Genomic DNA, 57,671 nt, shown 5'->3' with positions numbered 1-57,671 from the left:
TAAGGAGGTTATAGGTGTGTTAGAAGATTATTATCCATCAAATACTAGTTACTACCATGGGGCTATAGAAGACAATCTCTATACTGCCAAATGGGGCATGGTCATGACCTTTCTTGATCTCAATGATGCTTCCTTAACCCCCTTTGAGGGAACGCATTTTGCAATCATTGGATTCAAAAGCGACAAGGGCGTTTATATCAACAATGGTCGTGTCGGTGCCGTTGAAGGCTCGTGGTCTATTCGTAGTCAGTTAGCTAAATTACCATGGCATTTAGGGGATAAGGTCATGGTCTATGATGTGGGAGATATTGATGGGCCTAATCGTTCTTTGGAACAACTACAAATGAGTTTATCCAAAGCTGTCAAACGGATGTGTGATCTCAATCTCAAACCAATTGTACTAGGTGGTGGGCATGAAACTGCTTATGGACATTACCATGGATTGAGGCAGACATTGGCTAGTCATGATGACTTAGCTGTGATCAATTTGGATGCTCACTTTGATCTAAGGCCTTACGATTATACGGGTCCAAATTCTGGAACAGGTTTTCGCCAAATGTTCGATGATGCCTTGCAAGAAGACAGGGTATTTAACTACTTGGCATTAGGTATTCAAGAACATAATAATAATTTATTTCTCTTTGACTTTGTGTCAAAATCAAAAGGCATTCATTTTTTAACTGGTCAGGATATTTATAAAATGGGCTATCAACAAGTGTGTCAAAAGATTGATGATTTTTTAGAAAATCAAACAAGAGTTTACCTGACTATTGATATGGACTGCTTTGCAGTCGGCTCAGCACCTGGAGTTAGTGCCATTCAATCACTTGGAGTTGATCCCAATTTGGCCGTTTTGCTGCTACAACATATTGCTGCCAGTGGCAAATTGGTGGGCTTCGATATTGTGGAAGTATCTCCGCCGCATGATATTGATAAGCACACTGCTAATCTTGCGGCAACGTTTGTCTTTTATTTGGTTCAAATCATGGCACAGCAACATGGTTAAAGTCTTTTATAGCAGAATCACAAAAAAATTCTCCGTAGCGCATTTCTTTGGGAATGAGATACGGAGAGTTTTCGTTTGAACTAAGCTAGTTTTTGCCGTAAACGTGTCAGTTCACAACAGAGATGGTTGTCACGATAAGGATTAAGATTAGCCATAGCAATCTCGTAGTACCGGTCAAAAGATTCTATTAGTGTCGCTTCTAAATAATCGCAATCGGTTTCGCTTAACGACTGTTTAGCGGTTAGTAGATGGTATTTAACTACTGCCATAACGTAATAAATAAAGCCTTTATCTCTCGGATTACCATACCTAGATTCCAGTTTATCCCTTTGTCTTAGCAAGTCTATCACAGGACCAGTAACCCCTTTTTTCCATTGAATGATAGCTAAGTAAATGTCTAACTGGATTTCCTTCCAAGGGCGTAGGTGTTTTTTTAGACCTTGTCTAGCAATGACTAACATCTGCTCTGACGTATCAAGCTGACCAATGATGAAGTAGGAAATGCCTAATCCGATATAAAAGACACTTGCAGGCACTTCGGCATCTGCTTTTTCAGTTAGCTTTATGGCTGTTTGTTGATAGTGAATGGCTTTATCAAATTCTTGCTTGATTTGATAGATTTCGGCTAAATAGTCTAAAGCAGCTGCTATTTGAATCGTGTATTGAGATTCTAAAGAGGGAGTCACCTTGAAAAAGTCAATGGATTGCCTTAACAATCGCTTAGCTTCGTCCAAGTCTCCGATGATCAGATGATAGAGCCCTTTAAACCTTAAACTAATAGCGATAGCTTCAAAATGATTGGCAGCTACGGCGGCTTCTAAAGAAGTTTCAGAGTAGTATTTCATCTCGACTTTATTTTCCACTTGAATGCAGTAGTGGATGAGCTGTCGGTAGCCTTCTAATAAAAAGGAAGATTGTTTGAGATCAGTCGCTAGAGCGATAACCTTTTGAATATGTTTAATGCCTTCTTGGTAGCGACCAATTCGAATATCGTAACGTCCTTCCAAGTAAGAAAAACGAACAACTAACTCTTGAAAATCCCTATTATTTTCATACCTTGTTTCCAAATAGTCAATGCGCTGTTGGATATTTTTAAATTGTTTTTCGATTAGTCTTTGATTGTCGTCTGTTGACAATTCATTTCGCGCTGAATATTTAGAATAAATGGGGAATAGTTCATGTTGATAGTCTAAGGTGTTATCGAGATAATTCAGGCTATATTCTAATGCTTTGATATCTTGATGAGATTGCTCAAAATGGTAGGCTATTTCTTGTAACAGTTTTGGTGTAGGTGGCAAAATTGCAAGCCTTTCTTCCAAGCGTTTAGCAATCTGTCCGTGAAGAAGTTGTTTTCTCGATTTGGATAACCTATCGTAGCAATAAAGTCGCACGATCTGTTTTCGAAAATTGATGACGATATCATCATCTTGGTTAGATTCTATTAAAATATAGTAGCTGCAAAGATTATCAACAATAGTTATGATTTCCTCTAAGGAAACAGACATTACCTGTGCCAGGGTATTAAGTGGAACTGCTTGAGGACAGCAGGCTAAAAGATTTAATAGTTCATTGGCCAAACTATCTAGATTAGCTAACTTTAGTCCCAGCTTAGCCTTGATTGCTGGTGTGAGAGGGACAAACTTCTCTTTATTGATAAGGAGTTTGGTGTATTCAGATAAAAAGAAAGGGATGCCTTGGCTGACTTGATAGAGTCGTTCAAGCTCTTCGGGATCGATTGTCTGATCACTTAGTTGACTATGAATAAAATCGAAACTTTCTTGGCGCGTGAATGGCTCCAGTAAGATGGCCTGTAATTTCTTTTGACTCGTTAAAGCATTCAAATAATTTTCGAGGTGAATCGGTGTTCCCGGGTGTTTGGTAAAGATGAACGCTAAAGGACTATCTGTCACTTGGTGAATAACCTTTTGAAGAATGGATAGGCTTCCCTGATCAATCCAGTGGATATCTTCAATCAGAATAACCATTGGTTTAATGGCAGCTAGTTGCTGTAAGATGTCTACAAGAAAATAGCTAAGAGCGTTTAGTTGCTTAGATAAAACCAGATGGTCATCGTTTTCTGTTTGCCCAAGGATAGTGGTGAAATGTTGTTTCAAAGACATTTTCCAACCTTGAGGAGTTAGTAATCTATGTTGAATAACCAAATCCCCTAAGTGATTTAGAAGAGTGCGCCATAGTTGAAAAGGATTCTCGTATTCTTCGCGGAAACACTCTGCTGTCACCATTTGAAAGCGTGAGCTTTGAGCAGCTAAAACTTGTTTAGCCAAGGTTCTTTTTCCGATTCCAGTGTCCCCAATCAGGAGCATCATTTCGGCATCGTGATTAGTCAAACAGCTGGCTAAAAAAGTTTCCAATTGTCGAATTTCGTGGCTTCGTCCTAAAAAGGTATCGCTAGTTCGGAGAAAGTGACTAACGGTACAGTCATTACGATGATTGGCTAGAATTTCTTGATAAATCTGTTGGCTTTGGTTACTTGGTTGAATACTAAGTTCTTTCTCGAGGAGGTTGGTTAATTGATAATAGGTTTCAATTGCTTTACTAGGACGTTTTTGTTGTTGGTAAAAACGCATTAATAATTGGTAATGCCGTTCTTCGTATTCGTCACGTTCAATGAGTTGTTTTAAGTATTGTTCATTATCTTCTTCGTTATCAAGAGAGAGGCCTTCTTCCACCTTTTGGTAGGAGGCTTTTAAAAAGATTTGTTCATACTGAAGACGCAGCTTAGATATCCAAACCTCAAACTCCTCACAGTTTTTGAGATAAAAACCCTGCAAAAAATCGCCCTGATACAGATCCAGATGATGTTTGGGTGACTTTAAAAAGAGTTCAACATCCGTCTTGATATTTAAATCAGGATTCAGCGTAATAGTGTTCCTGTTAGGACAAATAATGATGTCAGCTTTAGTTCCTTTATTGGCTTGGTAAATGGTGTTTCGAAGATTCTTTTTAGCTGTTTGGGTACTTTTGTTTTCCCAAAGTAAGCTAGCGACGACTTCGCGATTGGCAGAACCATTGATGGCAAGGTAGTAGAGGAGGGCATTTACTTTAGAAAATGTGAAAAATTGTTCTTGTCCATTTAAAAAAATTTTGGGGTTGCCAAGTAATTTTAAGCTGATATCTACCATTTTGTAAGCGCCTCCATACGTAATTACCTTCAATATAACCTAATCTTGTCCTTTTAGCAAGTCCCTTCTAAGTAAGCTCCCTTTGACCTGTCTATCTTTCGGTCGATCATTTGGTTGTCGCATGAAGGCTATCACCAAATTGTTAACTTTTGTAATCTTTAACAAACTTCTATTGAGAAGTAAGTCATTTAAGGCAATAACAAGTCTTGAGATAATGGCAGGCACTGTGGTAGGCAATCGTTTATAAATTTTCTGTCACTTCCGTTCATTTGTCACTAAATAGAAATAAGCAGAAAATCGATAATAACAACGATGGAAGCGCGAACATTTCGGTGTCTCCTAAAGGATTATTTAAGATTATTGTTATATAATAATCTTAAACCCTATCATTATATTTAAGGAGGATACACATATGTCATTAATTGGAAAAGAAATGGTTGACTTTCAAGCACAAGCCTATCATCAAGGTGAATTTATAACGGTTAGCAGTGACGACATCAAAGGGAAATGGGCTATCTTTTGTTTCTACCCAGCTGACTTCTCCTTTGTTTGCCCAACGGAATTAGGAGATTTACAAGATCAGTATGAGGAGCTGACATCACTAGGGGTGGAAGTTTATTCAGTATCAACAGATACACACTTTGTCCACAAAGCTTGGCATGATGAGTCTGATGTCGTGGGAACAATCACTTTCCCAATGATTGGTGATCCTTCTCACGTTTTGTCACAAGGTTTTGATGTCTTAGGAGAGGATGGTCTTGCTCAACGGGGAACCTTTATTGTGGATCCTGATGGTATCATTCAAATGATGGAAATAAATGCTGATGGTATTGGACGCGATGCCAGCACCTTGATTGATAAAATCCATGCAGCTCAGTATGTGCGCGAGCATCCAGGAGAGGTTTGTCCCGCTAAATGGAAAGAAGGCGCTGAAACCTTGACGCCAAGCTTAGATTTAGTTGGAAAAATATAATCAGAAAAACGAGGAGGACGTCTATGACATTATCTAATGACATCAAATCTCAACTTCAAAGTTATTTAGAATTATTGGAGTCAGATATTGTATTGCAGGTTTGTCTTGGCGATGATCACAATTCTCAAAAGATGGATGAGTTTATCACAGAAATTGAGACTATGTCAGATCGCATTAGTCGTGAGTCGATAACTCTAGAGAGAATTCCTAGTTTTCAAGTGTCAAAAAAAGGAGAATCTAGTGGGATCATCTTTTCAGGAATTCCATTAGGACATGAGTTTGCGTCATTTATTTTGGCTATTTTGCAAGTCTCTGGTCGTGCTCCGAAAATTGAGCCAGATCTGATAGACCGGATCAGAGCTATTGATCAAAAACTTCAATTTGAAACCTATGTTAGCCTAACGTGTCATAATTGTCCGGATGTGGTTCAGGCCTTAAATATCATGTCGGTATTAAATGACAACATTTCGCATACGATGATCGAGGGAGGAATGTTTCAAGATGAAGTAACGTCTAAAGGAATCATGTCCGTTCCGACGGTATATTTAAATGGTTCTGAGTGGTCATCGGGTCGCGCAACTATTGAACAGCTGGTAGATAAAGTGTCAGGTCCCTTGTCAGAAGAAGCCTTTGCTGATAAGGGGATCTATGATGTCCTAGTCGTTGGTGGCGGTCCAGCTGGCAATAGTGCGGCTATCTATGCCGCGCGAAAAGGTTTGAAAACGGGCTTAGTGGCTGAGACATTCGGTGGACAAGTCATGGAGACTGTCGGCATTGAAAACATGATCGGAAATCTCTATACAGAGGGTCCTAAGTTGATGGCGCAAATAGAGGAACACACTAAGAGTTATGATGTTGACATCATTAAAGCCCAAAAAGTGAGTTCTGTTGAGAAAGCCAAGGTGATTACCTTGACGTTGTCAAATGGCGCTGTTCTAGAAGCCAAAACCGTCATTCTGGCCCTAGGTGCCAAATGGCGCAATATTAACGTTCCAGGCGAAGCTGAATTTCGCAATAAAGGAGTCACTTACTGCCCGCACTGTGATGGACCTCTTTTTGAGGGCAAGGATGTTGCAGTGATTGGTGGTGGCAATTCTGGACTTGAAGCTGCTTTAGACCTAGCAGGTTTGGCTAAGCATGTGTATGTTTTAGAGTTTTTACCAGAACTGAAAGCTGATCAAGTATTACAAGAACGAATCTCACAAACTGATAGTATAACTGTTCTGAAAAATGTTGCTACTCAAGAAATTCTGGGAGATACTCAGGTGACAGGTTTACGTTATAGTGATCGTGAGTCTGAAGAAGAAAAGACCATTTCCTTAGAGGGTGTCTTTGTACAAATTGGTCTAGTTCCAAACACCTCTTGGTTAACTGATAGCGATATTGAGTTGAACCAGCGAGGGGAAATTGTGGTTGACAAGCAGGGGGCAACTAACATTCCAGGTATTTTTGCTGCAGGGGATTGTACGGATTCTGCCTACAAGCAAATCATCATTTCCATGGGCTCTGGAGCCACAGCAGCTATCGGTGCCTTTGACTATCTCATTCGAAATCCTATATCCGATTAGTTAAGGCTGTATCAAAAAACTTTGAAGAAGTAGGAGAGCACCTTTTGGGAAGGCTATCTCCACTTCTTTTGCGTTGTTTAGGATAGCAAGTAGTAGTATCGCTTGATAATAAGAGGTTACTAATTGGACTGAACCAAGTAGCTTTAGTGAAACCTTTTAGAGTTTAAAAGAAAATATGCATCCGCATATGTCCAAATCATTTATCTAAAGGGCAAAGAAGCCGTTAAAATATCATGTAATGACTTGCTTTTTAGTATGATTTTTGATAGACTATACTAGTTGCTTAGGCAATAAATACTCATTCTGGCTCCATTGTGAGGCTGTTGCCCGCGTGGTGGTCTTGCAAGTTGACGGCTGGAAGAGGAAAAAAACATAAAAGGAGAAACTACTCATGGCAGTAATTTCAATGAAACAACTTCTTGAGGCTGGTGTTCACTTTGGTCACCAAACTCGTCGCTGGAACCCTAAAATGGCTAAGTATATCTTTACTGAGCGTAACGGTATCCACGTTATCGACCTTCAACAAACTGTAAAATTAGCTGATCAAGCTTACGACTTCGTTCGTGACGCAGCAGCAAACGATGCAGTTATCTTATTCGTTGGTACTAAAAAACAAGCAGCTGAAGCAGTAGCAGAAGAAGCTACTCGTGCTGGTCAATATTACATCAACCACCGTTGGTTGGGTGGAACTCTTACAAACTGGGATACAATCCAAAAACGTATCGCTAAATTGAAAGAGATCAAACGCATGGAAGAAGATGGAACTTTCGAAGTTCTTCCTAAGAAAGAAGTTGCCTTGTTGAACAAACAACGTGCACGTCTTGAAAAATTCTTGGGTGGTATCGAAGATATGCCTCGTATTCCAGATGTTATGTACATCGTTGACCCACATAAAGAACAAATCGCTGTTAAAGAAGCTAAAAAACTTGGTATTCCAGTTGTAGCTATGGTTGATACAAACGCTGATCCAGATGAGATCGATGTTATTATCCCAGCAAATGACGATGCTATTCGTGCCGTTAAATTGATTACTTCTAAATTGGCTGATGCTGTTATTGAAGGTAACCAAGGCGAAGATGCTGGTGTTGACTTCCAAGAAGAAGCAAACGCAGAATCAATCGAAGAGATCGTTGAAGTTGTAGAAGGCGACAACAACTAAGAAAAGTAAAAAGGACGCTTGTCCACTTTACCATTTGAGCTTGATTGGCAAGAATGGACATTACTTGCGAAAGGGGCAGGGCTAAGCCCTAGTCTCTTTTGTTTTTATTTGGTTAGTTATTAAAAAGAGTAACAAGAACTGATGATCAGGAATTGTTTTCTCAGATTATAGGTTAAGGAGATCTACTCATGGCAGAAATTACTGCAAAACTCGTTAAAGAATTGCGTGAAAAATCAGGTGCTGGTGTTATGGACGCTAAAAAAGCACTTGTTGAAACTGATGGCGATATGGATAAAGCGATTGAATTACTTCGCGAAAAAGGTATGGCTAAAGCAGCTAAAAAAGCTGACCGCGTAGCTGCTGAAGGTTTGACTGGGGTTTACGTTGATGGTAACGTTGCAGCCGTTGTTGAAGTTAACGCTGAAACTGACTTTGTTGCTAAAAACGCTCAATTTGTTGAATTGGTAAACGAAACTGCAAAAGCACTTGCAGCAGCTAAACCAGCTAACAATGAAGAAGCTGTTAACGTTAAATTAGCTTCAGGTGAAACACTTGAAGAAGCATATGTTAACGCAACAGCTACTATCGGAGAAAAAATTTCATTCCGTCGCTTTGCTGTTATCGAAAAAACAGATGATCAAGCTTTCGGTGCTTACCAACATAATGGTGGACGTATCGGCGTTATCTCAGTTGTTGAAGGTGGCGATGAAGCACTTGCTAAGCAAATTTCAATGCATATCGCTGCAATGAATCCATCAGTTCTTTCATATACTGAACTTGATGAGCAATTTGTTAAAGATGAATTAGCACAATTGAACCACGGTATCGATCAAGACAACGAATCTCGTGCGATGGTTAACAAACCAGCCCTTCCACACTATGCGTATGGATCAAAAGCACAATTGACTGACGAAGTGATTGCAAAAGCTGAAGAAGACATCAAGGCAGAACTTGCTGCTGAAGGTAAACCAGAAAAAATTTGGGACAAAATCATCCCAGGTAAAATGGATCGCTTCATGCTTGACAACACTAAAGTTGACCAACAATACACACTTCTTGCACAAGTCTACATCATGGATGACAGCAAAACAGTTGAGCAATACTTAGAATCAGTAAATGCTAAAGTTGTTGCATTTGCCCGTTTCGAAGTTGGTGAAGGTATTGAAAAAGCTTCAAATGACTTTGAAAACGAAGTTGCAGCTACAATGGCAGCAGCTCTTGGTAAATAATTGATTAATCGTTAATCTAGGGCACCTCGATAAAAAGAGGTGTCTTTCTTATGGCTAAATGCAAAAGGTCTAATATGGCAAAGTCACCATTTTTGAAAATGTCTCTATTGTTTTCTATTGACTAGGTTCATTCTTGGTTGTTTCTGGTGTTGTGGGTGGGATGCTAGTTATTTTTGCAAGTATCGCAAAATCTTTTGACATAGCTCGTCAACCCTTCGTTACCAGTATGGCTATCATAGCCAGTAATATGGGTGCGATGATGACACAGTTGATGTTAGCCAAAGCTATTCAGGACCTGGGGTTAGAATGCTATCAATTTCCTTTGTAGTAAGCGGTAGTTTATCCCTTATCGTCTTGGAGATTTATCAGTGGTGAAAAAAACTGAAAAGAGTTAAGCTGATGGTCCGATTCTTTTCGTCTGCCTAAGGATAAATACTTAAGGCTTAAGGTTTTAAATGTCTTGAAAATTTGATATAATTATAGTCAGTTATAGTCAAAGTAAGAAAGGGGGTCCTTAATGTCGTCAAAAAATACTTCAGACCAGATTGAAGAGTATATCAAACAATTGTTGGCTCAGTCAGGTATGACCGAAATTAAGCGATCTCATCTGGCCGAGTCTTTTCAGGTTGTTCCCAGTCAGATCAACTATGTTATAAAGACACGCTTCACAGAGAGTCGAGGTTATTTGGTTGAAAGTAAACGCGGTGGTGGCGGCTACATTCGCATTGCCAAGGTTAAGTTTTCAGATAATCATCAATTACTGGGTTCTTTGATGGCAACCGTTGGTGAGCGGGTTAGCCAACAGGTTTTTGATGATCTTATTCAACTCTTATTTGAAGAAAAGGTGATCACGGAGCGAGAAGGCAACTTGCTGTTATCAATGACTTCTGATGCCGTATTAGGACAAGATGCCCCTTTTATTAGAACTAGAATGTTAAAGAAACTCCTCCATCGGTTGGATAGGAAAAAGGAATCATAATGGTTAAGTATTCACAAAAAATGCAGGAAGTTTTTGGCCTGTCACAAATTATTGCAACACAATTCTCTTGCCAATTGTTAGAAAGTTGGCATCTTTTGCTTGGATTAATTTCTAGTGATGAAACCATTGCAGGATTAACTTTCCGAGAATTTGACAGTGAGACCGGTGAAAATGATTATTTTGCAGCTGCTATTTTAGCGTCGGAGAAGACTTTTGATGATAGTATTAATCAGTTTGATCTTCATGAGCAATCGGTAGCGACAGCTGAGATCTTGGCTTTTGCGGAACAAATTAGTCATATTACTGGAGATGAAGAGGTTGGTACCGAGCATGTTTTGATGGCGATGCTCCTAAATCCACAAATGATGCCCATCCGTATCTTGGAATTAGCTGGTTTTAAACTTAAAAATGATGGTGAAGGATCTTCGATTTTTAGCCTCCGTCAAAGTTTAGAGAAACATGCGGGCTTTACTAAGGATCAAGTCAAATCCATTCACGAGTTGAAAAAACCTAAACGCCCTAAGGCTAATAATTTTACAGATATGATGAAACCACCATCAACAGCTGGAGAATTATCGGATTTCACACGCGACTTAACAGCTATGGCGCAGGCTGGCGCTTTAGAAACGGTTGTGGGCCGCGACCAAGAAATTTCTCGTATGGTACAGGTGCTCAGCCGTAAAACTAAGAACAATCCCGTCTTAGTCGGTGATGCTGGTGTCGGTAAAACAGCTTTGGCTTATGGTTTAGCCCAACGTATTGCTAGTGGAGAGATTCCTTATGAGCTGCGTGATATGCGAGTTCTGGAATTAGATATGATGAGCGTGGTTGCAGGGACCCGATTCCGCGGTGATTTTGAGGAGCGTATGAATCAAATCATCGATGATATCGAGACAGACGGGCACATTATCCTCTTTGTGGATGAAATGCACACGATTATGGGGTCTGGCAGTGGGATGGACAGCACCTTAGATGCGGCTAACATTCTTAAACCAGCTCTTTCACGCGGGACACTCCATATGGTTGGCGCAACCACTCAAGAAGAATATCAAAAGCATATTGAAAAAGATGCAGCTCTATCGCGTCGTTTTGCTAAAATCATTATTGAAGAGCCTGCTGTTGAAGATGCCTTTGAGATTCTCAAAGGACTTCGTCCTAGTTATGAAGCTTATCATCATGTATCGATTTCTGATGATGCCCTGATGACAGCTGTTAAATCTGCTCATCGGTATATGACCAGTAAAAACCTTCCAGACTCAGCCATCGATTTGATAGATGAAGCTAGCGCTACTGTTCAAACTATGGTTAAGAAAGAAGTTCAAGCAGAGCTTTCGCCAATTGATGAAGCACTTTTGAGTGGAGATCTTAAGACTGTTTCACGTTTACTTAAAAAAGAAGACACGCTTACTGTTCCAAAAATTGTCAAGGTAAGCGAAGAACACATCATGGCTACTCTTAGTCGTCTGACAGGAATTCCTGTGGAAAAAATGACGCAGGCAGATAATCAAAAGTATCTTAATTTGGAAAAAGAATTACATAAACGTGTTATTGGCCAAGATACAGCGATTTCGGCTATTAGTCGTGCCATTCGTCGTAATCAGTCAGGTATTCGGACTGGTAAACGTCCTATCGGATCTTTCATGTTCTTAGGTCCAACTGGGGTTGGTAAGACAGAGTTAGCTAAGGCTCTGGCAGAAGTTCTTTTCGATGATGAATCTGCCCTTATTCGTTTTGATATGTCTGAGTACATGGAGAAATTTGCAGCTTCACGTCTTAACGGTGCCCCTCCAGGCTATGTCGGTTACGATGAGGGAGGCGAATTGACAGAAAAAGTACGTCAGAAGCCTTATTCGGTCCTCTTATTTGATGAGGTTGAGAAGGCTCATCCTGATATTTTCAATGTGCTTCTACAAGTGCTTGATGATGGTGTTTTAACCGATTCTCGTGGTCGCAAGGTTGATTTTTCAAATACCTTGATTATCATGACTTCAAACCTTGGAGCGACAGCACTTCGTGATGATAAGACGGTAGGTTTTGGAGCGCAAGATTTATCACAGGATCATGAGGCGATGGAAAAACGTATCTTGGAAGAACTTAAGAAGGCTTATCGCCCAGAGTTCATTAATCGTATCGATGAAAAAGTTGTCTTCCACAGCTTGACGCAAGATCACATGAAAGAAGTGGTTAAGATTATGGTTCAACCATTGATCAAACAGTTAGCTGAAAAAGATATTGTTCTTAAATTCCAGCCATCAGCCCTCAAACACTTGGCTGAGGATGGCTATGATATTGAAATGGGGGCGCGACCACTACGCCGTACCATCCAGACACAAGTGGAAGATCACTTGGCAGAACTAGTTCTTTCAGGACAACTAGTTGCTGGTAATATCCTCAAAATCGGTGTCAAACAAGGGAAACTTAAATTTGATATTGTTTAATGGGTGTTAATAAGTCTCTGATTGATTCAGAGACTTTTCGCTTGCCTACATAGTCAAATGAATTAACTTTCAAACAAGGGACTGAAACACGGACAGTACATGATACTCTTTGAAAATCAAGTCAACGACGTTTGGTCTGAGTTTGATTTTCGAAGAGTATTGATAGAAAAACTCACATCAACGACTTGAGTTGCACTCCAAAAGTTGGATAATTAAATATTAAAAAGATTTAGTTCTGTATTGCACAGGCTAAGTCTTTTTAATTTTGTTTGGATTTATAGGTTCTTTTATAAAGTTACCTATCTTCGATTTTGGGGGTTCTCTAAAAAACGGATAATAGCATTGTCAGAATTATTGCCTTTATTTAAAATAGTTTAATTTAAATAAAAATATTGACACTTAAAACTCATCGTTGTAAAATAAAATGGGAAATCAAGAATGACAATTCTTAATAAATTAAATTTTATTCCGTATAAAGTTAATTCATCTATCGTTCAATATTCACTTTATTTAAATAAAAAATATGTAGAAACGATGGAAAATAAATGGATTTTGGTTGTAGCAGCCCTTATTGTTCTAGCTGCAGTTGGTTTATATGCTTGGTACTGCACGAGTGGAGGTCGTTCTTTTGCTTTTAATGTGCGATATAATTGGCCTAAGTCAGGACAAATGGGAGTTGCATGTAAGTAAACAATTAGAGAGCTTAGCTAAAGGAAAACTAAGCTCTCTAATTGTTAGGAGAAGATATGTTTAATATATGTGAATTAAGCCAATCATTTAAGAGTGATAACATTTTAAATGGCATTACTTGTACATTTCCAGATTCTGAAATCAGCATTATTGTTGGAACGAATGGATGTGGTAAAACAACATTTTTGAATGTTCTAGCACAGATGATTCCGTACGCTACAGGAGAAATTATTTGTAACGGTTACAAAATTGGAAGTAAAGAATATAAAGAGCAGATATTTTATATCCCATCGGACTTTTATTTACCAGAATATATGACTGGCATTGAATACTTGACTTTTATTTTGAAACATTATAAGAATGCTAATTATAATCAAATCGATATATTACTGGAAATTTTTGATTTGAAAGAATTTAAAGACGTCTTATTAGAAAAATATTCTTTCGGAATGAAAAAGAAAATTCAAATTATTGCAGCTTTTTGTTCGGGAACTCCTTACATTTTAGCGGATGAAGTATTTAGTGGATTGGATTTTGATACAGCTCTATTACTAGAAGAATTATTTAATTTTCAAAAAAGATACAGAAGTTTTGTAATAGTATTTCATGATATGAATACTCTTAATCGTTTCTCTAACAATATCTATATAATGTCCAAAGGATGCTTGTTACCTTATAAGGGATTAAGTCAGGATATTAAGAATATAATCAAACAAATGGGACAAACTGGTGAAAAATTTGATAAATTACAACAATATATGGGAGATTTTAACACTTTTTATTAATGATTCTTTCCATGGTGTATTAAACCGTCCTATCTTTAAAAGTAGATTTGGACGCATTAGTATAATCTCTTCATTTTTCCTTGCTTATTTTTATTATTTTTACATTAATGCTGTTGAATTTGCAAGGTTGGGGCAGAATAGAAATGATTTTACTCTTCCAGAGTTAGCCATGGCCATCAAGTTATCAATTAGTAGCTATAATAATTTATCTTTTATTGTTGGTATCTTTATTTTTCAACTATCTCAATCCATTATATTAATAAAAGAGAGTTCTTTGTTTACGGCAAGAATGCTTCCATTCTTGGGGTTAGAAATAAAATATGCTATTCACTTGTTTAAGTTAGTGACCTCTATAGTTATCTATGAACTTTTTTTATTATTATGATGCCAGGACTACAGGTGATTGGTGATCTACCAATTTCTGTTTTACTATTTTTTTCCTGTCATTGTTCATTTTTGGTTGGATATATGGCTAGTCATTCTATCTATAATTTCTTTAACAAATACTTTAACAAATATTTTTCTAAAATAAAAGGTGTTATTTCCTTTGTGATACTGACTTCCACGATGTTTTATTTTTATATCGGAAGGTTTAGAGTGGAGTTCTTTTTAGCCAAACATATTCAACCTCCAATATATTTAGCGGTCGTCAGTTTTCTTGTCATGCTGATAATCTGTTTGTTACTTTTTTTAATACCATATGATGATATGGAAGAGTCTTTCTTAGGAGGAAGGTATCTGCATATCCCTCTACCAAGATATTTAACGAATGTATTAAAAAGTGTGCTTCGTACAAAATTATGTGCCTCTTCACTATTTATTTTTTCCACATTGGTAATTTATTCCTGTATCACAACTGACTTTAATACGATGATTAAAGTTATGTCTCCACTATATCCTTTTTTAAATATCATGTTTCTGCACTATGCCGACAGCACTTTACAAATCCGAAAATTATATAACCTTATGGGTCTATCTGTAAAGAGAGAGTGGTTGGAGATTGTAATGACTATATTGATTTTTCAAATACCTTTACTCTTAGTAGAAGTTCTTTTTTCGAAAGATTTTGAGAGTTTACTTTGGGGGGTATCTTTATCAATTGTCTCTGTTATCGTAGGATTTTTATTCCCAAAATCAGAGAGTAGCTTAAATGAAGTCGTTTCAGTAATTCTGTTACTTCTAAGTATAATCATCTTAATTACTATAAAATCCTCAATATTTTTAATAGTCACATCATTAGTAATTCTGTCATTATTATTGTTTTGAAAAGGGTTGCCTTTTCACTCCAAAAGTAAAAGCCAGTTTACGAATTCCATCTATTGTCTATAAAAGTACGGGGAACAACATTAATAACATTTTGGTATTCGGAATAGCTCCAACAACATTAATTATATTAGGTATGTTTATTATAGGAAGGTATCTATCTTCCAGTTTCTATTTTCTACTCATCAGTATACAGGGGGCTAGAAGATCATGATAGATGTCTCCTCATCAGGCAGTTACGAAAAACTCACCTCAACAGTCGTTGAGGTGAGTTTTGTTTTTATCGAATCGTATTAAATAAGTCTTGAACTTCTTGGAAGCTCTCTGCACGTGAGACAGCGCCACGGACTTTGGCAGCGCCTGCTGTACCACGCAAGTAGTGAGGGGCAAGTCCACGGAATTCACGGACAGCAATCATTTCACCTTTGAGCTCAACCAAGCGCTTGAGGTGGTCTTCAGCGATATCTAATTTCTTAGCAAATGGTAATTCTGGTAATTCTTCGCCAGTTTCGAAGAAGTGATTGATTTGTGTAAAGATGTAAGGGTTGTTCATGGCAGCACGACCGACCATAACAGCATCAACGCCAATTTCTTCAATCATAAATGTTGCATCATGAACCGTTTTGACGTCACCATTGCCGATAAATGGAATTTTTGTGATGGCTTTGGAGACGCGAGCCAGTGTTTCATGGTCACAATGTCCGCGGTACATTTGTTCGCGCGTACGACCATGCATGGCAAGAGCAGAGACACCAGCAGACTCGGCAGCAAGGGCGTTTTCCACGGCGAGTGAACTGTCAGCCCAGCCGGTACGCATTTTCACAGTTAAGGGGATATCAAGGACAGATGTCACTTCGCTAACGATGTGGTAAATCTTATCTGGATCCTTGAGCCATTTGGCACCAGCTTCGTTTTTGACGACCTTGTTAACTGGGCACCCCATATTGATGTCAACAATATCAGCTTTGGTATTGGCTTGAATGAAGTCCGCGGCACGTTTGAGACCTTCAGCATCCCCACCGAAGAGCTGGATTGACATTGGGTGTTCATTTTCGTCAATGTGGAGCATGTGGAGGGTCTTTTCGTTGTTGTAGAGCAATCCTTTTTCAGAAATCATCTCCATGACAACAAGTCCTGCTCCAAACTCCTTAGCGATGGTACGAAAGGCAGAATTAGTAACCCCTGCCATAGGTGCTAAAACCGTACGATGCGGGATTTCGACGTTTCCAATCATAAATGATGAATTAATCTTTGTCACGGATAATTGCCTCCAAATCATCTTGGTTAAATTGATATTTTGTACCACAGAATTGACACACAATTTCAGCGCTTCGGTCTTTTTCTTTCATATCTTCTAGATCAGCGATTGCTAGCGAGGCGAGGGCTGATTCAAAGCGGTGGCGTGAGCAGTCGCAGTTGAAACCGATGCGTTCTTCTGAAAGACGTTTATAGGGTTCATCACCATAGATAGCTGATAGCAGGGCATCAATGTGGTCTTTCGATTCGAGGAGCGTTGAAATGGCTGGCATGTTTTGGATACGCTTTTCGTAGCGGCTGATTTCTTCCTCAGTCGCACCTGGAAGGACCTGAAGCATGAAGCCACCTGCGACTTTGACTTGGTCATTTTCATCTAGGAGGACGTTGAGGCCTACAGCAGAAGGGGTTTGCTCACTTTCTGTTAGGTAGAAGGCTAGGTCTTCGCCGATTTCACCTGAGACGATAGGAGTTGTTGATGTGTAGGGATTTCCAGTGCCATAATCAACGATAACAACGAATTGACCAGCGCCCATGAAAGGACCAACGAGAACTTCGCCAGTGGCTGTTTTCTTAATGTCAACGCCGGTGTTTTGAATATAACCTTTAACATTTCCCTTGGTATCTGCTACGGAGATGATATGACCGAAAGAGCTGTTACCAATGACTTTGACGGTGATTTTACTGTCGCCCTTTTGGTTAGCCGCGAGGATTTGGTTAGCAATGAGGGTACGTCCAAGAGCAACTGTTGATGATGATAGGGTTTGATGGTTTATTTGTGCTTGTTTAACAGTTTCGGTGCTATCAAGGACATAAGCCCTAAAGGCACCTGATTCTGAAATCGATTTGATTAATTTATCCATAAGCTTTATTTTACCATATTTACCAGCATTTTGGGGTAAGAGAAAACTCCTCAATGGAGGAGTTCGATCTTGAAATGAGTGCTTTTTTACTGGTTATCTGGTGTGACCTCTTGTGCTTCGACGTCTTTTTGCACTTCTTTACCTTCGTTAAGGAGGGCTTGGATAATCTTTTGGTCGCGAAGTTTGACAGAGTCATTGATTGTTTCAGCTGATTTGACGATAGCTGTTTCAAGTTGAGCTCTTTGCTTGCGACCGTTGTCGATGGCAGCAATAATGCCATTATTTTGTTCAACGAGACTTTCAGCCAATGCGGTGACTGATTCGATAGACATGGTTGGACTTTGGGCGGAGCGTTCAAGGGCAGGGATGGCTTCTTTGCTGGTTTGTGCCAACATTTCAAGGGCGGCATTATTAGCATTAACAATGGCATCCGCAGTTGCGCCGGATTTAACGGATTGTTGCAACATCCCCAATTGGGCGATTGAGAGCTTCATAGTTGGAATGGTGTTACGCCGGAGCATACCGAGCTTTTGGCGCATGTCTGATGACACTTTGACCAGGTTGCGCATCTGGGGTGTTGTCGTCCAAGCCACGTAGAGACGGCTGATATACTCAGTGTGTTGTTGTTCCAGAGTATTGATAACTTCAGTCATGCGAGCTAATTCTTCTGTCTTAGCGTGAAATTCTGGATCGGCATTGTCTAATAGAGCAACTTGCTTTTGCAGCTCATTCGCACGCTTGGCTCCTTCGTTCTGAGTGGCTTCTAAGAAGGCAATGACACCGACTAAATTTTCGATCGATTCGGTATTGTCTTCAATCAGCATTTCAGCAGATACGATATTACGCGCCAAGGTTTCTTCTTGCTTGACGACAGTAGCAGCCATGCTATCCATTTTTTGTTCAATATTTTTTGAGTCGAAGTAGAATTCTTGTAAGCTGGATTTGCTTTTATTGAAAATCTTTTCGATAAAGTTTGGTTTTTTCTCTAATTCAGCAGGTTTGACATCCTTGTATTTAGCGATAAAGCCGTTGAGCTCACGATTAGTCGCAGCAAGTAGGTCATCTACTTGTGGAATTTCGAGTTTTTTCTGTTCAGAGAGAATGTGATTAACAGTCTTGTTGACCTCTTCAACAGCAGAAGTACCAAAGTCTAACAGGTAATTTTGGTCATCTATAAAAGCATCGACAAGAGCAGGAGCTTTGGCTTGGATAGCTGATTGTTGCTCTGGTGTCAATTTCTCTAAGAAGGCAATTTGTCCTGTGCTTGTTTCTGAATTAGCAGCGATAATTTCGGTGGTCTTATCTGTTTTAGCGACAGCACTATTAGCAATTTTATCAATGTCAAAATTAAATTCAGCCATGTCAATTTCCTTTTTTTTTATTTTATAGTCTATCGCGCATCATACGTAGGCTGACGTCAAAGTCTTTGAGGCCAGATTCGTTGAGTTGGCGCAAGGTTTCATCTAATTCTAAGTCAAACTGATGCAGCGCTTCTTTGGCTTCTGCCAAGCGTTCCTCTGCGTTGTAATAATCTTTGGGTGATTCTTTAATTTTAAGATAGCCTGTGAGAATATCGTCGAATCGTCGCATATTGTTTTCGTGTAGGGCAGTCAGTTCAGCTTGATTATCAGCTTCCTTAATTTTTTCCATAATCGTACGGTGATCACGTTGGATGTTGTGGTAGATGGTAGTTAGTTCTGGTGCCCGTTTTAGAAGCTTTGTTTCTTCTTCGCTAGCTGGTTCTAAGTCAGTCGCAATGTGAAGGCGTTCCAATTGTAGATTAACATCTGCCTTGACATCATTGGCCTTTTTAGTGACGCGGCGATAGATTTTAAGGTCCATGTCATTTTTTAAAACTTCGGATTCAGCTGTGATTTGATCTAATTTGGGTAATAACTGGCGAGCAACAATGCTATACTGTGTGTAGTCTTGATCGGCTAAGTAATTATCCAAAAGTTTCACTTGGCGGTCAGCTTGCTGAATGGTATCTTTTAAATCTTGCAAACGTAAGGTTGTATTTCGTCTTTGGAGAGCCGTTGGACGATTGGCTACATAGTAAGTACCGAGGAGTCCAGAAATGGTAATGAAGACGATAAGGATGAGAAAGAATTCCATGCCATACCAATCACTTTCTAATTTTTTGAAGGTAATAATATTGTACTCTAAAGAACAGTTGAAAACAATTGTTTACCCATGAATTCAAAAATAAGTGATTAGGAAAACTCATAAATCTTAGATAGGATAACACATAATCCCAGACCAGAAAGTAGACAACTCTTCTTGAACATGACATTTTCGAGGAGGTGACCTTTATATCTTTAATAATGCCCCCTTGGAAGTATTGATATAACAGTATTTCTAAGAGGATTATTGTTTTCAAACGTAAAGAAAAAAGATTGAAGAGAATCGTTCGAAATGAACTTTTTCTTCAATCTGAGACTGTTATAAGTCTAGGCTTAAATCCTTGTCAGTATATAGTTTTGCCTTTTGGCAGAGAGTAGAAATCACCCAGGTGATTGCCGCTGGTAGAATAAAAGAGATGAGTCCTAAACTGATCCAATCAAAACTGGTGATGGCTGCTTTTTGTCCTGAGGCTATATCTGATAACCAGCCTGTATAAACGCCAATTTGACCGACAAGTCCGCTGGTTCCCATGCCAGAAGCGATAGCGGGTCCATTCATTTCTAACTTGAAAAATAGGGTTGCTAATGGGCCTGTGATGGCAGAAGTTACAATTGTGGGTAACCAGATGATAGGTTTTTTAAGGATATTGGGGACTTGCAACATTGAGGTTCCTAAGCCTTGCGCAATTAACCCTGCAAAACCATTAGCTTTAAAAGACATTATGGCAAAACCGACCATCTGTGCACAACAGCCAGCCAAGGCAGCCCCACCAGCCAAACCTGTGAGGCCGAGTGCTGCGCAGATGGCGGCAGAGCTAATTGGAAGCGTCAAAGCCATGCCAACAATGATAGAGACTAGCATTCCCATGATAAAGGGCTGTAAATCGGTTGCCCACATAATAAGACTTCTTAAAGAAATAGCAAGTTTTCCGATACTTGGTGCCATCCAAAGAGCTAGAAAACTACCTGATACAATCGTCACCAAAGGGGTAACAATAATGTCGAGTTTGGTTTCTTTGCTGATTAGTTTACCAGCTTCGCAAGCTACAAGAGAAATCAGATAGACTGCTAAGGGTCCGCCAGCACCCCCTAATTGATCACTAGCTTGTCCAACGGCAAGTAGAGAATAAAGCACTAGGGGCGGTGCTTGAAGAGCATAGCCTATCGCCAAGGCCATTGCGGGTCCTTTGACACTGGAAGCAAAGTGTCCAACATCAGTAAGTATGGACAAGCCCGCCAACTGACCGATGGTAGAGAGGATTGTACCAACTAACAGCGAAGCAAATAGTCCTTGAGCCATGGCGGAAAGGGCATCTATCAGGTAGACTTTTGGGGATAGACTAACCCCTTTTCGTTTGAGGAATGACATCTCTATATCTCTTTCTAAAAGGTATTTTTCTCATTTTATCTTAAAAGAGGTTTTCTGCCAAGTATTATTCGGAAATTGTTTTATTTTTAATGTAGATGATGTGTTATGTAGTAGAAATAACTTGATTTTAAATGTTTTATAGAAAAAGTTTTCGGTTTTTGCTATAATAAGGTGTAAGATAAACTCGCAGGTGAAATTCCTGCCAAATGTTTTTCAGAAAAGGAGCAGGGTTTCGCTCAGCTATTGGGCAAGACCCGGATCAAATATATGACATCTGTAGTAGTTGTTGGTACCCAATGGGGTGACGAAGGTAAAGGTAAAATCACGGATTTCTTGTCAGCGGATGCGGAAGTCATCGCTCGCTATCAGGGTGGTGATAATGCAGGCCACACAATCGTGATCGATGGAAAAAAATTCAAGTTACACTTGATTCCGTCCGGAATTTTCTTCAAGGAAAAAATCTCAGTTATCGGTAATGGTGTGGTTGTTAATCCAAAATCTTTGGTTAAAGAATTGAACTACCTCCACGAAGAAGGTGTAACGACGGATAACCTTCGTATCTCTGATCGTGCTCATGTTATTCTTCCTTACCATATCAAGCTTGATCAACTTCAAGAAGATGCTAAAGGTGATAACAAAATCGGTACAACTATCAAAGGGATTGGCCCAGCTTACATGGATAAAGCTGCGCGTGTTGGGATTCGTATTGCAGATCTTTTGGACAAAGATATCTTTGCGGAGCGTCTTAAAACAAACTTAGCTGAGAAAAATCGTCTCTTTGAAAAAATGTATGAATCAGATCCGATTACTTTTGAGGAGATTTTTGAAGAATACTATGCTTATGGTCAGGAGATCAAGCAGTATGTCACAGATACCTCGGTCATTCTTAATGATGCTTTAGATGGTGGCAAGCGCGTTCTTTTTGAAGGGGCACAAGGTGTTATGCTAGATATTGACCAAGGGACATACCCATTTGTAACCTCATCAAACCCAGTTGCCGGTGGTGTGACTATTGGTTCGGGTGTCGGCCCGTCTAAAATCAACAAAGTCGTTGGGGTATGTAAAGCCTACACCAGTCGCGTTGGTGATGGTCCTTTCCCAACAGAGCTTTTTGACACTGTTGGTGACCGAATCCGTGAAGTTGGTAAAGAGTATGGTACAACCACTGGTCGCCCACGTCGTGTGGGATGGTTTGACTCTGTTGTTATGCGCCATAGCCGTCGTGTATCAGGGATTACCAATCTTTCACTTAACTCAATTGACGTCCTTTCAGGACTTGACACGGTTAAAATCTGTGTGGCTTACGACCTTGATGGTGAACGTATTGACCATTACCCAGCAAGTCTTGAGCAGCTCAAACGTTGCAAACCAATTTACGAAGAACTTCCAGGTTGGTCTGAAGATATCACTGGCGTTCGTAGTCTAGAAGATCTTCCAGAAAATGCTCGCCAGTATGTTCGCCGAATTGGCGAATTAGTCGGTGTCCGTATCTCTACTTTCTCAGTAGGACCGGGACGTGAGCAAACTAATATCATGGAATCTGTTTGGGCTAATAGCTAAAAGGTGTGATCTGATTAGCCGTTATTAGCAAATAGTCAAATGATTGTCATCAATTCCCTAAAAGATAGTTGTTTTTTGGGAATAAACCTAAGGATGTAGTAGAGGCTGAAACTAATGTTTCAAGCCTCTTTTTGCTGTTCAAAAACAATGAGTTCTACCCCCCAATGGAAAAAATAAAACCAACACGCTTCGACAATCAAAAATAGGGTTTGTTGACTTGGTTTGGTGATCTTCAATTCTATCTGCATCAGCGTCGACTAGTCTACTTTTGATTTTCATTGACTATAAATTAACTCTTTTACAAAGCAGTGACACCTCGCCACAATAGATAGCCCTTGATTTGAAAAGGCTATGCTTGATGTTAAGTAGAATACCGCTCTAGCTGAGTTGATAGATTAACCAAGGTGCGCTCGTTATTGCCGTAATTGGTAAGCTATCAAGGATAGTTTTCCCCTAAAATGAGATTTAGGGAAGACATCTTTAAGCTTGACAAAATATCTAAATATATTATATACTTAAACTGGTTATAACAAGTTAGAGAGGAAATTGTTGATGACAACTAATAAACCTTTGTATCTAAAAATGGTAGATACTCTTGAATTAGTAATCAGAGATTCAATGTCGCCACACGATAAACTACCATCTGAGCGTGAGCTTAGTGAGACCTTCGATGTTAGCCGTATTACGGTTCGCCAAGCTTTGAAGGAACTGGAAGCGAGAGGGTTTATCTATAAGAAGCAGGGGAAGGGGACTTTTGTTTCTAGCATTGAGAACGTTAAGACAGACTTATCATCGGCTTACAGTTTTACAGAACAGATGAAAAAGTTAGGGAAGAAGCCTGAAACAAGAATTTTATCCTTTGAAAAAGTGCAGGTAACCCCCTATCTAGCTACCTATCTCAATATGGAACTAGGCACTGAGGTGTTTGAGTTAGAACGTTTGAGGTTGGCAGATGGCTTACCTCTCATGTTTGAAAGAACTTACATGCCTGCCGACCTTTTTAAGGAATTGTCTGAGGAAAAATTACCTAAAAAACCTCTTTATGACATTTTTGCACAAGATTTTAACCAAACGATTCGAGTCGCTGAGGAGGAATTTTCAGCTAGTATTGCATTAGATTATGAGGCCGACCTTTTAGATATTAAAAAAGGTTCAGCTGTTTTGCAGATAGCACGTAGAACTTACAATGATAAGAATATGCTGATTGAGTTTACCTTAAGTACTGCGCGTGCCGACCAATTTCGTTATCACATTACCCATCAACCATCTTAGGAGGATTTTATGTTTCAATTACCCATAGAAGAATTAGACAAATTAGGAGCTGCTATCACGACACGTGAAATTAAGCAGCAACCAGAACTATGGCTAGAGGCTTTTGAACAATATGAGCATCAAAAAGACGCCATTGATGCCTTTTTGGAGAACGTCTTAGCTGCAAGCAACGGCAAGCCAGTAAAAGTCATTTTCACAGGAGCAGGGACGTCGGAATACGTTGGCAATAGCATTGCTAGTTACTTGCAAACTAAAGGAGATCGTGAACACTTTTTATTCTCAAGTGTTGCTACGACCGATATTGTCGCTGCGCCGCACTATTATTTTTACCCTGAAGATACGGTTTTATTAGTGTCATTTGCTCGAAGTGGTAATAGTCCCGAAAGCTTGGCTGCGGTAGATTTAGCCAATCAATTCATTGATAATATTTTCCATCTCAGCATTACCTGTGCTGAAGATGGTCAGTTAGCAAAAGTAGCCAAAAAACAGGACAATCATTACTTGTTATTACAACCAAGTCGTTCCAATGATGCTGGTTTTGCCATGACAGGCAGTTTTTCTTGCATGATGTTATCAGCTTTATTAGTGTTTGATCAGTCTTTGTCTGATGATGTCAAAAAAGACTATGTTAAAACAGCAGCAGGACTAGCTGAAACGGTTATTGAGCGTGAGGCAGAATTACAGACCTTGGTTGATGTAGACTTTAATCGCGTTGTTTATATCGGTTCAGGTAGCCTATCTGGTTTAACTAGAGAAGCACAATTGAAGCTTCTAGAATTAACAGCAGGGAAAATTGTAACCGTTTTCGATTCCTCGATGGGCTTCCGACATGGTCCTAAATCTTTTGTTAATGATAAAACAATTGTAATTGGATTTGTTAATAATCATCCTTATGTTCGGCAATACGATTTGGATATTCTAGAAGAAGTCTATGAAGATAATATTGCCGCTAAAACTTTGGCACTTGTTCAAGGAGATGGGTCAGCCTTTTCAGGAGATGTTTTTACATTTGCTGCCCATGAGCTATTGCCAGATGCTTATCTAGCCTTGCCATATATTGTTGTTGCTCAAACGATTGCCTTGCTATCGTCCATCAAAGTAAACAATCTTCCTGATACCCCGTCTGCCACAGGAACAGTTAACCGTGTCGTTAAGGGTGTAACGATTCATGATTATAAACAGTAGGAGGTCTTATGACTGTATCGCTGACGCAAACTAAACACCAATCAATGAAACGCTTAAGCAAGAATGGCATTATCTCTGCCCTCGCCTTTGATCAACGTGGCGCTTTAAAACGCATGATGACCAAACATCAAGCCGAGGAGCCAACAGTTGAACAGATAGAAGAGCTGAAGAGTCTGGTTTCAGAAGAATTGACACCATATGCTTCTTCAATCCTACTTGATCCTGAATATGGGCTTCCTGCGACAAAAGTCCGTCATAAAGATGCCGGTTTACTCCTTGCTTATGAAAAAACAGGCTACGATGCGACAACGACTAGTCGTTTGCCAGACTGTCTTGATGTCTGGTCAGCTAAGCGCATCAAGGAAGCTGGTGCTGACGCTGTGAAGTTTTTGCTTTACTATGATGTCGATGGTGACAAAGCTGTTAATGAGCAGAAGAAAGCCTATATTGAACGTATCGGTTCAGAGTGTCAAGCAGAAGACATTCCTTTCTACCTTGAAATCTTAACATACGACGAGACTATTTCTGATAATAGTAGTATAGAATTTGCTCAAGTCAAACCCCATAAAGTTAATGGTGCGATGGCTGTTTTTTCAGAAGAGCGCTTTGGTGTTGATGTTCTAAAAGTAGAAGTGCCTGTGAATATGAATTTTGTGGAAGGATTTGCTAAAGAAGAGGTTCTTTACACTAAAGAAGAGGCAGCACAAGCTTTCCGTGACCAAGAAGAGGCGAGTCATTTACCCTATATTTATTTAAGTGCTGGTGTATCAGCTAAGCTATTCCAAGAAACCCTCAAGTTTGCAGCGGCATCAGGGGCTAAATTTAACGGTGTGCTATGTGGCCGTGCCACATGGTCAGGTGCGGTACCAGTTTATATCACAAATGGTCCAGATGCCGCTCGAAAATGGCTTCGTACGGAAGGCTTAAAGAACATCGATGACCTCAACAAGGTTCTGGAGACAACGGCAACGTCTTGGGAAAACAAGGTCCGATAGTCTGAGACTTAAACAGATGATATGACGGGTCGCATCATGAGTTGAGCTAGCGAGAGGAAATTTTGAATTTATAATAATCCCAACGTTTATACGTTTCAACATATTCTAAGATACGATTCGTTTTCTTTTGACGTGTCGTACGAATTTGTAAGACAGCTGGTTCATTCGTCTTGAGTTTTAATTGTTTGGCTACTGCGTCTGGATAAGATAGGCGGATTTCGTTGGTTTCTTCGAAAACTTCGTCACTCATAACGATATTGAAATCCTTTTTAAACAATTGGTAGATCGATGTAAACTGCTCTTTGCCCACATGAGCATCTTTCACAAAATCATGAGGTAAGTAGGTGTGGTGATAGATATAGGGCTTTCCTTGGGCAGTTCGTAAGCGTATGACTTGGTAGTAGTATTCGGTTTTATGCAGTCCTAACCGATTTAAATACTTGGGATGATTTCCTTTAGTCACACTTAAAACGGTGGTCTCATCTTGTGATGGCTCAAATAATTCAATATCGGAAAACTTGACTAACCTCTCTAAACGAGACCGTGAAACAAAGGTTCCCACCCCTTGCTTGCGCTCAACCAGTCCTTCTTTTTCTAACTCATTTAAGGCTCTGATAGCAGTGATTGAGCTGACATTGAAAGCGGTGACTAATTCAGATTCAGTGTGAAATTTGTCACCTTCTTGAAAGTTTCCAGATAAGATTTGGCTTTGTAAGGTTTTTTTGAGACGTAGATACTTGGGTTCTCTACTTAGTTTCATGTCATTTTCATCCTGTGTTTTCAAATAATCTGTTCAATTATAACAAAAAATTTTAAAAAATAGTACAGCACACTTGATATAACAAGTTATAAATGTTATTATGTTAATGAAAAAGAAAGCGATTACAAATAGTTAGGAGGTGCTGGGTGAGCAAGTTCACGATTGGGGAAGACTTCTACCTGGATGGTCGTCCTTTTAAGATATTATCTGGAGCTATCCACTATTTTAGAATTCCTAAAGCCGATTGGTATCATTCACTATATAATCTGAAAGCTCTAGGATTTAACACTGTTGAAACCTATGTTCCTTGGAATAGGCATGAAGCTAAAGAAGGTGAGTTTGATTTTTCAGAACACCTAGATCTAGAGGCGTTTTTAACTATGGCTCAAGACCTAGGATTGTATGCTATCGTTCGACCAAGTCCTTATATTTGCGCCGAATGGGAATTTGGTGGGCTACCTGCTTGGTTGCTTGAAAAACAAGTAAAAGTACGCTCAGACGACCCTAAATTTTTAGCTTATGTTGAAAGATATTATAAGGTCTTGTTACCGAAGTTAACAAGGCATCAACTTGAACAAGGGGGCAATATCTTGATGTTTCAAGTTGAAAATGAATACGGTTCTTATGGAGAAAATAAGGCTTATCTTCGAGCTTTAAAGAAGCTAATGGAGGAAAATGGTTTATCAGCTCCATTCTTTACGTCTGATGGAGCCTGGCAAGCGACGATGAGGGCTGGTAGCTTGATTGATGACGATGTGCTTGTCACCGGAAATTTTGGGTCAAAAGCAAAGCTTAACTTTGCTCGTATGCGTTCGTTTTTCCAACAACATGGCAAAAAATGGCCCTTGATGAGTATGGAGTTTTGGGATGGTTGGTTCAACCGCTGGAAGGAGCCAGTCATACGGCGTGATCCAGAAGAATTGGCGGATTCGGTGATGGAGGTCTTGGAAGAGGGGAGTATTAACCTCTATATGTTTCATGGTGGAACGAACTTTGGCTTTATGAATGGTGCATCCGCACGACGAGATAGAGATCTACCACAAGTAACCTCTTACGATTATGATGCTATTTTAGATGAAGCTGGTAATCCCAGCCCCAAGTTTTATGCACTTCAAAAACGGCTGAAAGTGGCTTATCCTGACTTAGATTATAAAGAGCCTTTGGTGAAGGACAGCATGGCACTAGCTGATATTCCTTTGAAACGTAAGGTGACGCTGAAGGATACTTTGGCCCATTTATCGACCTCGAGGGAAAGTTTCTATCCTCAAAACATGGAAGCCTTAGGTCAAGCAACAGGATATATCTTTTATCGAACGCGTTTACCTCGTGATCATGAAGAGGAAAAGCTTCGTGTTATCGATTCTAGAGATCGTATCCACGTTTTCTTAGATGATCAGAAAGTGGCGACCCAATATCAAGACGAAATTGGTGGTGACATCATGATCAAACAACAAACAGATGACAGTCGGATTGATATTTTAGTAGAAAATATGGGACGCGTGACTTACGGGCATAAGTTAGAAGCTTCAACACAGAGTAAAGGACTTGGCCGTGGCCTGATGGCGGATCTGCACTTTGTGGGAGAGTGGGAGCAGTATCCACTACCTCTTGATAACATTGAAAAGATTTCCTATGAAGGACAGTGGCAGGAGGGGCTTCCGAGCTTTTATGAGTTTGAATTTAATTGTCAAAATCCCAAAGATACTTATATTGACATGTCATCATTTGGTAAAGGTGTCGTGTTTATTAATGGTTATCATTTAGGAAGATTTTGGCAAGTTGGTCCAACCTTATCGCTTTATTTGCCGGGTGTTCTCATTAAAAAAGGTCGAAATATAATCACCGTCTTTGAAACAGAAGGCATTTACCACAATCGTTTATCATTAAAAAATCATCCTATTTACAAAGAAATAGAAGGAGAAAATTTATGACAATTGTTGCAACTCGTATTGATGGCCGTTTAATTCACGGTCAGGTGGCCAATCTATGGACAACAAAATTAAATATCAGCCGAATTATGGTGGTTGATAATGATATTGTAAATAATGACTTGGAAAAAACAGGTTTGAAATTGGCTACGCCAGCCGGGGTAAAATTATCAATTTTAACAGAGGAAAAAGCTGCTGCTAATATTTTAGCAGGCCGATATGACTCACAACGTCTCCTGATTGTTGCCCGTCGACCAGATCGTTTTCTAGCACTGATAGAAAAAGGTGTGTCAATCCCAGAACTCAATGTTGGAAATATGTCGCAGACACCAGAAACCCGCGCAGTATCTCGCTCGGTTAATGTTGTAGATGAGGATATCCAAGTCTTTGATGCCATTCATGCTAAAGGAACAAAAATCATTCATCAAATGGTTCCCAATGACAGTGCTCAGGATTTCATGACCTTGCTAGACAAAGTCAGGTAATAACCAATGACGGTGCTGTTACTTTGAAGCGGCATTTAGTCGAAAAAGATTATTGAAAAAGTCAATGGCTTTTTGAGGTGGTGTGATTTAACTCAATTTTGGGAAACAATGACTACGCCTCATCGCTCTATCTGGCAAGATCTTGAAAGTAACACTCTCCAGAGACTTTTATTGATTTTGCTCTTGTCTTTCTTTTTTGAAGAAGACTTCTCTTTGACATTAAACACAGGCTATAAATATGGGCTGAACCTGAAGTGGACGTCTCTTGCTCAGCTTCCTCTTTTAGGGGTCTGGGCGTTTTGAAGGATCTTTAGCAATCATTGGTTGATGAGCTAACAATGATTTAGTGCATCTTGATTGGTAATTTAAGGTTATTCTTTTGTTTCAGTGAGTATTTGTGCCTTTAGCATCTTATTTAGGAGGATTCATCATGATTGAATGGTGGCAAATTTTATTACTTACTCTATATTCGGCTTATCAAATCCTAGACGAGCTGACTATTAATTCCTCTGCTGGATCACCTGTTTTTGCCGGATTTATTTCTGGATTGATTATGGGTGATATGACAACTGGTTTATTTATCGGCGGTAGTCTTCAATTATTGGTGTTAGGTGTTGGTACTTTTGGTGGGGCTTCACGTATTGATGCCACATCAGGTGCGGTCTTGGCAACAGCTTTCTCTGTTGGTCAAGGCATTAAACCAGAACTAGCCGTCTCAACCATTGCCGTCCCAGTAGCAGCTCTTCTGGTTTACACTGATATTCTAGGACGTTTTTCAACAACTTATTTCGCACACCGTATCGATAAACACGTTGACGATTTCAACTATAAAGCTATTGAACGCAACTATCTTCTAGGTGCAGTGCCATGGGCTCTTTCTCGTGCGCTTCCGGTTTTTCTTGCTCTCGTTCTTGGTGGTGGTGCCGTTAAAACAATGGTGGATACCATTGCGGATTATCAATGGATTGCTGATGGTTTGACACTGGCTGGTAAAATGCTTCCAGGTCTTGGGTTTGCTATCTTGCTTCATTACTTGCCAGTTAAGAAAAATTTACATTATTTGGCACTTGGTTTCGGGTTGACTGCCATGCTGACAACGATTTATGGCAACTTACAAACGGTTTCGACTACTTTGGGTGGCATTATTGGTGAATCAGGACTTAAAGAAACTATTTTTGACGCTTCACCATTCAAAGGTCTCCCAATGATTGGTATTGCTATTATCGGTGCTGCTCTTGCGACAATACACTATAAAAATGGACAAAATGTGACAGTTGTTGAACATACAACTCAAGTTTCTGAAAGTGGGGAAATCGAAGATGACGAAATCTAATTACAAATTAACAAAAGAAGATTTTAATCAAATTAACAAACGTAGTCTCTTTACTTTCCAATGGGGATGGAACTATGAGCGTATGCAGGGGTCTGGCTATCTTTATCTTATTTTGCCTCAACTGCGCAAAATTTATGGCGATAACACACCAGAATTGAAAGAAATGATGAAAACACATGTTCAATTCTTTAATACGTCAAATTTCTTCCACACCATTATTACTGGTATTGATCTAGCGTTAGAAGAAACGGAAGGTGTGGCATCTAAAGATGCTGTAAATGGGGTTAAAACAGGTTTGATGGGACCTTTTGCTCCAATCGGAGACTCACTCTTTGCGTCACTAGTGCCGTCAATTATGGGATCTATTGCAGCGTCACTAGCAACCAATGGTAACCCAATTGGGGTATTCCTCTGGGTTGCTGTTAATATTGCGATCATGGTCTTTCGCTGGAAACAATTGGAATTCGCTTATAAAGAAGGTACCAAGTTGGTAACCACTATGCGTGATAAGTTAGGTGCTTTGGTTGATGCGGCCTCTGTTATGGGGGTCTTCATGGTCGGTGCTTTAATCGCAACGATGATTAATTTCAAATTCACTGCTGAGCCTAAAATTGGTGATAAGGTCATCAATATCCAAGATTTATTCGATCAAATTTTCCCACGTTTGGTGCCAGCATTGTTCACAGGCTTAGTCTTTTGGCTACTAGGCCGTAAAGGCATGAGTTCAACAAAAGCTATTTTGATTATTATCATTTTTGCCTTGTTAATGTCATACTTTAAGATTTTGGGTGTTTAATTAGGAGGGAAATTTGACAAAAGCGTTAATTTTAATCAGTCATGGTCATTTTAGCGAGGAACTTAAAAAAAGTACCGAGATGATTATGGGACCACAAGAAAATATTCATACGGTTGGCCTACTTCCGGAAGAAGGACCTGAAGAGTTTGAAGAAAAACTCTTGCAAACGATTGATGGGCTTGATGAGTTCGTTGTGTTAGCGGATCTCATGGGAGGAACTCCTTGTAATGTGGCAGGACAACTTCTGATGAAGGGCTATCGTTATGACTTGTACGCAGGCATGAATATGCCGATGGTTGTTGGTTTCATCAACAGCTGCCTTATTGGCGAAAGCATTGATTTAAAAAGCTTTGGCGCTGAAAATATCCATCGAGTCAATGATCTCTTAGTGATGTCAGATGATGAAGACGAGTAATCCATAGAATCTGCTGTTAAGTTAGGGAATTCAGTCCTTTGGAGAGTGAGTGGTGAGACATTTGCTTCTTATTTGCTAGGTCAGATCCATTTAAAAGGTATGCTAATGGCTGTGATGATGGGCTCCTTACATTACTCGACTAGGACTAACTTACTCCTACGCAAGATTTAAACCTTCTTCTTTTCAGGATTCAGCTATTGTATTTAACTTATCATTCAGCCATGACATTTGTATGACAAGATTGTCAAAAGGCAGAGTTTTTCCCTACTTATGGTTGTCTGTTGTAGGATATTTCAAAAAACCACTTAACGTCACTGCCTGCAAGCGGTGATGTTAAGTGGTTTTAATGTCTTTAGAGTATCACCAGACCATTTTCAAATGTTTGTGACTGGGCAGTGACGTGAATGGTTTCAAGGGTTAGCGGATGTGTAAAAGACAGTGCGTGGGCATGCAGCATCAGTCGTCCTTTGGGTTTTGGGTGATAGAGGGGATCACCTAAGATGGGGTGTTTGTTATGACTAAGGTGGACGCGGATTTGATGAGTCCGTCCTGTTTCTAACTGGCAGTTGATGAGACTGTTCTTGTCAAAAGCTTTGAGCACTCGGACATGGGTGATAGCCTTTTGACCGTTTCGCGTATCCACCACTCGCTTGCGACGGTCGTGGCGATGACGACCGATGGCTTGACGATAAGTTCTGCTTTTGTCTGAAAAGTGCCCTTGAACCAATGCCCAGTATTGACGCTTGATCTTTTTATTTTCTAACAGTCTATTTAGGATTGGTAGGATAAAAGGATTTTTAGCGAAAAGCACGGTGCCACTGGTTTCCATATCTAGACGATGAACAACATAGCAGGTCTTTCCTACAAAGGCAGAGACATGATTTAATAGAGCAAGCTCAGTCGGCTCATTGCCATGTGTCTTCATGCCTTCTGGTTTATTAACAACAATGAGATGCTCATCTTGGTAAAGACAATCAACCAGATCGGCATGTCCCAAAGGGATGTCTTTGGTAGGATAATCGTCCTCATCGAAGGTGAGCTCAACAGTGTCTCCTAAAGCAACTGGACTTTGCCAATTGATCAATTCATGATTAACACGGACGTTCTTTTTGGTCCGTAAGAAATGCCTTACCTTACGCGGGATTAACAAATGTTCTTCTAAGAGTTCCTTAACCGTGGTTTCGGGATAAGGGTTCTGAATGCTTACCGTAAATGTCATAAAGCTATTATAACATCTTAGAAAGGGAATGCTTAACTGAAACTTACTTGTAAGTTTGGTAACAGTTTTTTTAGGAGAATCTCACTAGAAAATTGATATAATAGGCTTATGACAATATTTGATAAATGGAAAAAGAGCTTAAAAAACCTTCTTTCTACTGATAAAGAGGAGGATGACCGCGATTTTGGGGTTTATGATTTAGATGATCTTGAGGATTATTCTGATGACAAAAACGCTGATGAAACGCAAGTTTATCAAGGTTTTACGGAGGATAGCTCTAAAGACAATAAAGAGAAATCAAGACGATTTGATCGGTCAAGTCGTCATAAAGAACGAGCTTACCACGGTCAAAAAGACAGGTTGAGTCTCTTGGATCGGTTAATCAAAAAATATCCTAAATTGGCGATTGTCCGTAAGGTTATTCCGGCACGTGATTCTTGGATTCGACGCTTTTGGCGCCGTTACCATATTGGAAAGATTATCCTCCTGATAGGAGCGATTTTTAGTTTGGTTGTCGGATCTTATCTATTTTATTTGGCCAAGACAGCTGATGTAGAAGATTTACAGTCAGCCTTGAAAGCGACCACGCTTATCTATGACAAGAATGAAGAACAGGTTGGTAGTCTGTCTGGTCAGAAGGGAACCTATGTGGAATTGGATGCCATCAGTGATAACCTTAAAAAGGCAGTTATTTCAACAGAGGATAGGAGCTTTTATAAAAATAACGGGATCAACTTCTCTCGGTTTGCCTTAGCGATTGTTACCATGGGGAAATTTGGAGGTGGTTCGACCATCACCCAGCAACTCGCTAAAAATGCCTATCTATCTCAAGAGCAGACGATTACTCGTAAAGCAAAAGAATTCTTCCTAGCTTTAGAATTAACCAAACAGTATAGTAAGGATGAGATTCTCACTATGTATCTCAATAATACTTACTTTGGAAACAGTGTTTGGGGGATTGAGGATGCTAGTCACAAGTATTTTGGTGTTAGTGCAGCAGAGCTAACTTTGGAACAATCAGCTATTTTAGCTGGGATGCTCAAAGGACCAGAGATTTATAACCCGCTTTATTCTATAAAAAATGCCACCAATCGACGCAACACAGTTCTTGGTGTTATGGTTGATGCCAAAGCAATTAGTCAAGCAGAAGCAGAACAGGCAGCTAGCGTTGATATTGCGAGCGAACTAACAGATAATTATGGTGGTACTTCGGACACCTACCAATACCCATCGTATTTTGATGCGGTTATTCAGGAAGCTACTAAAAAGTATGGTTTAACCGAAGATGACATTGTTAATAAGGGTTACAAGATTTACACTGAATTAGACCAGAACTATCAAGTAGGAATGCAGTATGTCTATGACGACCCTTCTTATTTCCCAGTGGCAGAAGATGGTGAAACCTCGCAGGGTGCGAGTGTCGCTATGGATCCTAAGACAGGTGCGGTCAGAGGTTTAGTTGGTCGGGTTTCTAGTACGAGTCAATCCTTTAGGAGTTTCAACTATGCAACTCAAGCCAAACGCAGTCCAGGATCTGCGATTAAACCTCTCGTGGCTTACGCCCCAGCAGTTGCTAACGGTTACTCTATTCACAAGTTATTGCCAAACACGCCAATTGATTATAAGGGCTATAGACCGGAAAACTTTGGTGGTTATGAATCTGAGGATGTTCCTATGTACCAAGCCTTGGCTAACTCATACAATGTTCCAGCAGTTTATCTTGTAGATAAACTGGGGCTATCGAAAGCCTTTAGTTATGGCAAAAAATTCGGTCTTAATATGTCTGGAGCCAATAGAGAACTCGGTGTTGCTCTTGGGGGAAGTGTCACGACTAGCCCACTTGAAATAGCTCAAGCCTATTCAACGTTTGCTAATGATGGTGTCATGCCTAAAGCGCACTTGATTACTCGAATTGAGACCGCTAGTGGAAAAATCATCAAGCAGTTTAAAGAATCAAATCAACGTGTGATTAGTCAAAGTGTCAGCAAGAAAATGACTAGCATGATGCTGGGGACCTTCTCCAATGGGTCAGCGGTCAATGCCAATGCTTATGGCTATACTATGGCCGGTAAGACTGGAACAACCGAAACGGAGTTTAATCCTGATTTAACCAGTGATCAGTGGGTTGTTGGCTATACTCCAGATATTGTCTTGAGTCAGTGGATTGGTTTTGAAAAGACTGATGAAAACCACTATCTGACTGGCGCAAGTTCTGGAACAGCGTCTACCATTTTTAGCGCCGTCGCAAGTAATGTCCTACCTTATACGGCTGGTTCAAGCTTTGACGCGGAAAATGCCTATGTTTCAGACGGTCTTGTACCAACCTATACGGCAAATCCAGAAGAAGCAGAAGAAAGCACGGCACCTAAAGTTTCGAATATTTTTGATGACCTTAAAAAGGGAGCAGAATCTGCAAAAAATAACTTTGATCGAGCAGTTCAAGATGCGAATCTGGAGGATAAGGCTAGACGAGTATGGAATGCTATCGAGAGTTGGTTGAACTAGCTTGCCACAATCTTTGAATTATGGTAAAGTAAAGGTTACGGAGGCGTTATGGCACAGAAAAAAGCAAGCCTAGCGTGTGCAGAGTGTGGAAGTCGAAACTACTCTATTGGAGTATCTAGCAACCCAAAACCAACACGACTAGAAGTCAATAAATTTTGTAAACATTGTCAAAAATACACAGTACACAAAGAAACAAGATAGGAGAAAAACGGTGAGATTTATTCCAGGTATTTTTAAAGTTTTAAAAGATACAACATGGCCAGACCACAAGCAACGATGGAAAGACTTTCTTGCTGTATTAGAGTATACTGCGTTTTTCACGGTTATCATCTTTTTGTTCGATAAGTTGATTGCAAAGGGTGTTCTTTCTATCTTAAACATGTTTTAATCCCAAAACAAGTCAGTAAACGTAGAGGGTTCAAGCGTTAGGGAAAATGTCTAGCGTTTGAGGTCACATACGAAAACTGACTTGTTTTTTTGATTTTCAGTGGTCAGAGAGGTCTCTAGTATGGTATAATGAAGTCGCAGATATAGCCATTGAGGCTTTTTATTATGCCATTTTGCTATGATAGAAGGTCGAGCCAGCTATTTGTAGGCTTTAGGATCTTTTTAACTGATTTGGTAGTCATTTCAGTGTAGGCCTACTGCCTTTGTGTTTCATATCAGTGTTTGTGATGTACCGCTTAACAAGTGCTGCTTATTATAGAGCGTGGCAAGAGTAGTAGATGTTAAAGTGGCTAACAAGCGATTAGCTCTTGTGATGAGAAGAAATCTTATGACATCGATATGATCGTTATCAAAGGCTTATTTTAGCTCTCACCTTCTCGGTATGAGTTACCACTAAAAACATCGTCAGTTAGTTAGACGTTATACAGTAAGATTAGCGAACAATCAAAAAGGAGAATAGTCATGTTAGATTCATTTGATAAGGGCTGGTTTGTCCTTCAAACTTATTCAGGTTACGAAAATAAAGTTAAAGAAAACCTTTTGCAACGCGCGCAGACTTATAACATGTTAGATAACATTCTGCGTGTTGAAATCCCAACACAAACAGTTAACGTTGAGAAAAATGGAAAAACTAAAGAAATCGAAGAAAATCGTTTCCCAGGTTATGTCTTGGTTGAAATGGTAATGACAGATGAAGCGTGGTTTGTGGTACGTAATACTCCGAACGTTACTGGTTTCGTTGGATCACACGGTAACCGTTCGAAACCAACACCGCTTTTGGAAGAAGAAATTCGTGCGATTCTTATCTCTATGGGGCAAACTGTTGATGTCTTTGATACCAACATCAAAGCTGGGGATGTGGTGCAAATCGTTGATGGTGCCTTTATGGGGCAAGAGGGACGTGTTGTTGAGATTGATGGTAACAAGGTCAAATTAATGATTAACATGTTTGGCACTGAGACTCAAGCAGATCTTGAATTATACCAAATTGCGGAGTTAGCATAACCATATCGTTTTGAGATTTCGAAAGGACTCTGCAGAAATGTAGGGTCTTTTTGCTTACTAGAAGGGAAGTTATCATATGGATACTTTTAAAGCCATGTATTTAGAAGATAATCAAGGGCAGTTGGCATTTGGTCCTAAGGAAATCACGTTAGATGATCTTAGTCAAGGTGAGGTAGTGATCGAAGTAGTTTACAGCTCGCTCAATTATAAAGATATGCTAGCAGTTCAGCCAAAGGGCGGAGTGATCCGAAACTACCCAATGATTCCAGGAATTGACTTGGCTGGGATAGTGGTATCATCAGAAAGTGCTGATTTTCAAGAAGGGCAAGAAGTCCTTGTTACAGGTTATGAGATGGGCATGTCACATACGGGAGGCTTTTCTCAGTATGCACGTGTTCCTAAAAACTGGGTGATTCCCCTGCCCAAAGGGCTTAGCTTGAAAGACGCTATGAGTTACGGAACAGCTGGTTTAACAGCGATTTTGTCGATTTTGGCTTTGGAAAATGCTGGGCTTTCAGATAGCAAAGAAGCGCGTGTTTTAGTGACAGGATCCAGTGGTGGTGTCGGATCAGTTGCGCTAGCGCTTTTAAAAGCGCGTGGTTATAGTAATGTGACAGCACTTGTGCGCAAAGATTATCAAGAGCCGCTTGTCAGTCGTCTAGGGGCTGATCAAGTCATTCGACCAGAAGCCATTTTTATTAAAGAAAAGCCCTTATTATTGAAAGAACAGTATGAGTTTGTCCTCGATACGGTTGGTGGTGATGTGGCAAGCCACCTGCTTCCTCAACTGGCTTATGGCGGCGCAATTTCCTTGTGCGGCAATGCAGGGGGAATTGGATTAAAAACGACTGTCTTGCCATTTATCTTACGGGGGGTTAATGTACTAGGCATAGACTCTGTTAATATCAGTCATCAGAAACGTCTTGAAGCCTGGTCAGAATTAGCTCAATACCATAGTATCCTTGAGAAGCTAGAGACGAATACGATTGACTTAGAGGAACTTCCTAAGCACTTGGAAATGCTCAAAACTGGCAGCCATTTAGGACGAACCATCGTTAGTCTAATAGATTAGTGCTCATTTTTATCGTAAAGTTAGAAAGAAAGTTACCAAACTATCTCACTTAACATTGGTATCATCTAGAGTCTAGTACCAAAAGGTCTTCACTTTAGAAATGCTATCTAGATTAGTCTAGTCAATTCATATACTTGACGCATAATAGAAAAAGACCTAGCTCTGCACAATGCAGAACTAAATCCTTTCAATCATTTCTTGTCTAACTTTTGGAGCAATACAGCGTTATTGTTCCTTTTTTTGGCGATGAGATACTAAGTTTAGTATAAAGCAGAAAGATAAACTTAATAGGCCCAGTAGTGTTGTATGCTTAGTTGAATCGCCTGTTTGAGGAAGTTTAGGAGTTTGATGGTAGGTTTTGCTTTCCGTACCTTTGCCTTGCTGATCTTTGTCAGACGTGAGTGGATTTTCTGGAGAAACGAGAGGAGCTCTCTTGAAAGTTTTATTGACACCTGCTGACAGGATTTTGGGGTTGTCCTCTGCTTTTGGAATATTTTTGTCTGGAGAATCTTTTTCAAGGCTCTCTTTTTTAGGCGTCTCCGTTTCAGACTCCTCGATTTTAGGTTCGTCTTTTTCAGTATTGTCTGTTTCGGGCTCCCCGATTTTAGGCTCGTCTTTTTCGGTATTGTCTGTTTCGGGCTCCCCGATTTTAGGCTCGTCTTTTTCGGTATTGTCTGTTTCGGGCTCCTTGATTTTAGGTTCGTCTTTTTCAGTATTGTCTGTTTCGGGCTCCTCGATTTTAGGTTCGTCTTTTTCAGTATTGTCTGTTTCAGACTCCTCGATTTTAGGTTCGTCTTTTTCAGTATTGTCTGTTTCAGACTCCTCGATTTTAGGCTCGTCTTTTTCGGTATTGTCTATTTCAGGTCCCTCTTTTTCGGTATTGTCTATTTCAGGCTTATCGATTTGAGGACTCTCTATTTCAGGCGTCTCTGTTTCAGACTCCTCGATTTTAGGCTCGTCTTTTTTAGTATTGTCTTTTTCAGACTCCCCGATTTTAGGCTCGTCTTTTTTAGGTTTCTCCGTTTCAGACTCCTCAATTTTAGGTTCGTCTTTTTCAGTATTGTCTTTTTCAGACTCCCCGATTTTAGGTTCGTCTTTTTTAGGGACATCAGGTAGATGATTTTCTTTATTTAGAATTTCGGTAAGTTTGACATGAGAATAATTACCTGCGAAATCTTCAGCGACATAAGTTAGGTGCTCAGGTGTCAGTTCGGTAGTTTCTTCAGATTCGTTGAGGAAAGTTTTTGGAATGCTAAAAGTTCCGTCCTGGTGAGGTTCTATATAACGAATAACTGGAAAGCCTTCTTCCATATCAGTATAAGCTAAACGTGTTCGAAAAATAGAAGCCTTAGTTTTTGATGGTTGAGTAGATACTACTCTGACCAGCCGAGAAGTATGATCATAGCTTGCTGATGAAGGTAATGCAGGTGGAGTAGTCTTGAGTGTCAACTCAAAATCCATATGTTGTTCTTTTGCTCCCTCAGAAATAGGAGTAAATACGATACGGTAGATATAATGCCCATCACCAACATAGTGACCATATTGATCTTTTCCGTCCCATTTGGTCTTTTCAAAGGTAGTTGCAGGGCCTGTTTTTTCTAGTGATTCACTGTAATGTTTATCAGCTGTTGAGGATTCGGGGCTTTCCCAAATCGCATTTGTAAGGTCAGATTGTCGATAGACCTTGGCCTTTAGATCTTTTACATTTCGTAGCAGTGTTCCTCTAAACGCAACGGTATCCATAATACCATCTCCATTTGGTGAAAGTGCTAAGTAAGGTTTTCCATCTTTGAAGACTAATTTTTTGATATTTTGAGCACCAGTTTTATCATAAGTACCTAAAACAGTAGTTGAGCGAAATTCTAAGGCTTCTTCTTCAATAAAATCTGGACGTTTAGATTCTTGCAGGTATCCCCACGACCCATATTGGCTAAGGAGAGCTGTGAAATTTTGTGAGTTAAATTCTTTGAAGTCATTGACCTCAAATTCGCCATCTTGCAAATGATTAGGGCGTTCATAATAAAATGTTTTACTTGGGGTTTCATAGATAGATTTTTCCACTGCATTTAAATCAGCGAACTTACCTGTTCCACGAAAACCAATGAAAGGAATGCTCATCACTTCAGAATGATTTGGAGACGTCATAAAGCGAACAAAGCCTTCCAGAAAGTAGCCGTTAGGCATCAGTTTGCTCAGTTGATTATGAAACGGAGTCACATTAATTGGGATGCTAATGTCTAGTGTTGTATTAGCTGGCACAGTAACGGTTTTAAGTTCAGTTGATAGCAAATGTCTTGGCGCTAGTGCAAAGTGTTGATTCTCAACCTTATCTGTGCCTACATGCGCTGTATAATAAAATTTAGTAGGAGAGGAACTTAGATTATGAATTTTTGCCACTAAATGAAATGTATTTGTTACATCACCAAGATGGATTTTACTTTTGTTGTTCTGATCTGTTACATAGGCGGTAGCAGAAGCAGCTTTTTTGGCATCTACGAGCCCTGCTCCTTGTTGTCGTGGTGAAACATAAGCTTTTTCTTGGTCATTAAAAATAGCAGTTGCTGAACTCATCATAATCTGCTTTATGAGAATTGCTAATTCTTTAGGTGTTTTATTTGGAAAACGTTTTTGATAGATAGGTTTTAAAAGATTGACTAGACCAGCAACATGGGGAGCTGCGGCACTAGTACCGTTAATCAACTCATAATCCTTACTTCCCTTGAAAGCAGCTGAGAGGGTAAATCCTCCTGGAGCTGCAACGTCTGGCTTTAAATGACCATCCGCAGTAAGCCCCCAACTGGAGAAGCCGGCGATTTGATTACCACCAGGATTTTTGAAAATCTGATATTGCTTAGTGAATGACAATCTCTGATTTGTATTGTTTAAGAGCGCTTGCCCATCTTTTTGACTAATAAAACCAGAAGGTATCTTAGCAAGCTTTTTAGGCAATGGTAATGTTAGATTCTCTCCTGGCGTATCATTGTAAATGAGAATCCCTGCGGCTCCATTTGTGATGGCATTAGTAATTTTATCGGCAAAATCAATCTCTCCGCGTTGAATTAAAACAATTTTATCTTTGACATCAATACCTTTAAAGTCTTCTTTCCTTCCAAATTTAGCATCAACAAACTGGTATTGTCTTGTTTTATCAAATTCGGTAAGTAAACCTTGACTGGTTGAAAGGGCTATTTTTTGATGTGTTGATGTTGTTAAATATTCGCTGTATCTATAAGGGTTCTGATAAGCAGCTACACTGATGACATCTTCTGATAAACCTGGGGCTGCGACGACCCCAAAGTCGGGATTTGTTGCGAGAGGTTTTTTTGAAATATCCCCAAAAGCACGATCATTGCCCGCGCTTGCAATTAAGAAAACTCCCTTGTCTTTTGCTAATTGGATTGCCTTAACCATATCAGGGTGCAGATGATTTTTAGAATCTGCACCTTTCCCATAACTCATATTGACGCTATCAGCACCTAAATGAATGGCATCAATAATAGCCTTGGCTCTTAATTCATCAGCGCCTCCAATGACCTTCATAAAAATGAGTTGAGATTGTGGGGCAACACCGGTCATTTTCAATCCATTGTCCATTGGTTGTGTACTTTCTCCAACGGCAATACCAGACACATGACTTCCGTGTGTGTCTGTTCCTGCGAGATCATCATTGTTTTTAAGGTAATTATGAGCAAAAATAATTTTAGATGAAATCCACTTACCATAATCAATGTTTGCCTCATTTTTTAATCGGTTTAGATCATCTTCTTTTGCTACTTTAGGCGTTTTAAGATCTGTGTTTGAGAAAACCTCGTGATCACTGTTTAGTTCACTGTCAAGGACTGCTGTGACAGTACCTGCTCCTTGCTGACTCTCTTCCCAAATTTTTGTAACATTAGTGCTGTCTAACTCAGAATCAAGAGTCGTTTCTGGGGTTTGAGCAGATGTTTCGGGTGCTGAAGAATAACTTTCTGGCACAGTTTCATGTGTGTTGACCGTTGATGGAGCATGATCGTTGTCTATTTCAGTGTTTACGGGTGTTTCCGTTGACGTGGTAAGCGGCGTCTCCTCTTGAGCTTCTATTTGTTGTGTGTACATCATTAGTGTACTTGTAGTTATTAAGGCTACAGCAGCTAACTGTTTCTTTGCGATTGTTTTTCTCACATCATCCTCCAAGTTTTATTTAATGTTTTAATATACATGCAATATTATATAATAAATAATTAAATCGTTCAATGTCACAACGGGAAATGAATAATTATTAAAGATCACTTTGTATGAAAATCGATGTTTTGGTCTCTGTATAAATCAGTGTAAATGTATGGATGTTTTGTTTTGTGATAGCATTTGTTTGCTATTATATCCGCTTTATTGAAAGAGACAGGAGCATGTGCTTGAATAATATTATTTATATTTTATGTTAACAGTCATAATTATATAGTGATTATAATAATTAAAATTATTAAGATTTAATGTTAAATACCGTATATCAGAACAACTGAGTTTAGATGGAAGGGTGTAGACCAAGTAAGTTTTCACCTTCACAAGAATTGCTAAGCTGACAAATTAAGGTTTGAAGGATTAACCATTTTATACGAAAACTAAAAAATCTTGATATTGCCAATAAAAATGGCGAGACACCTCTTTTTGAGATAAATACGTTAGAACCTTTTAAATAGTTAAAATAGGAATGACATGCCTCAATATGTCAATGGATACTGATATTTTTATGGTATTAGTTATCAACGCCACTACCTGCCGGTGTCAAAAATGCTTAAGGGTTTACAAGGAGCTAAGGTCGTTTATGGAGGTGTTATTTTAGATCATGCCTTTATTTAAAAGGGGTATAAAGGCTTGATGCTAATAAGAAGTAGGTGTTATAGGTTCATCCTATAACCTTTTTTAAAAAATAACTATGTTTCAGACAAAGAAATTCATGTTAGTATCTTAAGTACGATAAAAATGTCTGTCAATTTTAGTTAAGGACTCTAATCGTCAAAAAGAGGTAAAGGAGAAAGGATGAGGATGGATAATCACCAATTTGACAATGAGGGGCAGTACAAGCGAGAGATGACCAGTCGTCACCTTCAGATGCTTTCGATAGGAGGGGTGATTGGAACAGGTTTGTTTTTAAGTTCTGGTTATACGATTGCTCAGGCGGGCCCATTCGGGGCAATCTTCTCTTATTTGTTTGGAGGGGTCATGGTGTACTTGGTGATGTTTTCATTGGGAGAATTAGCCGTAGCTATGCCAGTCACAGGGTCCTTTCACACCTATGCTACTAAGTTTATCAGTCCTGGAACAGGCTTTATGGTAGCTTGGATGTATTGGCTTTGCTGGGTTGTAGCTCTGGCATCGCAATTTGTTGGCGCAGCCCTGTTGGCACAACGCTGGTTCCCAGAAGTTCCCATTTGGGTATTTGCGACGATGTTTGCCATCCTTGTTTTTGGCTTAAATATGCTAAGTGTGGGGTGGTTTGCCAAAGCGGAGACTTATTTTTCCAGTATTAAAGCTTATGCTATCTTGATTTTCATTATTTTAGGCTTACTGGCGATTTTTGGTATTTTACCATTTGAAGGGCATTCATCAGCGCCGCTTTTTGAAAACGTCTTTACAGACGGACTCTTACCAAATGGCTTAGTTGGCTTAGTTTCGGTTATGTTATCAGTGAACTACGCGTTCTCTGGAGTTGAAATGATTGGAATTGCAGCTGGTGAAACGGATAATCCCAAAGAAGCTGTACCCAAGGCTATCAAGTCTACCATTGGTTTATTGGTCGTTTTCTTTGTTCTCACTATGTTGGTCTTGGCTTCACTATTACCAATGTCAGAAGCTGGTGTGACAGAGGCACCTTTTGTTCTTGTTTTAGATAAGATTGGGATCCCTTACGCAGCTGACATCATGAATGTGATTATCCTATCAGCTATTTTATCAGCATCAACTTCTGGTCTTTATGCGTCTAGCCGTATGCTTTGGCCTCTAGCTAATGAGGGGATGATTTCCAAAAATGTTGTTCGTATCAATAAACATGGTGTTCCGATGCGAGCCATGTGGCTTTCTATGGTAGGTGTAGTGATTGCCTTGGTTGCTAGTGTCTATGCTGCCGATACAGTCTTCTTAGCCCTAGTATCCATTGCAGGTTTTGCAGTGGTTGTGACTTGGCTGTCTATTCCTTTAGCGCAGATACGTTTTAGAAAAGCGTTCATGAAAGAGCACTCTTTGTCAGAGTTATCTTATCGCACTCCTTGCTCCCCTGCTTTGCCCTGGCTAACGATTGGCTTGTTGGTGGTTTCAGTCATTGGTATTGCTTGGGATGAGGCGCAAAGACCGGGCTTATATTTTGGGATTCCATTTATGTTGGCTTGTTATGGTTACCACAGATGGAAATTTAAAACTTGGTAGGAGGTTATTTAATGGGACAGTTTAAGGAATTATTATCTCAAAAAGATGTTGTCATCTTACATGGAGCTTTAGGAACAGAGTTAGAGGCTAGAGGTTATGATATTAGTGGAGAATTGTGGTCGGCAAAGTATTTGATTAACGATTCAGACGCTATTACAAAGATTCATGAAGACTATGTTTTGGCTGGTGCTGATATTATAACAACCTCTACTTATCAGGCTAGTCTTTCCAGTTTGCAGGGAGTTGGTATTTCCAACCAAGAGGCAGAGGCCTTGATTATTAAGAGTGTTGAATTGGCAAAGGCAGCTCGAAAAAAGGCTTGGGAGAAAGTCGATGAAAAGGTAAAAGGCACACGTGTTTATCCTTTAATCTCTGGTGATGTTGGTCCTTATGCTGCTTATTTGGCAGATGGATCTGAATACACAGGAGAGTATGGACAGGTCAGCAAGGAAACCTTGAAGGATTTTCATCGTTCTCGGATTGCTTTGTTTTTAAAAGAAGAAGTGGATTTACTAGCTTTAGAAACCATGCCTAATATTTTGGAAATCAAAGCTTTGACAGAACTACTATCAGAAGAATTTCCAGAAGCAGAAGCTTATATCAGTGTCACCTCACAAGATGGTGCTAGCTTATCGGACGGGACGGGTCTAAGGGAGTTAGTCGCACTAGTTCAAGATTGCCCACAGATCATAGCACTGGGAGTGAATTGCAGCTCTCCTGAGATTTGCGAAAAAGTCCTAAGCCAGTTAGTTGGTTTAACCTCTTTACCTCTTGTGGCCTACCCAAATTCAGGGGAAGTTTACCATGGGGATACGCAAACTTGGCATGCGAGTGATTCGGTAACACATGAGGTAGCCGCTTACCATAAAAAATGGCAAGAAATGTTTGAGCAGCTAACTCTAGTTGGAGGTTGTTGCCGGACACGTCCAGATGATATTAAGAAACTTAGAGATGGTTTATCTCTTAACTAAAACTAGGAGATGATACCGTAAGGACTATCTAGTGAAATTAGTTTTAATTTCCTGGTTACGCAAAGATTATGATAAAGAGAAATAGAAACTAGTTTCTATTTCTTTTATTTTATTGAAATAACATTCTGTAAGCGCTATACTCTATGGTGTGAGGTAAGTAAATGGCAAATCTAACAAAAAATGTGATTCCTTTGATTGAATCTTATCTAGACTCAATGACGTCAACCGAACAAACTATTGCCCAATACTTTATCGATGGGCAGGATCTCAAGGATTTATCGGCCATTAATGTCTGTCAGCAACTACATGTGTCAAAGGCTAGCTTGACACGTTTTGCTCAAAAGTGTGGCTTTGCTGGCTATCGGGAATTTGTGTTTTCCTATCAGGAATCACAAGAAGCTGCTGCTAACGCTTCTTTGATTTTAAAAAGGGATGTGACCAAAAGGGTTTTGGCTGATTATGACCAGCTCTTGCAAAAAACCTATTCGATTTTGGATGAAAGCCAATTGGCTAGGGTGACGAGTCTTATTGAAAATGCCAAGCGCATTTATCTTTATGGGAAAGGGAGCTCAGGTCAGGCTCTTAGAGAAATGAAGATGCGGTTTATGCGGCTGGGATTGATTTGCGATATTGTGACAGACAATGACGAGTTGCTCTGGGCGAGTATGCTAGCAGATGAGACTTGTTTGGTGATTGGTGCATCAATTTCAGGGAAAACGAAAGCAGTTATTGATGCTTTGCTTCGTGTTAAGGATAGAGGTGCTAAGACCATTTTATTGACAACACAAAAAGAAGCCGGTCAAGACTCTCCATGGGATGAGCTGATTCTCTTAGCTTCAACGGACAATCTCGCTTATGGTAACCGGATTTCACCACAGTTTCCATTGTTGCTAGTGATTGATTGCTTATTTGCTTATTACCTTGATATTGATGTTCAGCAAAAACAAGAGCGCTATCAACAAACGATTATTGATAAGGAGGAAATGTAATGCAGAGCGCACAAGACATCTTGGAGAAAATTAGAGGTGGTGTGATTGTTTCTTGTCAAGCCTTGCCTGGAGAGCCAATGTACTCCGAAAAAGGAGGCGTTATGCCACTTTTTGCAAAGGCAGCACAAGAAGCTGGAGCTGTCGGTATCCGTGCTAACAGCGTGAGAGATATTACGGAGATTAAGCAAGTCGTAGATCTGCCGATTATTGGGATTATTAAGAAAGATTATGACGATGCAGAAGCCTTTATCACACCTACATTGGATGAGGTAGCTTCGTTGGTTGCGGTTGGTGTTGATATTATTGCTGTTGATGCAACGACCTCAACTCGTCCTGGTGGACAATCACTAGAAGCATTTGTCAAAGAGATAAAACAAGCCTACCCTGATCAGTTACTGATGGCAGACTGTTCTACCCTAAATGAAATGCTCGCAGCAGATCAGCTCGGTTTTGACTTTGTAGGAACTACTTTAGTTGGTTACACGAAACAGAGTCAACAATTGGTTATTGAGAGTGATGATTTTGATCTGATTCGCCAAGCTAGAGCTATGGTGGATGCCCCTATTATTGCTGAGGGAAATATCAACACTCCAGATAAAGTGAAACGTGTTTTGCAATTAGGTGTCGATAGTGTTGTTGTTGGCTCAGCTATTACAAGACCACTTATTATCGCGAAACCATTTATTGAAGCAGCAAAGGATTATTAAATAAAAGGAGTTTATAATGACACATTTAGATAAATATAAAGGTATTATTCCCGCATTTTACGCTTGCTATGATGATAACGGTGACATTAGTCCAGAGCGTGTGAAAGCATTAGTCCAGTATCATATTGATAAAGGTGTCAAGGGGATTTATGTTAATGGTTCTTCTGGAGAATGCATTTATCAAAGCGTCTCAGATCGCAAACAAGTGATTGAAGCTGTTATGGAAGTTGCTAAAGGGAAGTTGACTGTCATTAACCACGTTGCTTGCAATAATACTCGTGATAGTATTGAGTTGGCTAAGCATTCAGAAGCGCTTGGCGTTGATGCTATTGCAGCGATTCCGCCGATTTACTTTAAGTTGCCTGAATATTCGATAGCCGCTTACTGGAATGACATCAGCAAGGCTGCTCCAAATACTGATTTTATCATCTACAACATTCCACAACTAGCTGGTGTGGCCTTGACTAGCAGTCTGTATGCTGAAATGCGCCAGAATCCGCGCGTGATAGGTGTTAAAAATTCGTCAATGCCTGTCCAAGATATCCAGCTGTTTGTTGCTGATGGTGGTTCGGATTACATTGTTTTCAATGGACCAGATGAGCAGTTTTTAGGCGGCCGTCTCATGGGAGCAGAAGCAGGTATCGGTGGTACTTACGGGGTTATGCCAGATCTTTTCTTGAAACTCAATGATTTAATCGCTGAAAAAGAGCTTGAAAAAGCAAAAGAGTTACAATACAGCATTAATAGTATTATTTACAAGATGGTCTCAGGTCGTGCCAATCTTTATGCCGTTATCAAGGAAGTGCTACGTCTCAATGAAAATCTTGATCTAGGTTCTGTTCGTAGACCGCTCGAAGAGCTTTCAGAAAAGGATATCGACATTGCAAAAGAAGCCGCGCAGATGATCAACGATGCACGGTCAGCATTTAAAGAATAGATGAGGTAGAAAGAATATGGATAAAGCATCGTTTGGAGCCTTGAACTGGTTCATGGTTATCGTCTATCTAGGAGTTATGCTGTTAGTGGGCGCTTACTTCACTAAAAAATCAAGTGAGAGTACAGACGCTTTCTTTAAAGCCAACGGGAAAGTACCTTCTTGGGCGGCAGGACTAAGTGTTTATGCGACAACTTTGAGCTCTATTACCTTCATGGCTGTCCCAGAGCGCTCCTTTTTAACAGACTGGTCATATGCTGTTGGAACCTTAACTATCTTTTTGATTATTCCATTAATGGCCAAATATTTTATCCCATTTTTTAGACGACTAAATGTCACAACAGCCTATGAATATCTGGAATCACGGTTTAGTGTCACCTTGCGTGCGATGAGTAGTTTTCTCTTCATTATTTATCACCTTGGTCGGATGGCGGTTGTTATCTACTTGCCTGTTCTTGCTGTTACTTCTGTAACAGACATTAATCCCTTTTTAATTGCAGCCATTGTAGGATTATTATGTATTATTTATACCTTCCTAGGAGGTATTGAAGGGGTTATCTGGAGCGATGCGATTCAAGCAATTATCTTACTAGCGGGTGCTTTCTTGGTTGTTGTTATCGGTATTAGCAAGGTTGATGGTGGTTTGGGCACACTGTTAAGTGACACCGTAGAACATCATAAGTTCATTTCAGTTGGCAAAAACTTCAACGCCTCAGATCTAGCAAACTTTATTCCTCTTATTTTTATTGGTCAGTTTGCAAATACCTTGTATCAATACGCTGGAAGTCAAGATGTTGTTCAGAGATTTTTAACAACCAAATCCATTAAAGAAGCTGTTAAGTCTTTATGGATGTCAGGTTGGCTATCTCTTTCTGCAATTCCTCTTTTCTTTGGAATGGGTACTGTTTTATTTAGCTTTTATACTCATACAGGGTCACTTCCAGAAGGTTTTAACACTAGTGCCATCGTCCCTTACTTTATTATTACACAGCTTCCTGCAGGTCTAGCTGGTTTGGTTATTGCCGCTATTTTTGCAGCAGCTCAATCAACGATTTCATCTAGTCTCAATGCTATTTCCTCTTGTTTTGTAGTTGATTTTAAGCAACGGTTCTTTAACAAATCATTCAAAGCTATTTCGGATGTTTGGTTGGCTCGTTGGGTTATCATTATCTCAGGAAGTTTAAGTACCCTCATTACACTTTATTTCATTGCTGGTAATTCTTCTTCAACATGGGATATTTTCCTAGCCGTGTCAGGAATGTTTGGAGTTCCGGTTGTTGGTTTATTTGTGCTAGGTATCTTTACGACAAAAGCCAATGCAAGAGGTGCTTTATTAGGGTTTATCACAAGTGTGATTCTTAGTTTCCTAGCAAACAATGCTAACATGTCAGCCCTTTTAGTGGCTGTGCTTGCCCTATTGGCAACGGTAGTGTTTGGCTATCTCTTTAGTCTTTTGTTCAAACAAACGAACGATCTTAATAATTTAACCATCCACACATTAACAAGTGATTCAAAAGAAGATTAAGAAAGGAGGCTAGTAACATGAAAGACACGATGTCCTTGTCTGATATGAAGACTTACAGAGGCAGACAAGATGTTCCAGATGATTTTGATGAGTTTTGGCAGAAGAATATAGCAGCCCTACCAGGTCAGTTTGATCATGTGATTGAAGAGCAGGATTTTAATACGCCTAATCTTCGCTGCATTGACCTGTATTTTAAGGGGACAAACGATGGGAATGTCTATGCTCGTTGTATCTTGCCAAAAACCAGCGAAAAAGTACCTGTTATTTTTCACTTTCATGGCTATATGGGACAAAATCCAGACTGGTCAGTTTTATTTTCATACGCAGCCTTGGGCTATGGTATCGTGGCGATGGATGTCAGGGGTCAGTCTGGCAGATCCTTGGATAATGCAGTGTTTAATGGCAATACGGTCAAGGGGCAGATTATTCGTGGAATGATAGATGGTCCTGATGCGCTATTTTATAAAGATATTTATTTAGATGTTTATAGTTTGATTGAAATTGTAGCAACATTTGATGAGGTTGATGAAACTCGCTTTTCTAGTTATGGTGGCTCTCAAGGTGGAGCTTTAGCTTTAGTGGCTGCAGCTCTCAATCCGAGAATTCAAAACTGTGTAACCATTTACCCATTTTTGGGTGATTTCAAACGTGTTTTAGAACTAGGTAATCATAGTGAAGCTTATGACGAATTGTTCCGTTATTTCAAATTTCACGATCCTTTCCATCAAACAGAGGATAACATTTTGAAGACCTTATCCTATATTGATATTAAAAATTTCAGTCATTTGATTAAGTGCCCAGTGAAGTTTGTCACCTGCCTAGATGATGACGTCTGTTTCCCATCCACGCAGTATGCCATATACAACCGTATCCAATCCGAAAAGGAACATTTTCTTCTTCCTGAATATGGTCATGATGCGGTCAATGTCCACTTAAATGATATGGTATCCAACTGGTTGATGGAGACGAATATTGAGTTTAAATTTTAAATAGGAGTTGTCAGATGGAATTTTACGAAACAATCGAGAAAATCGACAAGCATGAGCTGTTAGATATCATTCGACCTGTCTTGTCGAACTTAGATCTCTCAGACCTTGAGACGGGTATGCACACTGTTAATGATGATTTTTATTTCAATGTGATTCAGTATGAGTCAACAACTGAGGATCAGCGTGTCTGGGAAAGTCATCGTCGCGAGTATGATGTTCACTATATTATTTCAGGAGAGGAACGGATTTACCATAACTTTTTAACACAAATGGCGTTAGGAGATTATGATGAAGCTGGTGATTGGCAGCAAATGACAGGTAAGCAAGCTAGTGAACTTGTTTTATCACCTGGAAATGTGCTCATTTTAGATGCGAATGATGCCCACAAAACTGGCTTAATAGTAAGGGAATCAGAAACCATCCGAAAGATTGTCTTTAAATTAAACATGTCTTGATGGTGTTTGCCCTATGAATGGTGAACTGATAATGAAATAGTTTAAGGAGGTAAGGTCAACATGATATTGGGAATTGATATTGGAGGTACCAGTATCAAAAGTGATGTTTATAATCATTCTGGCCAGGCTCAAAATCTCTTTAAAGAAATTGATACGCCTGTAAATTTGACACTAAAAACGAACGATATCCGTAAGGCTTTAGTGACGCTCATTAATGATTATTTAGCGATGGGAGTCAACCTCGATGGTGTAGCAATTTCCAGCGCTGGTGTTATTGATGCTACTTTAGGAGAAGTGATTTATGCAGGTCCAACGATTCCACAATATACAGGGACGGCTTTGAAAGCCTTGGTGGAATCAACCTTTGACCTCCCTTGTTCGGTGGAAAATGATGTGAATTGTGCCGCCTTAGGAGAAGCATGGTTAGGTGCTGCGCGTGATTCTAGCAGTAGCTTATGTTTAACCATAGGTACAGGTGTTGGAGGAGCTGTCATCTTAAATGGTCAGGTTTGGCGCGGTTTTTCCCAGACAGCAGGAGAAGTGGGCTATTTACCTTTAGCTGACAAAACGCTCCAAGACTATGCCTCAACAACTTCTCTTGTGCAAAGCTATTGTCAATTAAAGCAGTTGAAAAGGGCTTCTGGCAAAACCATTTTTAAAGCTTATGACGAAGGAGATGAGGTTGCTTATCAGGTCGTTCAATCCTTCTGTGCTTATTTAGCGCAGGGATTACTTCCTATGATCTATACCTTAAATCCCGAACGGATTATCCTGGGTGGTGGTATTTTCCAACGTTCCGAGATTCTTTTGCCCTCTATTGAAGCCCAGTTGAAGTCACGATTGCAATCAGAACAATTTTATCCTGATCAAGTGAGTGCGGCTAAATTAGGGAACGAAGCAGGAAGGATCGGTGCTGTCTACTGGTTCTTACAACAACATGGACAGATGGAGTGATTTGATGAGTCGTAGTCATTAATCTTACAAGGTGGCTACCATGTGCATTGATTGGTCTGCCAGTAGCTGCTAGAATGCTAGTCTTATCAGCTTTGTTAGGAATTAGTCATTACAGTAGTTATTATCAAGGTAAGCAAAATCACCTAAAATCAAGGGTTCATTAACCGTGGTTTTAGGTGATTTTGCTATTTTACTGGTAGCTAAAAATGGTTTAGTAGCGTCAACGACTGCCTAAAGTTTTTTTAGTTAATAGAAAACAATACTGACTGGCACTATGGTTTAGAAGAACAGTTTAGAGTAAATTTAAAGGGTAGCTGTCCCAATCTGGTCATTAAAGCCACTCACCATTGCACTCTATCGCTGTGTGTGCTGTAGACAGTGTATAAAGAAGACACGTGTAAGCAGTTGCTATCTGATCTCTATAAATGCTTTCAACCATCAGAATTTACCACGAATATGGTTAATAAAAGCTAGTATACCAAGGATAAGGCTAGCTATGAATAAAGGGAACGGCGACAGCGGAATCCTATCTGTTACAAAATACTCCCAAATGGGTGATAAAATAATGATAAAAACTATAACGATTAAAAAGCGATAGCGAAACTTGGTTTTCATTTTATGGTTAAGCACAAGAGGAAGGAGAAAGAAGTTACTTAACTGAGAAAAGCCGAATGTTGGAACAATATCCGGAAAGAGTAGCAATGTCAGGGCAAATGCTCCACATAAGCTAGCATTGAGCAGGCAGAAAGCCTCCCAATAGTAGAAGAGTTCTTTTTTCATTGTGATGTATTCTTTCTTTTTTGATAGCGATAATTCCCTATTGTAAGTAAGCCAAAGAATAAGCTAAGAAGAAAAATTTGTTGTGTGCTTAGATAGATTGTGATGGGTACCAGTTTTTCCAGAATAGGGTTGACAACCAGTATGAGAAAGAGACCGATGATCGCCCGATAATGACTCTTGAGGTCTATTTTGTTACTAATGATAAGGGGGAGAAAAAAGATGTAGCAGATGGTACTAGTATCCCAAATTGCTAAATGGTCAGGAAATAATAGGTTGGCAATGGCTGTAACCAGACAGATCGTGGCATTGATGACACAAAAAGATTGCCAGTAGTAAGCGAAATTCTTTTTCATATCTATAGTGGTAGCTCCAGCTTTTTTCTTTAGTATAGGGCTTTTGATAATAATCATCAAGATTTTCTAAATTTTATAACTGAGATAGACCGCCAAAATGCTCTTAACATGATATAATGGAAACATCATACAAAATTGGAGTGAAATAGCTATGAGTACCTATAATCATGGAATAATCGAGCCCAAATGGCAAGATTTTTGGGCTAAAAATCATACATTTAAAACAGGGACTGATACGTCAAAACCCAAGTTTTACGCCCTTGACATGTTCCCTTACCCATCAGGAGCAGGCCTCCATGTGGGGCATCCAGAAGGGTATACAGCGACCGATATTTTGAGTCGCTATAAGCGTGCGCAAGGTTACAATGTCCTTCACCCTATGGGGTGGGATGCCTTTGGTTTACCTGCTGAGCAGTACGCGATGGATACTGGTAATGACCCTGCGGAGTTTACTGCGGAAAATATTGCCAATTTCAAACGTCAAATCAATGCGCTAGGATTCTCCTACGACTGGGATCGTGAAGTCAACACGACTGATCCTAACTATTACAAATGGACCCAGTGGATTTTTACCAAACTCTATGAAAAAGGGCTAGCCTATGAAGCTGAAGTTCCTGTCAACTGGGTTGAAGAACTTGGAACAGCCATTGCCAATGAAGAAGTCTTGCCTGACGGCACTTCTGAGCGTGGAGGCTATCCGGTGGTTAGAAAACCAATGCGCCAATGGATGCTCAAAATCACAGCCTATGCAGAACGCCTTTTAGAAGATTTGGAAGAAGTGGATTGGCCAGAGTCTATTAAAGACATGCAACGCAACTGGATTGGAAAATCTACTGGTGCCCATGTGACTTTTAAAATCAAGGACACAGACAAAGACTTTACGGTCTTCACCACTCGTCCGGATACGCTTTTTGGCGCTACTTATGCTGTTATGGCACCTGAGCATGACTTGGTAGACGTCATCACGTCAGCGGCACAAGCAGAGGCTATTTCTGAATACAAACGTGCTGCTAGTCTAAAATCCGATTTAGCGCGTACGGATTTAGCCAAAGAAAAAACTGGAGTCTTCACCGGAGCTTACGCTGTCAATCCGGCCAATGGTAAGGAAATCCCAATCTGGATTTCTGACTATGTTCTTGCAAGCTACGGAACCGGTGCTATCATGGCTGTACCTGCTCATGATGAACGTGACTGGGCGTTTGCGAAACAATTTGACCTTGACATCATTCCTGTGTTAGAAGGTGGAAATGTTGAAGAAGCAGCCTATACCGAAGATGGCCTTCACATCAATTCAGGATTTCTTGATGGGCTTAACAAGGAAGAAGCTATTGATAAGATGATTGACTTCCTCGAGGAAAATGATTTTGGTAAGAAACAAGTCAACTACCGCTTGCGTGACTGGCTCTTTAGTCGCCAACGCTACTGGGGTGAGCCAATCCCAATCATTCATTGGGAAGATGGTACTTCAACAGCAGTTCCAGAAAGTGAATTGCCACTTGTCCTTCCTGTGACCAAAGACATCCGCCCTTCAGGAACTGGAGAGTCGCCACTTGCCAATATCACTGACTGGCTTGAAGTAACCCGTGAAGATGGGGTTAAGGGACGCCGTGAAACCAATACTATGCCACAATGGGCTGGTTCAAGCTGGTACTATCTTCGTTATATTGATCCGAACAACGATGAAAAATTAGCTGATGAAGACCTTTTGAAACAATGGTTGCCAGTTGATATCTATGTTGGTGGTGCTGAACATGCCGTTCTTCACTTGCTTTACGCTCGGTTCTGGCACAAGGTTCTCTATGACTTGGGAGTTGTTCCGACCAAAGAACCATTCCAAAAACTCTTTAACCAAGGAATGATTTTGGGAACAAGCTATCGTGATAGCCGTGGAGCGCTCGTTGCGACGGATAAGGTGGAAAAACGTGACGGGTCATTCTTCAATATCGAAACAGGGGAAGAGCTTGAACAAGCACCTGCTAAAATGTCTAAGTCTCTCAAAAATGTTGTCAATCCTGATGATGTGGTTGAGCAGTACGGTGCAGATACCCTTCGCGTCTATGAGATGTTTATGGGACCACTTGACGCATCAATTGCCTGGTCTGAAGAAGGCTTAGAAGGGGCTCGCAAGTTCCTCGACCGTGTTTACCGTCTCATTACGACCAAAGATATTTCGTCGGAAAATAGCGGAGCTTTGGACAAGGTCTATCATGAAACCGTTAAAGCTGTGACAGAACAAATTGAAGAACTAAAATTCAACACAGCTATCGCCCAGCTCATGATCTTTGTTAACGCAGCCAATAAAGAAGACAAACTCTTTGTGGACTACGCCAAGGGATTCGTTCAGTTAATTGCGCCATTTGCACCACACTTGGGTGAAGAGTTGTGGCAAGTTTTAACCGAATCTGGTGAGTCTATCTCACATGTCGCTTGGCCAACATGGGATGAAAGCAAGCTGGTTGAAAACGAAATTGAAATCGTTGTTCAAATCAAAGGCAAAGTGCGTGCTAAACTAGTTGTTCCAAAAGATGCCAGCCGTGAAGAACTCGAAGCGCTAGCCATGGCAGATGAAAAAGTCAAACCTGAACTTCAAGATAAAGACATCCTTAAAGTGATAGCGGTACCGAATAAATTAGTCAATATCGTTATCAAATAACCCAGTCACCCGATCATTTCACATCAGAAAACGTCACACTTTCTGACTGATTCAACTCCCAGGGCTCTTAAGCTTCTCGTGAAGTCAATATAGCGGAAGTTATAACTTGGTGCAGTCGTCATACAAAACATGCCTCATTCTTTTAAGAGTGAGGCATGTTTTGTAGGTGTTTAAAATGATATTGCGGGGTATGGCTGATGTGTTATGAAGGCTCGTAACTCCTTTAATTTTGACCGTTAGCTCCCCAACACATCATGAGGCAACAATTGTTTTAGAACTAAAACTATTTTTTTCGATTGCAAGACCCCTAACCATCGTAACTAAAGTGCTTCAAATGCTTAGGGATAGTTTTAAGTATTTTAACCAAGCAAAATAGTCTTCCACGGTAGCTATTCCTTTAAAGATAAGTGAGCAATAGAGACTGTCATTAGGTAATTCTGATGCTTGCTTATCGCTTCATGAAGTGATTAAGGTAGTTGTTTTTTATGATATGTCATCATTGACTAAATTGGTTAGACTGGACAGACTAGTAATATAAGCTAACTACAAAAAGGAACAAGCTCTAATAAGGGAGAAGTACCTTCAGGGCTTGTTTCCTTTTATGTTTAAAGCATTACAGGGAAGGAATGTCTTCGTTAAATCTTAACAGATTTGAGGATATAAGTTGCGATTGTCTCTGGTGATGTTTGCTCATCATTGATTATCCAGGTTGTAATGATCATTTTAATCGTAGTAATATAGATTTCAAGTGAATAAATACCAGGAAGTTGATAAGCTTGTTCTAGTTTATCTTCTATATTATCAATCGTTGAGTTGATGATAGTTGTTCTGATATAGTTTGTTAAGATGTTGTCGATATTAGGGTAATAATGAATAAAAGGAAGTATGATATCACGATTATCCTTTAAATAGGTCAACATTTCAACAATCACATCATATCCAAACTTGAGATCGTTGGTCAATATTTTAGTAATATCATCGAGAATAATAGCGATAGATTGTTCAATAAAATCTTCTTTTGATTCATAGTATTTATAAAAGGTTTGTCGACTGAGTTCAGAGGCGGTCGCAATTTCAGCCACTTTAATGGTTTCGACGGTTTTGTACTGTTCTAAACGTTTAGCAAATCCTTTAATGAATAGTCGTTCGGTTGTCTGATTATGATGCTGATCACTACTTTTTGTCACGTTTACTTCACTCCGATGTCACACACAAAGGTTGGAAAAAAGCTAAATTGGCTTTGTTTGTGAACATTTTTAGATTTTCGAAATATTATATAAGAAAAAAGTTCTCCAAAGGTGACAAAATACAAAAAAATGTAAATATTAAAATTTTAAAATAATATATAATGACTGATAGTAATAGTTACTATGATGGTGACTGTTACCTATTATTTTGCTTTACAAAAGAAAGGAATGGGATTAAATATGTTTTATAAGGGTAAACATGATAGTTCTCAAACACAACAACGCTATTCAATCAAGAAACTTAGCGTCGGCACAGCATCTGTTTTGGTAGGTATTGCCTTTTTAGGTATGAATACTCAAGCAGTATCTGCGGATCAGCTTCCAGCAGGAGATACAGCTCCAGTTGTTAGTCAAGACGTTGTTGGTAGTGCTTCAGCAACTATTGCTGTTAAAGACAATGCTTCAAATCCAGTAGCTGGCGCAACCGTTGAATTGTTGGCAGCAGATGGTCAAGGACGTCAAGTTGCGACTGATGAGTTTGGTAATGCTAACTTCACAGATGTGAAGCCAGGAAGCTATTCAGCAGTAGTTGCAGCTGTACCAGAAGGTTATGAAGCAACAGGTTTCCGTCCAAACTTTACATTGAAAAACACTGACCACTATGAAGATTTCATCAATGTTAATAAAGTTGAGAAAGTTAGCGAACCAGTAGAAGAAGCACCAAAAGAAGATGAAGTAGTTGGTAACGCTTCAGCAACAATCGCTGTTAAAGACAATGCTTCAAACCCAGTAGCTGGCGCAACCGTTGAATTGTTGGCAGCAGATGGATCAGGTCGTCAAGTGAAAACTGATGAGTTTGGTAATGCCAACTTCACAGATGTAAAACCAGGTAAAGGTTACACAGCAGCTCTAGCTTCTGTTCCAGAAGGCTATGAGTACAACAGCTACCGTACAGC

47 protein-coding genes are annotated in these 57,671 nt (G+C 39.8%); 35 read left to right on the top strand and 12 right to left on the bottom strand.

Going from position 1 to position 57,671, the window contains the following annotated elements:
• The first annotated feature begins 16 nt into the window (after window positions 1–16).
• The gene (locus ABP870_RS07275; protein ID WP_350014793.1) at window positions 17–1,006 is read left to right on the top strand and encodes an arginase family protein; all 990 of its coding nucleotides are present in this window, start codon (window positions 17–19) and stop codon (window positions 1,004–1,006) included.
• Window positions 1,007–1,086: 80 nt separating this feature from the next.
• On the opposite strand, the gene ABP870_RS07270 is transcribed toward ABP870_RS07275, so the two are convergent.
• Window positions 1,087–4,149, bottom strand: coding sequence for an AAA family ATPase (locus ABP870_RS07270; protein ID WP_350014792.1), 3,063 nt, complete (start codon window positions 4,147–4,149; stop codon window positions 1,087–1,089).
• Window positions 4,150–4,561: 412 nt separating this feature from the next.
• Here ABP870_RS07270 and ahpC point away from each other — a divergent pair, with 412 nt between their 5' ends.
• From ahpC to ABP870_RS07225, 9 genes are all read left to right on the top strand, one after another.
• A complete protein-coding gene (ahpC, locus tag ABP870_RS07265) occupies window positions 4,562–5,122 on the top strand; it encodes an alkyl hydroperoxide reductase subunit C (protein WP_350014791.1) in 561 nt (186 codons plus the stop codon).
• A 23-nt stretch (window positions 5,123–5,145) separates the two neighbouring features.
• Window positions 5,146–6,690, top strand: a complete 1,545-nt coding sequence (gene ahpF / locus ABP870_RS07260; protein WP_350014790.1) for an alkyl hydroperoxide reductase subunit F — start codon at window positions 5,146–5,148, stop codon at window positions 6,688–6,690.
• A gap of 391 nt (window positions 6,691–7,081) precedes the next feature.
• On the top strand, window positions 7,082–7,849 hold the full coding sequence (rpsB, locus tag ABP870_RS07255; protein ID WP_350014789.1) for a 30S ribosomal protein S2: 768 nt from the start codon (window positions 7,082–7,084) through the stop codon (window positions 7,847–7,849).
• Between the two features lie 188 nt (window positions 7,850–8,037).
• Window positions 8,038–9,078, top strand: a complete 1,041-nt coding sequence (gene tsf, locus ABP870_RS07250; protein ID WP_350014788.1) for a translation elongation factor Ts — start codon at window positions 8,038–8,040, stop codon at window positions 9,076–9,078.
• A gap of 160 nt (window positions 9,079–9,238) precedes the next feature.
• Window positions 9,239–9,406 (top strand): hypothetical protein, encoded by a 168-nt coding sequence (locus ABP870_RS07245; RefSeq protein ID WP_350014787.1) that lies wholly within the window; start codon window positions 9,239–9,241, stop codon window positions 9,404–9,406.
• Window positions 9,407–9,595: 189 nt separating this feature from the next.
• A complete protein-coding gene (locus ABP870_RS07240; RefSeq protein WP_350014786.1) occupies window positions 9,596–10,057 on the top strand; it encodes a CtsR family transcriptional regulator in 462 nt (153 codons plus the stop codon).
• Window positions 10,057–12,495, top strand: coding sequence for an ATP-dependent Clp protease ATP-binding subunit (locus ABP870_RS07235; RefSeq protein WP_350014785.1), 2,439 nt, complete (start codon window positions 10,057–10,059; stop codon window positions 12,493–12,495). The genes ABP870_RS07240 and ABP870_RS07235 overlap by 1 nt, the downstream gene beginning before the upstream one ends.
• A 438-nt stretch (window positions 12,496–12,933) precedes the next feature.
• Entirely contained in the window at window positions 12,934–13,185 is a 252-nt protein-coding gene (locus tag ABP870_RS07230) for a hypothetical protein (protein ID WP_350014784.1), read from the top strand.
• A gap of 56 nt (window positions 13,186–13,241) precedes the next feature.
• Complete coding sequence (locus ABP870_RS07225; protein ID WP_350014783.1) at window positions 13,242–13,970, top strand: ATP-binding cassette domain-containing protein; 729 nt, start codon at window positions 13,242–13,244, stop codon at window positions 13,968–13,970.
• Between the two features lie 1,543 nt (window positions 13,971–15,513).
• Here the strand turns inward: ABP870_RS07225 and dusB are convergent.
• From dusB to ABP870_RS07200, 5 genes are all read right to left on the bottom strand, one after another.
• Window positions 15,514–16,491: a tRNA dihydrouridine synthase DusB gene (gene dusB, locus ABP870_RS07220; protein ID WP_350014782.1), complete on the bottom strand. Its 978-nt coding sequence runs from the start codon at window positions 16,489–16,491 to the stop codon at window positions 15,514–15,516.
• A complete protein-coding gene (gene hslO / locus ABP870_RS07215; protein ID WP_350014781.1) occupies window positions 16,478–17,350 on the bottom strand; it encodes an Hsp33 family molecular chaperone HslO in 873 nt (290 codons plus the stop codon). The genes dusB and hslO overlap by 14 nt, the downstream gene beginning before the upstream one ends.
• Before the next feature lie 86 nt (window positions 17,351–17,436).
• The gene (locus tag ABP870_RS07210) at window positions 17,437–18,711 is read right to left on the bottom strand and encodes a toxic anion resistance protein (protein ID WP_350014780.1); all 1,275 of its coding nucleotides are present in this window, start codon (window positions 18,709–18,711) and stop codon (window positions 17,437–17,439) included.
• A 22-nt stretch (window positions 18,712–18,733) separates the two neighbouring features.
• On the bottom strand, window positions 18,734–19,465 hold the full coding sequence (locus ABP870_RS07205) for a hypothetical protein (RefSeq protein WP_350014779.1): 732 nt from the start codon (window positions 19,463–19,465) through the stop codon (window positions 18,734–18,736).
• A gap of 327 nt (window positions 19,466–19,792) precedes the next feature.
• On the bottom strand, window positions 19,793–20,842 hold the full coding sequence (locus ABP870_RS07200; RefSeq protein ID WP_350014778.1) for a PTS transporter subunit IIC: 1,050 nt from the start codon (window positions 20,840–20,842) through the stop codon (window positions 19,793–19,795).
• Between the two features lie 267 nt (window positions 20,843–21,109).
• Between ABP870_RS07200 and ABP870_RS07195 the strand changes: the two genes are divergently transcribed.
• From ABP870_RS07195 to lacD, 4 genes are all read left to right on the top strand, one after another.
• On the top strand, window positions 21,110–22,402 hold the full coding sequence (locus ABP870_RS07195) for an adenylosuccinate synthase (protein ID WP_350014777.1): 1,293 nt from the start codon (window positions 21,110–21,112) through the stop codon (window positions 22,400–22,402).
• A 552-nt stretch (window positions 22,403–22,954) separates the two neighbouring features.
• Window positions 22,955–23,674, top strand: coding sequence for a GntR family transcriptional regulator (locus tag ABP870_RS07190; protein ID WP_350014776.1), 720 nt, complete (start codon window positions 22,955–22,957; stop codon window positions 23,672–23,674).
• A gap of 9 nt (window positions 23,675–23,683) precedes the next feature.
• A complete protein-coding gene (locus ABP870_RS07185) occupies window positions 23,684–24,859 on the top strand; it encodes an SIS domain-containing protein (protein WP_350014775.1) in 1,176 nt (391 codons plus the stop codon).
• Window positions 24,860–24,867: 8 nt separating this feature from the next.
• On the top strand, window positions 24,868–25,854 hold the full coding sequence (gene lacD / locus ABP870_RS07180; protein ID WP_350014774.1) for a tagatose-bisphosphate aldolase: 987 nt from the start codon (window positions 24,868–24,870) through the stop codon (window positions 25,852–25,854).
• Window positions 25,855–25,900: 46 nt separating this feature from the next.
• Here the strand turns inward: lacD and ABP870_RS07175 are convergent, their stop codons facing one another.
• Window positions 25,901–26,614 carry a GntR family transcriptional regulator gene (locus ABP870_RS07175; RefSeq protein ID WP_350014773.1) on the bottom strand — a complete coding sequence of 238 codons (714 nt, stop codon included), beginning with the start codon at window positions 26,612–26,614 and terminating at the stop codon, window positions 25,901–25,903.
• 146 nt (window positions 26,615–26,760) lie between these two features.
• Between ABP870_RS07175 and ABP870_RS07170 the strand changes: the two genes are divergently transcribed.
• The 5 genes from ABP870_RS07170 (at window position 26,761) to ABP870_RS07150 (ending at window position 31,571) form a co-directional block, all read left to right on the top strand.
• On the top strand, window positions 26,761–28,545 hold the full coding sequence (locus tag ABP870_RS07170) for a glycoside hydrolase family 35 protein (protein WP_350014772.1): 1,785 nt from the start codon (window positions 26,761–26,763) through the stop codon (window positions 28,543–28,545).
• Window positions 28,542–29,027: a PTS system mannose/fructose/N-acetylgalactosamine-transporter subunit IIB gene (locus ABP870_RS07165; RefSeq protein WP_350014771.1), complete on the top strand. Its 486-nt coding sequence runs from the start codon at window positions 28,542–28,544 to the stop codon at window positions 29,025–29,027. The genes ABP870_RS07170 and ABP870_RS07165 overlap by 4 nt, the downstream gene beginning before the upstream one ends.
• Before the next feature lie 430 nt (window positions 29,028–29,457).
• Window positions 29,458–30,360 carry a PTS mannose/fructose/sorbose/N-acetylgalactosamine transporter subunit IIC gene (locus ABP870_RS07160; RefSeq protein WP_350014770.1) on the top strand — a complete coding sequence of 301 codons (903 nt, stop codon included), beginning with the start codon at window positions 29,458–29,460 and terminating at the stop codon, window positions 30,358–30,360.
• Window positions 30,347–31,156, top strand: coding sequence for a PTS system mannose/fructose/sorbose family transporter subunit IID (locus ABP870_RS07155; protein ID WP_350014769.1), 810 nt, complete (start codon window positions 30,347–30,349; stop codon window positions 31,154–31,156). Before ABP870_RS07160 ends, ABP870_RS07155 begins: the two co-directional genes overlap by 14 nt.
• A gap of 13 nt (window positions 31,157–31,169) precedes the next feature.
• The gene (locus ABP870_RS07150) at window positions 31,170–31,571 is read left to right on the top strand and encodes a PTS sugar transporter subunit IIA (protein WP_350014768.1); all 402 of its coding nucleotides are present in this window, start codon (window positions 31,170–31,172) and stop codon (window positions 31,569–31,571) included.
• A 352-nt stretch (window positions 31,572–31,923) separates the two neighbouring features.
• Here the strand turns inward: ABP870_RS07150 and ABP870_RS07145 are convergent, their stop codons facing one another.
• Window positions 31,924–32,790: an RluA family pseudouridine synthase gene (locus ABP870_RS07145; RefSeq protein WP_350014767.1), complete on the bottom strand. Its 867-nt coding sequence runs from the start codon at window positions 32,788–32,790 to the stop codon at window positions 31,924–31,926.
• 108 nt (window positions 32,791–32,898) lie between these two features.
• Between ABP870_RS07145 and pbp2a the strand changes: the two genes are divergently transcribed.
• The 5 genes from pbp2a to ABP870_RS07120 all read left to right on the top strand — a co-directional run bounded on the left by pbp2a (window position 32,899) and on the right by ABP870_RS07120 (window position 37,819).
• A complete protein-coding gene (gene pbp2a / locus ABP870_RS07140; protein WP_350014766.1) occupies window positions 32,899–35,295 on the top strand; it encodes a penicillin-binding protein PBP2A in 2,397 nt (798 codons plus the stop codon).
• A gap of 48 nt (window positions 35,296–35,343) precedes the next feature.
• Window positions 35,344–35,496, top strand: a complete 153-nt coding sequence (gene rpmG, locus ABP870_RS07135; RefSeq protein WP_350014765.1) for a 50S ribosomal protein L33 — start codon at window positions 35,344–35,346, stop codon at window positions 35,494–35,496.
• A 10-nt stretch (window positions 35,497–35,506) separates the two neighbouring features.
• The gene (gene secE / locus ABP870_RS07130; RefSeq protein ID WP_350014764.1) at window positions 35,507–35,683 is read left to right on the top strand and encodes a preprotein translocase subunit SecE; all 177 of its coding nucleotides are present in this window, start codon (window positions 35,507–35,509) and stop codon (window positions 35,681–35,683) included.
• Window positions 35,684–36,204: 521 nt separating this feature from the next.
• Window positions 36,205–36,747: a transcription termination/antitermination protein NusG gene (gene nusG / locus ABP870_RS07125; protein WP_350014763.1), complete on the top strand. Its 543-nt coding sequence runs from the start codon at window positions 36,205–36,207 to the stop codon at window positions 36,745–36,747.
• Window positions 36,748–36,823: 76 nt separating this feature from the next.
• The gene (locus ABP870_RS07120) at window positions 36,824–37,819 is read left to right on the top strand and encodes a YhdH/YhfP family quinone oxidoreductase (RefSeq protein WP_350014761.1); all 996 of its coding nucleotides are present in this window, start codon (window positions 36,824–36,826) and stop codon (window positions 37,817–37,819) included.
• 225 nt (window positions 37,820–38,044) lie between these two features.
• On the opposite strand, the gene ABP870_RS07115 is transcribed toward ABP870_RS07120, so the two are convergent.
• Complete coding sequence (locus ABP870_RS07115; RefSeq protein ID WP_350014760.1) at window positions 38,045–41,980, bottom strand: S8 family serine peptidase; 3,936 nt, start codon at window positions 41,978–41,980, stop codon at window positions 38,045–38,047.
• 861 nt (window positions 41,981–42,841) lie between these two features.
• Here ABP870_RS07115 and ABP870_RS07110 point away from each other — a divergent pair.
• The 9 genes from ABP870_RS07110 to ABP870_RS07070 all read left to right on the top strand — a co-directional run bounded on the left by ABP870_RS07110 (window position 42,842) and on the right by ABP870_RS07070 (window position 51,742).
• Window positions 42,842–44,218, top strand: coding sequence for an amino acid permease (locus ABP870_RS07110; RefSeq protein WP_350014759.1), 1,377 nt, complete (start codon window positions 42,842–42,844; stop codon window positions 44,216–44,218).
• A gap of 11 nt (window positions 44,219–44,229) precedes the next feature.
• On the top strand, window positions 44,230–45,189 hold the full coding sequence (mmuM, locus tag ABP870_RS07105; protein ID WP_350014758.1) for a homocysteine S-methyltransferase: 960 nt from the start codon (window positions 44,230–44,232) through the stop codon (window positions 45,187–45,189).
• Window positions 45,190–45,350: 161 nt separating this feature from the next.
• Complete coding sequence (locus ABP870_RS07100) at window positions 45,351–46,178, top strand: MurR/RpiR family transcriptional regulator (protein WP_350014757.1); 828 nt, start codon at window positions 45,351–45,353, stop codon at window positions 46,176–46,178.
• Window positions 46,178–46,885: an N-acetylmannosamine-6-phosphate 2-epimerase gene (locus ABP870_RS07095; protein WP_350014756.1), complete on the top strand. Its 708-nt coding sequence runs from the start codon at window positions 46,178–46,180 to the stop codon at window positions 46,883–46,885. Before ABP870_RS07100 ends, ABP870_RS07095 begins: the two co-directional genes overlap by 1 nt.
• Window positions 46,886–46,901: 16 nt before the next feature.
• On the top strand, window positions 46,902–47,822 hold the full coding sequence (locus tag ABP870_RS07090) for a dihydrodipicolinate synthase family protein (protein ID WP_350014755.1): 921 nt from the start codon (window positions 46,902–46,904) through the stop codon (window positions 47,820–47,822).
• A 16-nt stretch (window positions 47,823–47,838) separates the two neighbouring features.
• Window positions 47,839–49,344, top strand: coding sequence for a sodium:solute symporter (locus ABP870_RS07085; protein ID WP_350014754.1), 1,506 nt, complete (start codon window positions 47,839–47,841; stop codon window positions 49,342–49,344).
• A gap of 17 nt (window positions 49,345–49,361) precedes the next feature.
• A complete protein-coding gene (locus tag ABP870_RS07080; RefSeq protein WP_350014753.1) occupies window positions 49,362–50,333 on the top strand; it encodes an acetylxylan esterase in 972 nt (323 codons plus the stop codon).
• Window positions 50,334–50,347: 14 nt separating this feature from the next.
• Window positions 50,348–50,788: a YhcH/YjgK/YiaL family protein gene (locus ABP870_RS07075; protein ID WP_350014752.1), complete on the top strand. Its 441-nt coding sequence runs from the start codon at window positions 50,348–50,350 to the stop codon at window positions 50,786–50,788.
• A 60-nt stretch (window positions 50,789–50,848) separates the two neighbouring features.
• Complete coding sequence (locus ABP870_RS07070) at window positions 50,849–51,742, top strand: ROK family protein (protein WP_350014751.1); 894 nt, start codon at window positions 50,849–50,851, stop codon at window positions 51,740–51,742.
• A gap of 438 nt (window positions 51,743–52,180) precedes the next feature.
• Here the strand turns inward: ABP870_RS07070 and ABP870_RS07065 are convergent, their stop codons facing one another.
• Complete coding sequence (locus ABP870_RS07065; RefSeq protein WP_350014750.1) at window positions 52,181–52,522, bottom strand: hypothetical protein; 342 nt, start codon at window positions 52,520–52,522, stop codon at window positions 52,181–52,183.
• On the bottom strand, window positions 52,519–52,932 hold the full coding sequence (locus ABP870_RS07060) for a hypothetical protein (RefSeq protein ID WP_350014749.1): 414 nt from the start codon (window positions 52,930–52,932) through the stop codon (window positions 52,519–52,521). The genes ABP870_RS07065 and ABP870_RS07060 overlap by 4 nt, the downstream gene beginning before the upstream one ends.
• A 94-nt stretch (window positions 52,933–53,026) precedes the next feature.
• Between ABP870_RS07060 and leuS the strand changes: the two genes are divergently transcribed.
• Window positions 53,027–55,528, top strand: a complete 2,502-nt coding sequence (gene leuS / locus ABP870_RS07055; protein WP_350014748.1) for a leucine--tRNA ligase — start codon at window positions 53,027–53,029, stop codon at window positions 55,526–55,528.
• 635 nt (window positions 55,529–56,163) lie between these two features.
• Here leuS and ABP870_RS07050 read toward each other — a convergent pair.
• Complete coding sequence (locus ABP870_RS07050) at window positions 56,164–56,715, bottom strand: TetR/AcrR family transcriptional regulator (RefSeq protein ID WP_350014747.1); 552 nt, start codon at window positions 56,713–56,715, stop codon at window positions 56,164–56,166.
• Between the two features lie 240 nt (window positions 56,716–56,955).
• Between ABP870_RS07050 and ABP870_RS07045 the strand changes: the two genes are divergently transcribed.
• Window positions 56,956–57,671: SpaA isopeptide-forming pilin-related protein (locus ABP870_RS07045; protein WP_350014746.1), on the top strand; the 716-nt coding region annotated here is incomplete at its 3' end.

Source organism: Streptococcus jiangjianxini, assembly GCF_040225085.1.
GTDB lineage: Bacteria > Bacillota > Bacilli > Lactobacillales > Streptococcaceae > Streptococcus > Streptococcus jiangjianxini.
Note: the sequence above shows the minus strand (reverse complement) of the source record. Positions and strands in the feature narration are given on the sequence as shown.

Bases quoted from the DNA above. Each gene is read 5' to 3' on its own strand.
- ABP870_RS07270 (WP_350014792.1), bottom strand. From the start codon at position 4,149: ATGGTAGATATCAGCTTAAAATTACTTGGCAACCCCAAAATTTTTTTA.
- ahpC (WP_350014791.1), top strand. From the start codon at position 4,562: ATGTCATTAATTGGAAAAGAAATGGTTGACTTTCAAGCACAAGCCTAT.
- ahpF (WP_350014790.1), top strand. From the start codon at position 5,146: ATGACATTATCTAATGACATCAAATCTCAACTTCAAAGTTATTTAGAA.
- rpsB (WP_350014789.1), top strand. From the start codon at position 7,082: ATGGCAGTAATTTCAATGAAACAACTTCTTGAGGCTGGTGTTCACTTT.
- tsf (WP_350014788.1), top strand. From the start codon at position 8,038: ATGGCAGAAATTACTGCAAAACTCGTTAAAGAATTGCGTGAAAAATCA.
- ABP870_RS07245 (WP_350014787.1), top strand. From the start codon at position 9,239: ATGCTAGTTATTTTTGCAAGTATCGCAAAATCTTTTGACATAGCTCGT.
- ABP870_RS07240 (WP_350014786.1), top strand. From the start codon at position 9,596: ATGTCGTCAAAAAATACTTCAGACCAGATTGAAGAGTATATCAAACAA.
- ABP870_RS07235 (WP_350014785.1), top strand. From the start codon at position 10,057: ATGGTTAAGTATTCACAAAAAATGCAGGAAGTTTTTGGCCTGTCACAA.
- ABP870_RS07230 (WP_350014784.1), top strand. From the start codon at position 12,934: ATGACAATTCTTAATAAATTAAATTTTATTCCGTATAAAGTTAATTCA.
- ABP870_RS07225 (WP_350014783.1), top strand. From the start codon at position 13,242: ATGTTTAATATATGTGAATTAAGCCAATCATTTAAGAGTGATAACATT.
- hslO (WP_350014781.1), bottom strand. From the start codon at position 17,350: ATGGATAAATTAATCAAATCGATTTCAGAATCAGGTGCCTTTAGGGCT.
- ABP870_RS07210 (WP_350014780.1), bottom strand. From the start codon at position 18,711: ATGGCTGAATTTAATTTTGACATTGATAAAATTGCTAATAGTGCTGTC.
- ABP870_RS07205 (WP_350014779.1), bottom strand. From the start codon at position 19,465: ATGGAATTCTTTCTCATCCTTATCGTCTTCATTACCATTTCTGGACTC.
- ABP870_RS07200 (WP_350014778.1), bottom strand. From the start codon at position 20,842: ATGTCATTCCTCAAACGAAAAGGGGTTAGTCTATCCCCAAAAGTCTAC.
- ABP870_RS07195 (WP_350014777.1), top strand. From the start codon at position 21,110: ATGACATCTGTAGTAGTTGTTGGTACCCAATGGGGTGACGAAGGTAAA.
- ABP870_RS07190 (WP_350014776.1), top strand. From the start codon at position 22,955: ATGACAACTAATAAACCTTTGTATCTAAAAATGGTAGATACTCTTGAA.
- ABP870_RS07185 (WP_350014775.1), top strand. From the start codon at position 23,684: ATGTTTCAATTACCCATAGAAGAATTAGACAAATTAGGAGCTGCTATC.
- lacD (WP_350014774.1), top strand. From the start codon at position 24,868: ATGACTGTATCGCTGACGCAAACTAAACACCAATCAATGAAACGCTTA.
- ABP870_RS07175 (WP_350014773.1), bottom strand. From the start codon at position 26,614: ATGAAACTAAGTAGAGAACCCAAGTATCTACGTCTCAAAAAAACCTTA.
- ABP870_RS07165 (WP_350014771.1), top strand. From the start codon at position 28,542: ATGACAATTGTTGCAACTCGTATTGATGGCCGTTTAATTCACGGTCAG.
- ABP870_RS07160 (WP_350014770.1), top strand. From the start codon at position 29,458: ATGATTGAATGGTGGCAAATTTTATTACTTACTCTATATTCGGCTTAT.
- ABP870_RS07155 (WP_350014769.1), top strand. From the start codon at position 30,347: ATGACGAAATCTAATTACAAATTAACAAAAGAAGATTTTAATCAAATT.
- ABP870_RS07145 (WP_350014767.1), bottom strand. From the start codon at position 32,790: ATGACATTTACGGTAAGCATTCAGAACCCTTATCCCGAAACCACGGTT.
- pbp2a (WP_350014766.1), top strand. From the start codon at position 32,899: ATGACAATATTTGATAAATGGAAAAAGAGCTTAAAAAACCTTCTTTCT.
- rpmG (WP_350014765.1), top strand. From the start codon at position 35,344: ATGGCACAGAAAAAAGCAAGCCTAGCGTGTGCAGAGTGTGGAAGTCGA.
- nusG (WP_350014763.1), top strand. From the start codon at position 36,205: ATGTTAGATTCATTTGATAAGGGCTGGTTTGTCCTTCAAACTTATTCA.
- ABP870_RS07120 (WP_350014761.1), top strand. From the start codon at position 36,824: ATGGATACTTTTAAAGCCATGTATTTAGAAGATAATCAAGGGCAGTTG.
- ABP870_RS07110 (WP_350014759.1), top strand. From the start codon at position 42,842: ATGGATAATCACCAATTTGACAATGAGGGGCAGTACAAGCGAGAGATG.
- mmuM (WP_350014758.1), top strand. From the start codon at position 44,230: ATGGGACAGTTTAAGGAATTATTATCTCAAAAAGATGTTGTCATCTTA.
- ABP870_RS07100 (WP_350014757.1), top strand. From the start codon at position 45,351: ATGGCAAATCTAACAAAAAATGTGATTCCTTTGATTGAATCTTATCTA.
- ABP870_RS07095 (WP_350014756.1), top strand. From the start codon at position 46,178: ATGCAGAGCGCACAAGACATCTTGGAGAAAATTAGAGGTGGTGTGATT.
- ABP870_RS07090 (WP_350014755.1), top strand. From the start codon at position 46,902: ATGACACATTTAGATAAATATAAAGGTATTATTCCCGCATTTTACGCT.
- ABP870_RS07085 (WP_350014754.1), top strand. From the start codon at position 47,839: ATGGATAAAGCATCGTTTGGAGCCTTGAACTGGTTCATGGTTATCGTC.
- ABP870_RS07080 (WP_350014753.1), top strand. From the start codon at position 49,362: ATGAAAGACACGATGTCCTTGTCTGATATGAAGACTTACAGAGGCAGA.
- ABP870_RS07075 (WP_350014752.1), top strand. From the start codon at position 50,348: ATGGAATTTTACGAAACAATCGAGAAAATCGACAAGCATGAGCTGTTA.
- ABP870_RS07070 (WP_350014751.1), top strand. From the start codon at position 50,849: ATGATATTGGGAATTGATATTGGAGGTACCAGTATCAAAAGTGATGTT.
- ABP870_RS07065 (WP_350014750.1), bottom strand. From the start codon at position 52,522: ATGAAAAAAGAACTCTTCTACTATTGGGAGGCTTTCTGCCTGCTCAAT.
- ABP870_RS07060 (WP_350014749.1), bottom strand. From the start codon at position 52,932: ATGATTATTATCAAAAGCCCTATACTAAAGAAAAAAGCTGGAGCTACC.
- leuS (WP_350014748.1), top strand. From the start codon at position 53,027: ATGAGTACCTATAATCATGGAATAATCGAGCCCAAATGGCAAGATTTT.